Annotated in this window: 55 protein-coding genes and 1 pseudogene (1 of these 56 only partly in view); 30 read left to right on the top strand and 26 right to left on the bottom strand. The window is 72.8% G+C overall.

Features of this window, described 5'->3' with window-relative positions:
- A protein-coding gene (locus Afe05nite_RS39760) for a hypothetical protein (protein ID WP_203822506.1) crosses the window boundary here: on the bottom strand, positions 1-406 show its beginning. Its footprint begins 428 nt before the window's first position; the window shows 406 of its 834 coding nt (coding positions 1-406); its start codon is at positions 404-406; its stop codon lies off the left edge, out of view.
- An 832-nt stretch (positions 407-1238) separates the two neighbouring features.
- Positions 1239-1712: pseudogene (locus tag Afe05nite_RS45175) on the bottom strand (FG-GAP repeat domain-containing protein); the annotation flags it as partial.
- Between the two features lie 513 nt (positions 1713-2225).
- On the opposite strand from Afe05nite_RS45175, the gene Afe05nite_RS39750 reads away from it, so the two are divergent.
- The gene (locus Afe05nite_RS39750) at positions 2226-2378 is read left to right on the top strand and encodes a hypothetical protein (protein ID WP_203822504.1); all 153 of its coding nucleotides are present in this window, start codon (positions 2226-2228) and stop codon (positions 2376-2378) included.
- 252 nt (positions 2379-2630) lie between these two features.
- Here the strand turns inward: Afe05nite_RS39750 and mug are convergent, their stop codons facing one another.
- The 3 genes from mug to Afe05nite_RS39735 all read right to left on the bottom strand — a co-directional run bounded on the left by mug (position 2631) and on the right by Afe05nite_RS39735 (position 4859).
- Positions 2631-3221: a G/U mismatch-specific DNA glycosylase gene (mug, locus tag Afe05nite_RS39745; protein ID WP_203822514.1), complete on the bottom strand. Its 591-nt coding sequence runs from the start codon at positions 3219-3221 to the stop codon at positions 2631-2633.
- Positions 3222-3333: 112 nt separating this feature from the next.
- Positions 3334-4095, bottom strand: coding sequence for an SDR family oxidoreductase (locus Afe05nite_RS39740; protein ID WP_203822503.1), 762 nt, complete (start codon positions 4093-4095; stop codon positions 3334-3336).
- A 17-nt stretch (positions 4096-4112) separates the two neighbouring features.
- Positions 4113-4859 (bottom strand): helix-turn-helix domain-containing protein, encoded by a 747-nt coding sequence (locus tag Afe05nite_RS39735; protein ID WP_203822502.1) that lies wholly within the window; start codon positions 4857-4859, stop codon positions 4113-4115.
- Positions 4860-4953: 94 nt separating this feature from the next.
- Between Afe05nite_RS39735 and Afe05nite_RS39730 the strand changes: the two genes are divergently transcribed.
- A complete protein-coding gene (locus tag Afe05nite_RS39730) occupies positions 4954-5316 on the top strand; it encodes a nuclear transport factor 2 family protein (protein ID WP_203822501.1) in 363 nt (120 codons plus the stop codon).
- A gap of 7 nt (positions 5317-5323) precedes the next feature.
- On the opposite strand, the gene Afe05nite_RS39725 is transcribed toward Afe05nite_RS39730, so the two are convergent.
- From Afe05nite_RS39725 to Afe05nite_RS39710, 4 genes are read right to left on the bottom strand one after another with little or no spacing between them, the layout of a single operon-like run.
- Entirely contained in the window at positions 5324-5758 is a 435-nt protein-coding gene (locus tag Afe05nite_RS39725; RefSeq protein WP_203822500.1) for an SCO6045 C-terminal-like domain-containing protein, read from the bottom strand.
- The gene (locus tag Afe05nite_RS39720; protein ID WP_203822499.1) at positions 5755-6579 is read right to left on the bottom strand and encodes an MbnB/TglH/ChrH family RiPP precursor modification enzyme; all 825 of its coding nucleotides are present in this window, start codon (positions 6577-6579) and stop codon (positions 5755-5757) included. The genes Afe05nite_RS39725 and Afe05nite_RS39720 overlap by 4 nt, the downstream gene beginning before the upstream one ends.
- Entirely contained in the window at positions 6572-7483 is a 912-nt protein-coding gene (locus Afe05nite_RS39715) for a TIGR04222 domain-containing membrane protein (RefSeq protein ID WP_203822498.1), read from the bottom strand. The genes Afe05nite_RS39720 and Afe05nite_RS39715 overlap by 8 nt, the downstream gene beginning before the upstream one ends.
- Before the next feature lie 34 nt (positions 7484-7517).
- Positions 7518-8102 (bottom strand): TetR/AcrR family transcriptional regulator, encoded by a 585-nt coding sequence (locus tag Afe05nite_RS39710; RefSeq protein ID WP_203822497.1) that lies wholly within the window; start codon positions 8100-8102, stop codon positions 7518-7520.
- Positions 8103-8269: 167 nt separating this feature from the next.
- Here Afe05nite_RS39710 and Afe05nite_RS39705 point away from each other — a divergent pair, with 167 nt between their 5' ends.
- Positions 8270-8917, top strand: a complete 648-nt coding sequence (locus Afe05nite_RS39705) for an HAD family hydrolase (protein ID WP_203822496.1) — start codon at positions 8270-8272, stop codon at positions 8915-8917.
- Between the two features lie 146 nt (positions 8918-9063).
- Positions 9064-9969: a serine protein kinase RIO gene (locus Afe05nite_RS39700; RefSeq protein ID WP_203822495.1), complete on the top strand. Its 906-nt coding sequence runs from the start codon at positions 9064-9066 to the stop codon at positions 9967-9969.
- 51 nt (positions 9970-10020) lie between these two features.
- Here the strand turns inward: Afe05nite_RS39700 and Afe05nite_RS39695 are convergent, their stop codons facing one another.
- Entirely contained in the window at positions 10021-10266 is a 246-nt protein-coding gene (locus Afe05nite_RS39695; protein ID WP_203822494.1) for a DUF2630 family protein, read from the bottom strand.
- A gap of 61 nt (positions 10267-10327) precedes the next feature.
- Between Afe05nite_RS39695 and Afe05nite_RS39690 the strand changes: the two genes are divergently transcribed.
- The 4 genes from Afe05nite_RS39690 to Afe05nite_RS39675 all read left to right on the top strand — a co-directional run bounded on the left by Afe05nite_RS39690 (position 10328) and on the right by Afe05nite_RS39675 (position 15448).
- Positions 10328-11011, top strand: coding sequence for a response regulator transcription factor (locus tag Afe05nite_RS39690; protein WP_203822493.1), 684 nt, complete (start codon positions 10328-10330; stop codon positions 11009-11011).
- Positions 11008-12351, top strand: coding sequence for a sensor histidine kinase (locus tag Afe05nite_RS39685; protein ID WP_203822492.1), 1344 nt, complete (start codon positions 11008-11010; stop codon positions 12349-12351). The genes Afe05nite_RS39690 and Afe05nite_RS39685 overlap by 4 nt, the downstream gene beginning before the upstream one ends.
- An 89-nt stretch (positions 12352-12440) precedes the next feature.
- Entirely contained in the window at positions 12441-13199 is a 759-nt protein-coding gene (locus tag Afe05nite_RS39680) for an LmeA family phospholipid-binding protein (protein ID WP_203822491.1), read from the top strand.
- Complete coding sequence (locus Afe05nite_RS39675; RefSeq protein WP_203822490.1) at positions 13196-15448, top strand: MMPL family transporter; 2253 nt, start codon at positions 13196-13198, stop codon at positions 15446-15448. Before Afe05nite_RS39680 ends, Afe05nite_RS39675 begins: the two co-directional genes overlap by 4 nt.
- Before the next feature lie 113 nt (positions 15449-15561).
- On the opposite strand, the gene acnA is transcribed toward Afe05nite_RS39675, so the two are convergent.
- Positions 15562-18333, bottom strand: a complete 2772-nt coding sequence (gene acnA / locus Afe05nite_RS39670) for an aconitate hydratase AcnA (RefSeq protein ID WP_203822489.1) — start codon at positions 18331-18333, stop codon at positions 15562-15564.
- Positions 18334-18471: 138 nt separating this feature from the next.
- On the bottom strand, positions 18472-20265 hold the full coding sequence (locus Afe05nite_RS39665) for a glycosyltransferase (protein WP_203822488.1): 1794 nt from the start codon (positions 20263-20265) through the stop codon (positions 18472-18474).
- Positions 20266-20366: 101 nt separating this feature from the next.
- Here Afe05nite_RS39665 and Afe05nite_RS39660 point away from each other — a divergent pair, with 101 nt between their 5' ends.
- From Afe05nite_RS39660 to Afe05nite_RS39650, 3 genes are all read left to right on the top strand, one after another.
- Complete coding sequence (locus Afe05nite_RS39660) at positions 20367-20756, top strand: DUF6841 family protein (protein ID WP_203822487.1); 390 nt, start codon at positions 20367-20369, stop codon at positions 20754-20756.
- A gap of 78 nt (positions 20757-20834) precedes the next feature.
- A complete protein-coding gene (pulA, locus tag Afe05nite_RS39655; RefSeq protein ID WP_203822486.1) occupies positions 20835-24092 on the top strand; it encodes a pullulanase-type alpha-1,6-glucosidase in 3258 nt (1085 codons plus the stop codon).
- Between the two features lie 319 nt (positions 24093-24411).
- Positions 24412-25875 (top strand): aminopeptidase P family protein, encoded by a 1464-nt coding sequence (locus Afe05nite_RS39650; RefSeq protein WP_203822485.1) that lies wholly within the window; start codon positions 24412-24414, stop codon positions 25873-25875.
- A 10-nt stretch (positions 25876-25885) separates the two neighbouring features.
- On the opposite strand, the gene Afe05nite_RS39645 is transcribed toward Afe05nite_RS39650, so the two are convergent.
- Positions 25886-26401, bottom strand: coding sequence for a DUF6174 domain-containing protein (locus Afe05nite_RS39645; protein ID WP_203822484.1), 516 nt, complete (start codon positions 26399-26401; stop codon positions 25886-25888).
- Between the two features lie 117 nt (positions 26402-26518).
- Here Afe05nite_RS39645 and Afe05nite_RS39640 point away from each other — a divergent pair, with 117 nt between their 5' ends.
- The 3 genes from Afe05nite_RS39640 (at position 26519) to Afe05nite_RS39630 (ending at position 30345) form a co-directional block, all read left to right on the top strand.
- Positions 26519-28009: an alkaline phosphatase D family protein gene (locus Afe05nite_RS39640; RefSeq protein ID WP_239118559.1), complete on the top strand. Its 1491-nt coding sequence runs from the start codon at positions 26519-26521 to the stop codon at positions 28007-28009.
- A gap of 99 nt (positions 28010-28108) precedes the next feature.
- A complete protein-coding gene (locus tag Afe05nite_RS39635; protein ID WP_203822483.1) occupies positions 28109-28729 on the top strand; it encodes a TetR/AcrR family transcriptional regulator in 621 nt (206 codons plus the stop codon).
- The gene (locus Afe05nite_RS39630) at positions 28726-30345 is read left to right on the top strand and encodes an acyl-CoA dehydrogenase family protein (RefSeq protein ID WP_203822482.1); all 1620 of its coding nucleotides are present in this window, start codon (positions 28726-28728) and stop codon (positions 30343-30345) included. Before Afe05nite_RS39635 ends, Afe05nite_RS39630 begins: the two co-directional genes overlap by 4 nt.
- Before the next feature lie 105 nt (positions 30346-30450).
- Here the strand turns inward: Afe05nite_RS39630 and Afe05nite_RS39625 are convergent, their stop codons facing one another.
- Positions 30451-31047 carry a superoxide dismutase family protein gene (locus Afe05nite_RS39625; RefSeq protein WP_239118558.1) on the bottom strand — a complete coding sequence of 199 codons (597 nt, stop codon included), beginning with the start codon at positions 31045-31047 and terminating at the stop codon, positions 30451-30453.
- Between the two features lie 88 nt (positions 31048-31135).
- Here Afe05nite_RS39625 and Afe05nite_RS39620 point away from each other — a divergent pair, with 88 nt between their 5' ends.
- Complete coding sequence (locus Afe05nite_RS39620; protein ID WP_203822481.1) at positions 31136-32074, top strand: carbohydrate kinase family protein; 939 nt, start codon at positions 31136-31138, stop codon at positions 32072-32074.
- A gap of 51 nt (positions 32075-32125) precedes the next feature.
- Here Afe05nite_RS39620 and Afe05nite_RS39615 read toward each other — a convergent pair whose 3' ends face one another.
- From Afe05nite_RS39615 to Afe05nite_RS39600, 4 genes are read right to left on the bottom strand one after another with little or no spacing between them, the layout of a single operon-like run.
- Positions 32126-32524 (bottom strand): thioesterase family protein, encoded by a 399-nt coding sequence (locus Afe05nite_RS39615; RefSeq protein ID WP_203822480.1) that lies wholly within the window; start codon positions 32522-32524, stop codon positions 32126-32128.
- A gap of 9 nt (positions 32525-32533) precedes the next feature.
- On the bottom strand, positions 32534-33883 hold the full coding sequence (locus Afe05nite_RS39610; RefSeq protein ID WP_203822479.1) for a PH domain-containing protein: 1350 nt from the start codon (positions 33881-33883) through the stop codon (positions 32534-32536).
- A complete protein-coding gene (locus Afe05nite_RS39605) occupies positions 33880-34383 on the bottom strand; it encodes a PH domain-containing protein (protein WP_203822478.1) in 504 nt (167 codons plus the stop codon). The genes Afe05nite_RS39610 and Afe05nite_RS39605 overlap by 4 nt, the downstream gene beginning before the upstream one ends.
- A gap of 10 nt (positions 34384-34393) precedes the next feature.
- Entirely contained in the window at positions 34394-34600 is a 207-nt protein-coding gene (locus Afe05nite_RS39600) for a hypothetical protein (RefSeq protein WP_203822477.1), read from the bottom strand.
- A gap of 472 nt (positions 34601-35072) precedes the next feature.
- Between Afe05nite_RS39600 and Afe05nite_RS39595 the strand changes: the two genes are divergently transcribed.
- From Afe05nite_RS39595 to Afe05nite_RS39585, 3 genes are read left to right on the top strand one after another with little or no spacing between them, the layout of a single operon-like run.
- Positions 35073-36200 carry an AAA family ATPase gene (locus Afe05nite_RS39595; protein WP_203822476.1) on the top strand — a complete coding sequence of 376 codons (1128 nt, stop codon included), beginning with the start codon at positions 35073-35075 and terminating at the stop codon, positions 36198-36200.
- Positions 36182-37177 (top strand): DUF58 domain-containing protein, encoded by a 996-nt coding sequence (locus tag Afe05nite_RS39590; RefSeq protein WP_438869688.1) that lies wholly within the window; start codon positions 36182-36184, stop codon positions 37175-37177. The genes Afe05nite_RS39595 and Afe05nite_RS39590 overlap by 19 nt, the downstream gene beginning before the upstream one ends.
- Positions 37174-38124 (top strand): VWA domain-containing protein, encoded by a 951-nt coding sequence (locus tag Afe05nite_RS39585; protein WP_203822475.1) that lies wholly within the window; start codon positions 37174-37176, stop codon positions 38122-38124. The genes Afe05nite_RS39590 and Afe05nite_RS39585 overlap by 4 nt, the downstream gene beginning before the upstream one ends.
- Before the next feature lie 457 nt (positions 38125-38581).
- Here the strand turns inward: Afe05nite_RS39585 and Afe05nite_RS39580 are convergent, their stop codons facing one another.
- The 3 genes from Afe05nite_RS39580 to Afe05nite_RS39570 form a co-directional block, all read right to left on the bottom strand.
- Positions 38582-39535, bottom strand: a complete 954-nt coding sequence (locus tag Afe05nite_RS39580; protein WP_203822474.1) for an alpha/beta hydrolase — start codon at positions 39533-39535, stop codon at positions 38582-38584.
- Positions 39536-39597: 62 nt separating this feature from the next.
- Positions 39598-40242: a response regulator gene (locus tag Afe05nite_RS39575; RefSeq protein ID WP_203822473.1), complete on the bottom strand. Its 645-nt coding sequence runs from the start codon at positions 40240-40242 to the stop codon at positions 39598-39600.
- Positions 40239-41471 carry a sensor histidine kinase gene (locus Afe05nite_RS39570; protein ID WP_203822472.1) on the bottom strand — a complete coding sequence of 411 codons (1233 nt, stop codon included), beginning with the start codon at positions 41469-41471 and terminating at the stop codon, positions 40239-40241. Before Afe05nite_RS39570 ends, Afe05nite_RS39575 begins: the two co-directional genes overlap by 4 nt.
- 85 nt (positions 41472-41556) lie before the next feature.
- Between Afe05nite_RS39570 and fabG the strand changes: the two genes are divergently transcribed.
- From fabG to Afe05nite_RS39540, 6 genes are all read left to right on the top strand, one after another.
- Positions 41557-42261 (top strand): 3-oxoacyl-ACP reductase FabG, encoded by a 705-nt coding sequence (fabG, locus tag Afe05nite_RS39565; RefSeq protein ID WP_203822471.1) that lies wholly within the window; start codon positions 41557-41559, stop codon positions 42259-42261.
- Between the two features lie 51 nt (positions 42262-42312).
- The gene (gene fabI / locus Afe05nite_RS39560; protein ID WP_203822470.1) at positions 42313-43080 is read left to right on the top strand and encodes an enoyl-ACP reductase FabI; all 768 of its coding nucleotides are present in this window, start codon (positions 42313-42315) and stop codon (positions 43078-43080) included.
- A 20-nt stretch (positions 43081-43100) separates the two neighbouring features.
- The gene (locus tag Afe05nite_RS39555) at positions 43101-44123 is read left to right on the top strand and encodes a ferrochelatase (protein ID WP_203822469.1); all 1023 of its coding nucleotides are present in this window, start codon (positions 43101-43103) and stop codon (positions 44121-44123) included.
- Entirely contained in the window at positions 44120-44899 is a 780-nt protein-coding gene (locus tag Afe05nite_RS39550; RefSeq protein WP_203822468.1) for an HAD-IIA family hydrolase, read from the top strand. Before Afe05nite_RS39555 ends, Afe05nite_RS39550 begins: the two co-directional genes overlap by 4 nt.
- A 67-nt stretch (positions 44900-44966) precedes the next feature.
- Positions 44967-45821 carry a L,D-transpeptidase gene (locus Afe05nite_RS39545; RefSeq protein WP_239118557.1) on the top strand — a complete coding sequence of 285 codons (855 nt, stop codon included), beginning with the start codon at positions 44967-44969 and terminating at the stop codon, positions 45819-45821.
- Between the two features lie 9 nt (positions 45822-45830).
- Entirely contained in the window at positions 45831-46259 is a 429-nt protein-coding gene (locus Afe05nite_RS39540) for an NUDIX hydrolase (RefSeq protein WP_203822467.1), read from the top strand.
- On the opposite strand, the gene Afe05nite_RS39535 is transcribed toward Afe05nite_RS39540, so the two are convergent.
- A complete protein-coding gene (locus Afe05nite_RS39535; RefSeq protein ID WP_203822466.1) occupies positions 46237-47688 on the bottom strand; it encodes a MalT transcriptional regulator family protein in 1452 nt (483 codons plus the stop codon). The two genes, Afe05nite_RS39540 and Afe05nite_RS39535, sit on opposite strands and share 23 nt — an antisense overlap.
- Before the next feature lie 78 nt (positions 47689-47766).
- On the opposite strand from Afe05nite_RS39535, the gene Afe05nite_RS39530 reads away from it, so the two are divergent.
- On the top strand, positions 47767-48069 hold the full coding sequence (locus Afe05nite_RS39530) for a DUF1905 domain-containing protein (protein ID WP_203822465.1): 303 nt from the start codon (positions 47767-47769) through the stop codon (positions 48067-48069).
- On the opposite strand, the gene Afe05nite_RS39525 is transcribed toward Afe05nite_RS39530, so the two are convergent.
- Entirely contained in the window at positions 48066-48575 is a 510-nt protein-coding gene (locus Afe05nite_RS39525) for an NUDIX domain-containing protein (protein ID WP_203822464.1), read from the bottom strand. The genes Afe05nite_RS39530 and Afe05nite_RS39525 overlap by 4 nt on opposite strands.
- Before the next feature lie 24 nt (positions 48576-48599).
- Positions 48600-49382 (bottom strand): Rv1486c family protein, encoded by a 783-nt coding sequence (locus tag Afe05nite_RS39520; protein WP_203822463.1) that lies wholly within the window; start codon positions 49380-49382, stop codon positions 48600-48602.
- A gap of 89 nt (positions 49383-49471) precedes the next feature.
- On the opposite strand from Afe05nite_RS39520, the gene Afe05nite_RS39515 reads away from it, so the two are divergent.
- A complete protein-coding gene (locus tag Afe05nite_RS39515; RefSeq protein WP_203822462.1) occupies positions 49472-50272 on the top strand; it encodes a DUF3097 domain-containing protein in 801 nt (266 codons plus the stop codon).
- Entirely contained in the window at positions 50269-50622 is a 354-nt protein-coding gene (locus Afe05nite_RS39510) for a DUF7919 family protein (protein WP_203822461.1), read from the top strand. Before Afe05nite_RS39515 ends, Afe05nite_RS39510 begins: the two co-directional genes overlap by 4 nt.
- 64 nt (positions 50623-50686) lie before the next feature.
- Here Afe05nite_RS39510 and pdxR read toward each other — a convergent pair whose 3' ends face one another.
- Positions 50687-52036, bottom strand: a complete 1350-nt coding sequence (pdxR, locus tag Afe05nite_RS39505) for a MocR-like pyridoxine biosynthesis transcription factor PdxR (RefSeq protein WP_239118556.1) — start codon at positions 52034-52036, stop codon at positions 50687-50689.
- 112 nt (positions 52037-52148) lie between these two features.
- On the opposite strand from pdxR, the gene Afe05nite_RS39500 reads away from it, so the two are divergent.
- Positions 52149-53105, top strand: a complete 957-nt coding sequence (locus tag Afe05nite_RS39500; RefSeq protein ID WP_203822459.1) for a DMT family transporter — start codon at positions 52149-52151, stop codon at positions 53103-53105.
- Here Afe05nite_RS39500 and Afe05nite_RS39495 read toward each other — a convergent pair.
- Entirely contained in the window at positions 53025-54329 is a 1305-nt protein-coding gene (locus Afe05nite_RS39495) for a serine hydrolase domain-containing protein (protein WP_203822509.1), read from the bottom strand. The genes Afe05nite_RS39500 and Afe05nite_RS39495 overlap by 81 nt on opposite strands.
- A gap of 119 nt (positions 54330-54448) precedes the next feature.
- On the opposite strand from Afe05nite_RS39495, the gene Afe05nite_RS39490 reads away from it, so the two are divergent.
- The gene (locus Afe05nite_RS39490) at positions 54449-54898 is read left to right on the top strand and encodes an NfeD family protein (protein ID WP_203822458.1); all 450 of its coding nucleotides are present in this window, start codon (positions 54449-54451) and stop codon (positions 54896-54898) included.
- Positions 54899-54907: 9 nt separating this feature from the next.
- Positions 54908-55224: SPFH domain-containing protein (locus tag Afe05nite_RS39485; protein WP_275407549.1), on the top strand; the 317-nt coding region annotated here is incomplete at its 3' end.

Raw genomic sequence — 55224 nt, 5'->3', positions numbered from 1 at the left:
TGGAGACGGAAACACCGTTGGCCCAACGGGCAACATGACCCTGGGCGTACACCACCAGGTTGCCGTCCGTCTGCAGTTCGAGGGTGGCGTTGGGGTTGCCGTTGGTCCCCGTGCTCCAGACGGCAACGTTCCCCGGTGCGATCACGACGGCGTTCCCGTCGCTCTGCATGCGCAGGATCGAGCCACTGCGGTTGGTTCCGGACGCCCAGACGGGACGGTTTCCCGGGGCGTACTCGACGAGGTTGCCGTCGCCCTGCATGGTCAGCGCGATGCCGTTCGCGGTGCCCAGGCTCTGGCCCGAGCCCAGGGTCTCGTCGGGTCCCAGCAGGTAGGTGCCCGCTCCGGCCGATGCCGGCGAGCTGACCAGCGCGGAACCGATCATGGCAGTGGCGATGATCGCCGTCATTCGTTTCCAGGAAGTCATTGCAGACCTGCCTTTCTGGCAGTGTTCGCGGTCGTGGATGGTCAGATTCCGAAGGAGCGGATCAGAACGGGTTGGCGCCGCTGGGGTTGCCGATGAAGGGGGCGTCGCCGTAGCCGTAGTGCTGGCCCGAGCTGCTGATGAGCAGATAGCCGCTGCCCGGGGTGTAGCTGATGTCGGTGATCTCGCCGGAGACGCCGACGGGTGAGCCGCCCTTGAAGCTCGCGTTGCCGTACGCGTACACCTGGCCGGTCTTGGAGACCAGGACGTAGCCTCGCCCGTCGGGGGTGGGCGACATGGCGGTGATGGCCCGGGTGAAGCCGCCGGGGCTGCCGCCGAAGAAGCCGGCGTCGCCGTACGCGTACACCTGACCGGCTGAGGTCAGCAGCCAGTAGCCACGCCCGGTCGGAGTCATCTCGATGTCGGTGAACTCGCCGCCCGCACCGGCCGGGCTGCCGCCGAAGTAGCCGGCGTTGCCGTACGCGTAGACCTGGCCGGACGCGCTGAGCATCACGTAGCCCTGATCGTTCGGCGTCGCCGCCAAGGCGACCAGGTCTCCGGTGTGTCCGGCAGCCCCACCGCCCAGATAGGGAGCATTGCCGTACGCGTAGATCTGTCCGGCCGACGTGAGCAGCCAGTATCCATTGTCGCCCGTGGTCACCTTGGCGTCGGTGAAGCGGCCGGAGTAGCCACCCGGCGACCCGCCGAGGTAACGGGAACTCCAGGCGTAAATCTGCCCGCTGTTGCTGACGTCCATGTACGCGTTCGGGCCGATCATCCGGGTGCCGGCGCCGTTAGTCACGCCGTATGCGTTCAACAGCGCCGTGGCAGTGCCTTGCGCCTGGTCGTACCGATCCGGGTACGCGGACGCCTGCACCTTCTGGGCAATCTGCCCCGCCGTGACCGACGGCGCGGAGGTCGCGTCGACGTTCTTGGCCCGGACGACGAAGGCATGGGTAGCCGTGGCCACCGTGGTCCGGGCATCGGCGCTGCCCCAGCTGGCCCGCTGCTGGAACACGCCCATCGAGTCGAGGTCGCCGTTGCTGCAGTTGTTCAGACGGGATTCGACCCAGGCGGCTTCGAATGTTGCAAGGAGCACTCGCGGGGACACCCCGTCCCGGATCGCCTGGGCGTATACCTGCCGGGTTACGGTCGCGTTCTCGGCGGCCGGCGGTGCTGGCCGGCACCCGACGGTCGGGTCGGCGGCCCACGCCGCGGAGCCGTTAGTCCAGGCCGCCGCGGCAACGCCGAGGCAGACGGCCAAGGTCAGGGTCAGTCTTCGAGAGGTCATCGTCATGCTCCTGGTCGAGTCGGCCGCTGGTCAGTGCGGGAACCCGCATCGCGGCATTGACAGCTCTACCTGGATCGATGTCCGTCCGGTGGAGGCGACGGTCTATCGGCCAGACGACGGTCTACTCGCGTGAACGCGCTCAAGTCGGACGACCTCGCGCAGTGTGGGTGCGAGTTTCGCGGCATCGCTACCTCGGTGCGCTGACCGCCGTCCGCATCGTGATGGCCGAAGGCCGGCGTACTGATTTGCCGCAGTACGTGTACCCATCGGCCGCGGCAGGGGTGTTCTGCGGCCCACCAGCCGGACGCGCTCACCGCGCCGATCCACGAGCGTGACATCGCGGCCGTCGCCGTCGCCGCCCTCATCGGCAACGACGACACCACCGGCCTGCTCACCGGCCCGGCTCGCCTCAGCCGGCGAGACCAGGTCGCCGCCATCGCCGCCACGATCGACCGCCCCATCACGATCGACGCGCTCACCCGTTCCGACGCGCTGATCCGGTTCTCCCGGTTCATGCCGGCGGAGGAGGCCGACGCCGTGCTGCGGTTCCTCGACGACGCGGCCGCCGGGAACTCCGCGGCGACCGACGCCGTCGAGCGGATTCTCGGCCGTCCGGCCATCGCCTTCGCGACCTGGGCCGTCGAGCATGCGGCCGACTTCGGGTGAGCCCGACCACCGGCCCGGCCCTGCGTCACCAACGTGTTGCGACCGACGGCCCGGCGGCCGCATCACCAGCGCGTCGGGACCGACGTCCCGGCACTGCATCACCAGCGCGTTGCGGCTGATGCCCCGGCAGCTGCATCACCGGCGCGTTGCGGCGGATCTCCCGGCGGCCGCGTCACCGGCGGGGCGTGGCCGACGCGAACGAGCGGAATACGTGGCGGGCCCGGACCCGGCGATGCCGGCAAAGCCGGCTCGTCATCGCTGGTCGGGCCGGGTGACCTGGGTGGACGCCTCGCGCAGGGCGGCGAACTCGCGGGCCAGGTCGGCGAGCTGGAAGTGGGCGTTGAGGCCGGACGGGTTGGGCAGCACCCACACCGGAACCCCGCCGATCGTGTCGTCCTGCGGCCCGATCACGGCGGTCCGCCGGCCGAACGCGGTGCGGTAGGCGGTGACGCCGAGGACGGCCAGGTAGCGGGGCTGGTGCCGGGCCACGAGCGCGGCCAGGATCTCGCCGCCGGTGATCAGTTCGGCGGGGGAGAGTTCGTCGGCGCGGGCGGTCGCGCGGGCGACCACGTTGGTGATGCCGAGGCCCAGGGTCGGCAGGATCGACTGCTGGGACGGGTGCAGCAGGCCGGGTGTGAAGCCGGAGCGGTGCAGGGCCGGCCAGAAGCGGTTGCCGGGACGGGCGAAGTGGTGGCCGGTCGCCGCCGAGTAGAGGCTCGGGTTGATGCCGGCGAACAGCACCCGCAGACCCGGGCCGACCACGTCGGCGATGGTGCGCCCGCCGGCCGCGGCGACCTCCGCCGCGGTCGGCTTGCGATGACCGGCGGCCGGGCCGGCCGGCATGCGATGACCGGCGGCCGGGCCGGTCGGCTTGCGATGACCGGCGGGCGGGCCGGTCGGCTTGCGATGACCGGCGGGCGGGCCGGGGAGGGTGCCGGGTGCGGGAAGGTGGGGGTCAGAGGGCACGCAAGGAGCCGCCGTCCACCGGGAGGGCGATGCCGGTCACGTAGCCGGCTGCCGGTGACAGCATGAACGCCGCCACCCTGCCGAACTCGGCCGGCTCGCCCAGGCGGCCCAGGGGGACCGACGCCGTGGCCCGGGCCTCGGCGGCGGCGGGGTCGCCGGCGGCGGCGAAGAGTTCGCGGTTGCGGTCGGTCAGCAGGCGGCCGGGCAGCAGGCTCAGCACCCGTACGCCGCGGGGGCCGAACTCGTCGGCCATGTCCTTGGCGACCATCGCCAGGCCGGGGCGCAGGCCGTTGGACAGGCCGAGGCGTTCCAGCGGGGCCTTCACCGAGGTCGACAGGACCAGGCCGATCGCGCCGCCGGCGGGCAGGGCGGCGGCGAACGTGCGGACCGCCCGCACCGAGCCCAGGAACACCGACTCGAACGCGGCCCGCCACTGGTCGTCGGACACCGCGGCGGCGGTGCCCGGCCCGGGGCCGCCGACCGAGACGAGCGCGCCGTCGAGCCGGCCCCAGCGGGCCATGGCCCGGTCGACGAGCGCGGCCGGGGTGGCGGCGTCGGCCAGGTCGCCCGCCAGGCCCTCCGCGTTGCCGGAGCCGCCGAGTTGCGCCACCGCCTCGTCGACGCCGGTCGCCGAGCGGGCCGAGATCACCACCTTGGCCCCGTCGGCGACCAGGGCCTGCGCGGTGGCGAAGCCGAGCCCGCGGGACGCACCGGTGAGGATGAAGACGCGACCGTCGAGTCCGAGATCCATGGGCCGATCCTGCCACCTCAGCGACGGTGCAGCCGGGTGGCGGTGGCCTCGTCGGCGGGCAGGAACGACTCGATGGCCAGTTCGGACAGGGTGACGTCCAACGGCGTACCCAGAATCGACGTCACGCTGAAGAAGGACAGGTCGTCCAGGCGCAGCGGAACGACGAGCCCGATCGGCCGGTCGGCGCTCGCGCCGCCCGGATATCCGGCGAGCTCCGCGTGCAACTCCCGCAGCACCGGGTCGCCCAGGCGGGTGGCCTGCTGATCGAGCCGGTGCAGCACGTGGGTGCGCCATTCGGGGAGGTTGCGGATGCGCGGCGCCAGGCCGTCCGGGTGCAGCGACAGGCGCAGCACGTTGACCGGCGGCTCGAGCAGCCGGCTCGCGCAGCCGTCGAGGAGCGGGGCGACCGCGTCGTTGGCGTCGACCATCGTCCAGTGCCGGTCGATCAGCAGCGCCGGGTAGGGCGCGTGCCCGGCGAGAACGTCGCGCAGCGCCCCGAGAACCGCCGACATCGGCGCGGACTCCAGCGCCGACTCGGGATGGGCCGGTGCGAAACCGCCGGCCAGGAGCAACTCGTTCTGCTGCCGCAACGGTACGTCGAGCCGGTCGGACAACCGCAGGATCATGTCGCGGGTCGGACGCGACCGGCCGGTCTCCAGGAACGACACGTGCCGGGCCGACACCCCCGCCGCCACGGAGAGTTCCAGCTGGCTCATCCGCCGGGTCGTCCGCCAGTCCCGCAGGAGCTGCCCCACATCGGTCATGTCCGCAGCGTAGGCGTCCGCATTACCTCGGGGGTAATCGACGGCCCTACCTCGGACGGGAGATGGTGGGTCCACCAACCAGAAAGGACCTGACATGAGCGACTTCGACACCGTGGTGGACCGCTACCTGGCCGCCTGGAACGAGACCGACCCGGCCCGGCGGCGCGCGGCGATCGACGCCCTGTTCACCGCCGACGTCCGCTACGTCGACCCGATCGCGTCGGTCGAGGGCCGGGACGCCCTCGACGCGCTGATCGGCGGGGTGCAGCAGCAGTTCCCGGGCCTGGCGTTCACCTCGGGCGGCCCGGTCGACGCCCACCACGAGCAGGGCCGTTTCACCTGGCATCTGGGCGCGGCCGGGGCGGAGCCGCTGGTGGTCGGCTTCGACGTGGCGGAGCTGGGCGACGACGGGCGGATCCGGCGGGTGTTCGGGTTCCTCGACAAGGCGCCGGGCTGAGGACGGCTCAGCGGGCGCGGCGGATCACCCGTACCCGGCCGGCGATCTGCAGGACGACGGCGCCGCCGGCCGACCGGATCGCGGGAGACCGGCGGGGTCGCGGCGCGGCGGCGCCGTCGTAGCGCATCGACACCTCGCGCCCGGCGAGCTCCTCCGCCGCCGCGCCGGTGAGCCGCAGCTCACGGGCCATGTCCCAGCCGTCGCGCAGGGAGCCCCGGGTCGGGCGGGCGGCCGCCCACCGGGCGAACTCACGCTTGAATCCGGCGCCGAACGACGCCGCGAGCATCGGCCACTGCCGGGAGACCTCGCCGGCCCGCTTGCGCAACAGCGCCACCCGCGCGGCCTCGACCCGAGGAGCGTCAAATCCCTGCGGTACGGGTTTTCCGGAGGTGAGCGCCGCGACGAGTTCGGCCTGCCGCGCCGCCAGGTCCCGCTCGCTCACGCGGCCGTCACCTCCGGGTAGCCGGCCGCGTGCGCGATGGCGTCCAGCTCGGCCCGCAGCTCCGCCGCCGGTGGGTAGTCGCCGTCGCGTTCCAGCATCAGCGCCGGTGGCCGGTGGCGCCGGCACAGCTCGCCGACCAGGTCGAGCACCGGCTGCGGCGTCGCGTGGGAGTGCGTGTCGTGGTAGAGGCCGTCGTGCTCGGCGCCGCCCGCCACGTGCACGTAGGCGACCCGGTCGAGCGGCAGCTCGTCGAGCAGTTCGAGCGGGTCGGTGCCCCGGTTGCGGGCGTTCGCGTAGACGTTCGCGACGTCGAGCAGCAGGCCCGCGCCGGTGCGGTCGAGGATCTCGGTGAGGAAGTCGGCCTCGGACAGTTCGTCGTCGGGCCAGTCGAACAGCGCGGCGATCGGTTCGAGGGCGAGCGGCACGGCCAGCTCGGCCTGGGTGCGCCGGACGTTCGCGACCACCGCGTCGACGGCCTCGCGGGACCGGGGGAGCGGGAGCAGGTGGCCGGCCTCGACACCGCCCGCCCGGACGAACGCGATGTGCTCGCTGACCAGCGGGGCCCGCACCCGTTCGGCGACCTCGGCCAGGTGGCGGACCCGCTGCGGGTCGACCGGCTCGGCGCCGCCGAGGGACAGGCGCACGCCGTGCGGGACGACGGTGACGCCGCGCTCGATCAGGTCGCCGAGGCCGGGCGGCAGCTCGCCGTGCGCGTGCACCGACTCGGCGACCACTTCGGCGAAACGCAGGCCGGGCAGCCCGGCGACGAAACCGGCGATCTCCGGACGCCAGCCGATGCCCACGCCGTAGGTCTCAGCCACCGCAGCCACCCCCGCCGCCGCAGGAGCTGCCCCCGCCGCAGGAGCTGCTGCTGCCGCACGAACTGGTGCTGCCACTGCTGCTGCCGCAGGAGTAGCCGGACGTGTCGCCGCCGCTGCCGCCGGCCACCGCGCGCTGGATCTCCGCCTCGGCCGCGAACGCCGGGTCCATCGAGTACAACGAGGCCGCACCGAACAGGGCGACCCCCATGGCCGCGCCGGTGGCGCCGTAGGTGGCGTAGGCCGGCGACTGCCGCGGCGAGAGGTGACTGTGCCGGCTGCGCAGCTCGGCCATGGCCCGGGTGGCCGCCGCGGTGGCGGTGCGGCGGGTGCGGGCGATCGCGATGAGCAGCACGAGCGTGAAGAACGCCGCCGGGACGAGGAAACCGACGGGCTTGCCGGTGCTGATCCCGGCGATCAGCCGCAGGACGCCGACGGCCAGCAGGGCGGCCACCGGCACGGCCCACAGCCGCAGCGCCCCCAGGTCGGCCCGGCTGACCGCCAGGCCGCGCTGCTCGAGACCGGTACGGAGCTGGTCGAGCGCCGAGCGGACCCACTGGTCGCCGAGGACGTCGCGGGACCGCACCTGGTGGCCGGCGGCATTGTGGACGGCCGCGTCGAGCGGGGTGACCCCGGCGGTGAGCGGGCCGGTCTGCACCAGGGTGCGTTGCGGGCCGGTGCCGATCAGGCCGGCCGCGCGCAGGCCGCCCATGGCCGCGTAGACGGCCAGCTGGTCGCCGCCGTTGAGGTAGGCCACCTGCTGCGGGCCGAGATCGCCGGCGGCGGCGCCGCGGGTGCCGCGGAACCGGACCTTGCGGTGGATCGCGTGTCCCAGCGCCATGACGGCCAGGGCGGCGAGGTAGAGGCCGATGAAGGTCGGACCGGAGATTCCCCAGGTGTCCCGCATGGCCTCATTGTGCAGGTGGGCGCAACGAGCGGGATCAGCCCCGGCGGACCGCCTCTTCCACCACGTCGAGGACGCGGCTCAGCTCTCCGGGCGGTCGGCCGGTGGCCAGATGGAGGACCAGGCCGTCGTAGGCCAGCTCGAGGAACTGGGTGAGCACCTCGACCGGTACGTCGTCGCGGAGCACGCCGGCCTCGCGCTGGCGCTGCAGGCGCTCGCGGGTGGCGTCGGCGATCGCCGCCGACCGCTCGGCCCAGCGCTTGGCGAACTGCGGGTCGGTGCGCAGCCGGCGGGACACCTCGAGCTGGGTGCCGAGCCAGCCGGCGGTGTCGCCGCCGGCCTTCGCCTCGCCCGCCTTGGCGAGCAGGTCGCGCATCACCTGGACGAGGCCGTTGCGGGCGACCGTCTCGACCATGTTGGCGGCGTCGTCCTCGGCCACGGCGAGGAAGAGCGACTCCTTGTCACGAAAATGGTGGAAAATCGCCCCGCGGGACAGGCCGGTGGCGTCCTCCAGACGGCGGACCGTGGCGCCCTCGTAGCCGAACCGGGCGAAGCAGTCGCGGGCCGCCGCGAGGATCTCGTGGCGCCTCGCCGCCAGCTGGTCCTGACTCACTCTGGGCACGCCCTGGATCGTGTCACGCAGGCGGTTTCTTATGCAATCCGTACGTACGTCTTGCCAGGGATCGCCGTCGCCCGCCGACCGGATGATGCGAATTCCACCATCCGGGACGGAGGTTGTTAACAGTCCTGGTCTGTTCGCTTCCGTCCTCGCTCACGTAAAGTGCGCGGGTGCCTCTCGTCCTGATCGCCCTCGACGACACCCTGCTGGACCGCAGCGGGGCGTTCAGGCTGTGGGGCAAAGGCTTCCTGGACGAGATCGGGGCGCCACAGGACGATCTGGATTGGTTACTGTCGGTGGATGCCGACGGGCTCACCCCACGGTGGGACCTCGCCGATCTGATCCGCGACCGATATCACCTCAACGTTCCCTCGATCGAGCTCCTCGAGGAACTGCACGAGGGGCCGCTCGCGTTCGAACGCCTCGACCCGATGGTCGGGTGCGCACTGCAGATCGCGGCCGACGCCGGGCTGGTGCCGGTGGTGGTCACCAACGGCCAGACCGACCGGCAGGACAGCCGGATCCGGCGCACCGGTCTCGACCGCTACGTCGCCGACTGGGTGATTTCCGAGCAGGCCGGGGTGAGCAAGCCCAACCCGCGGATCTTCGCCCTGGCCGCCCAGCGGGTGCGCATGCGGCTGGGCGGCGCGTGGGTGGTGGGCGACAGCCCCGAGTCCGACATCGGCGGCGCCGCCGCGATGGGACTGCCCAGCGTGTGGCTGCACCGCGGGCGCGACTGGATGGACAACCGCTTCGCGCCGACGCGGGTGGTGGGCAACGTGATCCAGGGCCTGTCGGCGATCATGGCCGCGCAATAAACCGGTTGCGCGGGTTCCCCGGGTCGGGCAAGCTCGCCTGACCTGCACGTACCGGAGGAGAAGGGGGTGTGACCTGTGGCTGTCTTTGTGATTCCTGCTGCCCAGCGTCAGAAAACTTCCTTCTTCATCTCTGAGGAGATCCTCCAGTGCGAGAGCACGAAAGCACCATGCGCCGTGGCCGGCGCAAGTTCGACGACGACGACACCAATTTTCTGAAGCGGGGCCGGCTCGAGCCGAGGCTCGCCGAGGAACCCGATCTGCCGGAGACCGGCGACAACTGGTCCAGCTGGGACGGCGCCCTGCACGGGCCGCAGCCCCGCCCCGACTGGGTCCGCACCGAGCACGCCGCGGTCGACGACGAGCTCGGCATGCTCAAGACCGGTAAGGAAGCCGACGTCTTCCTGGTCCGGCGGCACGTTCCCGGCACCACCAAGGTCAGCATGCTGGCCGCCAAGCGCTACCGCGACGGCGACCACCGGCTGTTCCACCGCGACGCCGGCTATCTCGAGGGCCGCCGGGTCCGCCGGTCGCGGGAGAACCGGGCGATGGCCAACCGCTCCTCGTTCGGCAAGGAGATGATCGCCGGGCAGTGGGCGGTGGCCGAGTTCGGCGCACTCAGCCGGCTGTGGGAGATCGGGCAGGCGAGCGGGCTGGTCCGGGTGCCGTACCCGGTGCAGCTGATCGGCACCGAGCTGATGCTCGAGTTCATCGGCGACTGGGCGACCGGCGAGGCCGCACCCCGGCTCGCCCAGGTGCGCACCGACCACGACGGCCTGGCCGACCTGTGGCGGCAGATGACCGACGCGCTCAGCGTGCTGGCCCGCGCCCAGCTGGCGCACGGTGACCTGTCGCCCTACAACACCCTGGTTCGCGACGGCAAGCTCATCCTGATCGACCTGCCGCAGATCGTCGACGTCGTCGGCAACCCGCACGGCGCCGACTTCATCGCCCGCGACGTGCGCAACGTGGCCGGCTGGTTCACCCAGCGCGGTCTGCGGGTGGACGCCGACGAGCTGCTCGAGCGCCTGCTTTACGAAGCGGGGCTCAAGTGAGACGGCCCGGACCGCGGCCGCCCCGGACGAGGCGGCCGCGACCGGGGCGGATCACTGGATGTATCCCTCGACCTCGTTGACGCTGTGGGCCTGCTCGGCGTTCGGGTCGTTGCCCACCTCACGGGCGGCCCGGCGCCGGCGCAGCAGGTCCCAGCACTGGTCCAGCGCTTCTTCGAGCTCCTTGAGGCGCGCGTGCTCCTCGTCCGAGGAGATCTCCCCGCGGCCCAGCTGCTGACGCAGCGCGTGCTCCTCATCGACCAGGCCGTGGATCCGGCCCAGCACAGTTTTGTCATCCATTCCCGAAGCCTATTCACTGCGCGCCCGGACTCTCATCCGACTCTCATCCAGGCGTGTTGAGATGAGCGCGATGACCCGCATCCTCGTCGTCGACGATCAGCCCAACATCGTCGACATGCTCGCCACCGTGCTGCGCTTCCACGGCTTCGTGGTCGACACCGCCGGCACCGCCGCCGCGGCCCTCGAGCAGGCCGCCGTGCAGCAACCCGACCTGGTGCTGCTCGATGTCATGCTGCCCGACGGCGACGGCCGCGACGTGTGCCGGCAGCTGCGCGGCCCGGCGGTGATCTTCCTGACCGCCCGCGACGACCGCGACGAGATCATCGACGGGCTGACCTACGGCGGCGACGACTGGATCACCAAGCCGTTCGACGTCGAGCTGCTGCTCGCCCGGGTCCGGGCGGTGCTGCGCCGCACCGGCGCGGTCCCCACCGAGGACCGGGTGCTGCGCTACGCCGACCTGTGGCTCGACCCCGACACCCTGCAGGTGGAGCGGGCCGGCGAGCCGCTGCGGCTGTCCCCGACCGAGCTCCGGCTGCTGCGCTACTTCCTGCAGAACCCCGGGCGGGTGCTGTCCCGGCCGCAGATCCTCAGCGCCGTCTGGGAATACGACGTGGAGGCCGGTTCCAACGTGGTCGACACCTACGTCGGTTACCTGCGCCGCAAACTCGACCGGCTCGGGCCGCCGCTGCTGGTCACCCACCGCGGCTTCGGCTACGCGCTGCGGGCCGGGTCGGGACCGTGACGCTGCGGCGTTCGGTGCTGCTCCTGGTGGCCGGGCTGACGGCGGCGGCGCTGCTGATCGTCACCGCCACCGCCGTACTCGGCATGCGGCACTATCTTCTGAGCCGCACCGACGAGCAGCTGGCCGCGGCCGCCGCGCTCGCCCGGTCCCGCACCGAGCTGCTGGCCGGCGATCCCGAGCTGCGCGGGGCGGCGATCCGGCAGGTGGTCTCGGTCACCGACTACGTCGTCGAGATCCGCACCCGGACCGGCACGATCCGGGTCGTCTCCGGCGCACCGCTGCCCGCGCGACCCCTGCTCGACCAGGCCTCGCCGGCCACCGGCAGACCGCAGAGCATCGCCGGCTACCGGGCGGTGGTCACCCACGACGGTGACTACACGGTGCTCGTCGCACTCTCCCTCCAGCCGCTGCACGACACGGTGCGACTGCTGCTCGGCGTGGCCGGGGTGACCTCCCTCGTCGTACTCGTCCTGCTGGTGCTCTGCGCCCGGATCCTGATCGCCCGCCGGTTGCGGCCGCTCGACGCGATCGCGGCCGCCGCGACCGATCTCGCCGACGGCCGGCTCGACCGGCGCGTCCCGGGCGTCGCCGACTCGCGCACCGAGGTCGGCCGGCTCACCGCGGCGATCAACGGGATGCTGTCGCGCATCCAGGCGGCCCTCGCCGACCGCGAGCGCTCCGAGGCGCGGATGCGGGAGTTCGTCGCCGACGCGTCCCACGAACTGCGCACGCCGGTCACCTCGATCCAGGGATATCTGCAGCTCATCCGCACCGGTGTGGTCGACCCGCGAGCCCGCCCCGACGTGGTGCGCCGGCTCGAGGAGGAGTCCCGCCGGATGGGGTCGCTCGTCAACTCGCTGCTCAGCCTGGCCCGGCTGGATGCCTCGCCGCCGCTTCGCCGGGTGCCGGTCGACATCGCCTGGCTGGTCCGGGACGCGGTGGCGGACGCGTCGGTGGTCGAGCCCGGCCGGCCCCTGCGGGCCGAGACCCCGGGCGAGTGCGTGGTCACCGGCGACGAGGATTCGTTGCGCCAGGTGCTGGCCAATCTCCTGGCCAACGTACGGGCGCACACGCCACCCGGCACCGCCGCCGCGGTCCGGATCGTCCCGGAGGCCTCTGCCGGGTTCGTCCGCGTCGAGGTCGCCGACGACGGGCCGGGGATGGACGCCGAGGCCGCCCGGCACGCGTTCGACCGGTTCTGGCGGGCTGATCCGGCGCGCTCGGCCGGCGGGGGAGCCGGCCTCGGGCTGGCGATCGTCGCGGAGGTGGTGCGCTCGCACGGCGGGGCGGCCGGGATCGACGGCGCGACCGTGTGGTTCACCGTCCCGCGCGGTTCTTGACCAACTCTCATCTTCCTCGCACCGCCCCGGCATCTTCGCCCGGTTTCATCGATCCCGTGCTCATCGACCGCATCAGACGAAGAAGACCTGTGCTCATCGCAATCGGGGTGGTGGCCGCATTGATGGTGCCGGTGGCAGCTGATCGGGCTGCCGCCACCGTGATCGAGCATCGGGTGGCCGCCCGCCTGCGGTGTGCCGCCGATCTGCGGGCCGCACCCGACGTCTCGCTCGGCGGCTTCCCGGCGCTCACCCAGCTGGCGAGCCGCTCGTTCGGCGAGATCCGGGTGCAGGCCGACGACGTGGCCCTGCCCAAGGTCACGATCGGCCGGGTCGAGGCCGAGGCCGAGCGGGTCACGATGGCCGGCAACGGCGTCTCGGCCGGCTCGGTGACCGTGGACGCCACGGTTCCCTACGCCGCCCTCACCGGCCTCTCGGGCGCTACCGACACCGGTGGCGCCGGTGCCACCGGTGTCGGTAGCGGTGCCGGCACCGCCCGGATCGTCGGCGCCGACGATGCCGGGCGGCTCGTCCTGCGGGCCGACCTCGCGCTGCGCGGACTCGAGCTGGCCGCCACGGTCTACGCCGATGTGACGCTCGCCGGCAGCCGGCTCGCCGTCAAGCCCGCCGAGGTCGAGCTCGCCTCGTTGGGGCTGCGGGTGCCGGCCGACCGGCTGCCCGCGGCGGCGTCCCAGGAGCGCGACATCGACCTGCCCGCCCTGCCGGCCGGCCTCGCCTACCGATCGGTGACGCCCGGCCGCGACGGCCTGCGGGTGGTGGCCGGCGGCTCCGACCTGCACCTCGACGCCACTGCCAAGACCAAGAACGAGACCTGCGGAGGTGTGCGGTGAGCACGATCGAGGACGGCCCCCTGCACTCGGTGATGGGCCGGGTCGGCCGGCTCAGCACCCGGCGGCCCTGGCTGACCGTGACCGTCTGGCTGCTGGTGGCCGTCGGCGTCGGCGCGCTGGTGCTGGCGTTCGGGCGGGCCACCGACGAGAACGCGGCACTGCCGGGGGCGACCTCGCAGCATGGACGCGACCTGCTCGAGTCGCACTTCGCCGGCGCCCAGGACGCCACCGGCCAGGTGCTGTTCCGCTCGCCGGGCACGGCGCTCGACACCGCGTCGGTCGCCGCCGCGGCGCAGCGGGTCGCGGCCGTCGGGCACGTGTCCGGCGTGCAGAAACCGGTGCTCAGCGCCGATCGTCGCACCGGCTACGTGGACGTGCAGTTCGATCTGGGGCCGCGCGACGTGACGCCGGAACTGATCGACGACGTGCTGGCGGCCGCCGCCACCGACGGCGTCGAGACGCTCCCGGCCGGTGCGCTGGCCCGCCCCCGGAGCGACACGAGACTCAGCGAGGCCCTCGGCATCGTGGTGGCGCTCGTGGTCCTGGTGATCGCGTTCGGCGGCCTGCTCGCCGCCACCCTGCCCCTGCTGACCGCGGTCGTCACCCTGGTCTGCGGAGTCGGGATCATCGGCCTGGCCGGCCACCTGACCGGCATCCCGTCGGTGGCCACGACGCTCGGCACGATGATCGGCCTGGGCGTCGGCATCGACTACGCCCTCTTCCTGATGACCCGCTACCGCGCACTCCTGCCCGCCTCCGCGCCGGCAGCCTTAGCCTCTCCCGCAGCCCCAGCCGGCCCGGCAGCCCCAGCCTCTCCCGCAGCGCAAGTCGGGTCCGCACCCGGTTCTCGGCGGGCGTGGCGGCGAGGCGGCTCGCGCCGTGGTGGCACCCAGGTGATCCCGGTCGCGCGGCGGCGGGCGGCGGTGGTGGAGACGGTGGCCTCGTCCGGCAGTGCGGTCGCCTTCGCCGGGGGGACCGTGATCGTGGCCCTCGGCGGGCTGGCGGTCGCGGGGGTGCCGATCCTGGCCACGCTCGGCTGGACCGCCGGTCTGGTCGTGCTGGTCGCGGTGGCCTCCGCGACCACCCTCCTGCCCGCGATGCTGATGCTGCTCGGCGGGCGCGTCACGGCGCCACCGGTGCGGGACCGGGCGTCGCTCTGGGGGCGGCTGGCCGACCGGGTCACCCGGCGGCCCTGGCGTTATGCCGTGACCAGTGCGGTCCTGCTGCTCGCCCTGGCCGCGCCGGTGACCGCGATGACGCTGGGGCAGACCGACGCGGGCGACGACCCGGCGGGCACCGACACCCGGGCGGGTTACGACGCGATGGCGGCGGCCTTCGGGGCCGGGGTCAACGGACCGCTCACGGTCGTCGCCGCGCTCGACAGCCCGGCGTCGTCCCCGGCCGATGCCCGGCTCGCTCAGCTCTCGGCGGCGGTGGGCGGCACCGCCGGGATCGCGTCGGTGCAGCCCGTGCGGTTGTCGGCGGACGGGACGGTGGCCTCGATCAAGGCCGTGCCGACCACCGCGCCCAGCGACCCGGCCACCCGGACGACCGTGGATCGGCTCGACGACCTGCGGGTCGGCGGCGTTGCCGTCTCGGTCACCGGGCAGACCGCGATCCGGGGCGAGCTGGCGGATCGGGTGGGTGCGCGGATGCCGTTCGTCATCGGGCTCGTGGTCCTGCTCAGCGCCCTGCTGGTGTTCGCCGCGTTCCGGGCGCCGGTGGTGGCGGCGAAGGCCGCCCTGATGAACCTGCTGTCGGTCGGAGCCGCCTACGGAGTGCTGACCGCGGTGTTCCAGTGGGGATGGGGTGTCACCTGGACCGGTCTCGACGGTCCGGTGCCGATCGAGGCCTACGTGCCGATGATGCTGTTCGCCCTGCTCTCCGGCCTGTCGATGGACTACGAGGTGTTCCTGCTGACCGCCGTGCGCGAGTCCTGGGTGCGCACCGGCGACAACGTCCGTGCGGTGCGCGACGGCCTGGCCGGCACCGGCGTCGTGATCACCTCGGCGGCCCTGATCATGGTGTGCGTCTTCGCCAGCTTCGTGCTCAGCTCCACGCCGGTCGTGAAGATGATCGGCCTGGGTCTGGCGGTGGCGATCGCCGTGGACGCCACCGTGATCCGCGGTCTGCTGGTCCCCGCCACGATGGCCCTGCTGGGGCGGGCGAACTGGTGGAGTCCGCGCCGCCGCAGCGCCGCCGCACCGAGATCGCCGGAGCTGGAGACCACCGGGCCGGCGTCCCGCTAGCGACCCGCCGGCCCGACGCGCCAGCTGCCCGCCGGCCCGACGCTCCGCCGGCATGACGCGATGCGCCCCGCCTCCGAGGTGGGGGCGGGGCGCATCGGTGCGGCTGTCAGCTGTCAGCTGTTGAGCATCTTGCGCAGGACGTACTGGAGGATGCCGCCGTGCCGGTAGTAGTCCGCCTCGCCGGGGGTGTCGATGCGCACGTCGGCCTCGAACTCGACGCCGGTGTCGGTGCGGACCGTCACCGTGCCCGGGATCTGGCCGTCGTTCAGCGCCGTGACGCCGGTGATGGTGAAGGTCTCCGTGCCGGTCAGCCCCAGCGACTCGGCGCTGGTCTTCGGCGGGAACTGCAACGGCAGCACGCCCATGCCGATGAGGTTGGAGCGGTGGATGCGCTCGTAGCTCTCGGCGATGACCGCGCGGACGCCCAGCAGCATCGTGCCCTTGGCCGCCCAGTCGCGCGACGAGCCCGAGCCGTACTCCTTGCCGGCCAGGATGACCAGCGGGACGCCCGCCTCCTGGTAGGCCACCGAGGCGTCGTAGATGGTGCTCCGGTCGCCGGTCAGGTGGTTGACCGTGAACCCGCCCTCGACGCCCGGCACCAGCTGGTTGCGCAGCCGGATGTTGGCGAACGTGCCGCGGATCATGACCTCGTGGTTGCCGCGCCGCGAGCCGTAGCTGTTGAACTCGTGCCGCGGGACACCGTGCTCGGCCAGGTACTTACCGGCGGGGGAGTCGGCCTTGATCGAGCTGGCCGGCGAGATGTGGTCGGTGGTCACCGAGTCACCCAGCTTGGCGAGCACCCGGGCGCCGGAGATGTCCCGGACCGCCGTGGGCTCGGCGGCCATGCCCTCGAAGTACGGAGGCTTGCGCACGTAGGTCGAGTCACCGGCCCAGGCGAAGGTGTCCCCGGTCGGGGTCGGCAGCGACTGCCACTGCTCGTCGCCGGCGAAGACGTCCTGGTACGCCGCGCTGAAGCCGTCGGCGCCGATGGCCTGCGCGATGGTCTCGTCGATCTCCTGGTTGGTCGGCCAGATGTCGGCCAGGAAGACCGGCTTGCCGTCCGACCCGGTGCCGAGCGGCTCGGTGGTGATGTCGATGTCCATCGAGCCGGCCAGTGCGTACGCCACGACCAGGGGCGGGGACGCCAGGTAGTTCATCTTGACGTCCGGGTTGATCCGGCCCTCGAAGTTGCGGTTGCCGCTCAGCACGCTGACCGCGGTCAGGTCGGCCTCGTTGACGGCGGCCGAGACCTCCTCGGGCAGCGGGCCCGAGTTGCCGATGCAGGTGGTGCAGCCGTAACCGACCAGGTTGAACCCGATCTTGTCGAGATAGGGCGTCAGGCCGGCCCGGTTGTAGTAGTCCGAGACGACCTTCGAGCCCGGGGCCAGGGTGGTCTTGACCCACGGCTTGCGGGTCAGGCCACGCTCGACGGCCTTCTTGGCCAGCAGCGCGGCACCGATCATGACCTGCGGGTTGGACGTGTTGGTGCAGGACGTGATGGCGGCGATGACGACCGCGCCGTGGTCCAGCTCGTATTCCACGCCGTCCTCGCCCTTGACCCGGGTCGGCTTCGACGGGCGGCCGGTGCTGTTGTGCGCGGCGCTGAAGGCGTACGGCTTGTCGGCCTCGGTGTCCTGGTGGTTCGCGGGCGGGTCGCTGGCCGGGAACGATTCCTCGCTGGCCTCGTCGGCGGCCCCCTCGGCCGGCACGTAGTTGCCCAGGGCCTCGCGGAACGCCGGCTTGGCCTCGCTGAGCAGCACCCGGTCCTGCGGGCGCTTCGGGCCGGCCAGCGACGGGACGATCGTCGACAGGTCGAGCTCGAGCCGCTCCGAGTAGTCCGGCTCGGCGGCGGGGTCGAGCCAGAGGCCCTGCCGCTTCGCGTACGCCTCGACCAGGGCCACCTGCTGCTCGGTGCGACCGGTCAGCTTGAGGTAGTCGATGGTCTGCTCGTCGATCGGGAAGATCGCGACGGTCGAGCCGTACTCCGGCGACATGTTGCCGATGGTGGCCCGGTTGGCCAGCGGGACGGCGCTCACGCCGGGGCCGTAGAACTCGACGAACTTGCTGACCACACCGTGCTTGCGCAGCATCTCGGTGATGGTGAGCACGAGGTCGGTGGCGGTGGTGCCGGCCGGCGCCTCACCGGAGAGCTTGAAGCCGACGACCCGCGGGATCAGCATGCTGACCGGCTGGCCCAGCATGGCCGCCTCGGCCTCGATGCCGCCGACGCCCCAGCCCAGCACGCCCAGGCCGTTGACCATCGTGGTGTGCGAGTCGGTGCCGACCACGGTGTCGGGGTAGGCCTGCCCGTTGCGCTCCATGATCGTGCGGGCCAGGTATTCGATGTTGACCTGGTGCACGATGCCGGTGCCGGGCGGGACGACCTTGAACTCGTTGAACGCCGTCTGGCCCCAGCGCAGGAACTGGTAGCGCTCGCGGTTGCGCTGGTACTCCAGCTCCACGTTGCGCTGGAACGCGTCCTCGCGGCCGAACAGGTCGGCGATCACCGAGTGGTCGATGACCAGCTCGGCCGGGGCGAGCGGGTTGACCTTGGTGGGGTCACCGCCCAGCTCCTTGACGGCCTCGCGCATGGTGGCCAGGTCGACCACGCACGGCACGCCGGTGAAGTCCTGCATCAGCACCCGCGCCGGGGTGAACTGGATCTCGACGCTGGGGTCGGCGGTCTGGTCCCAGCCGCCGAGGGCGCGGATGTGGTCGGCGGTGATGTTCGCGCCGTCCTCGGTCCGCAGCAGGTTCTCCAGAAGGATCTTCAAGGAGTAGGGCAGCCGATCGTGCCCCTCGACCTTGTCGATCGTGAAAATCTCGTAGCTCGCGTCTCCGACGCGCAGCTCGCTCTTCGCACCAAAGGTGTCGAGGCTGGCCACGTCATCTCCTTCACCCAGCGACTGTGAGGTCAAGTTTTCCGCACCGGTCCCGGCACGCTGGGAGTTAGGCGAACCTAACTCTCAGTTCACGTTTCCGGTAAACCGTACGTCCGTCTTGTAAGACTGCGCAAGGCGGGGTCACGCTGTCGCCCGGATGACGAACTCGTTGCTCTCCGTATAGGTCGGCTGGAGTCGCACCCCACCCACCACGGCCGCCGGCAGGACGAACGCGGTGCGCTTGTCGACGATGTCGTCCCGAAATCTTCCCAGGGTCACGGGGGTCGCGCCGGCCGCATGGCACAGCCGGAGAGCCCACGTGCCGGCCGGCAACGCCGGGATCGACGCCTGGAACTCGGGGCCGTCGGTCGTCACCGTCAGCTCCCGCGACTCGTCACCCCGGTGCGCGCGCAACGTGGCGGAGTCGAACATCGCGCCGAAGAGGCGGCCGGTCAGATGGATGCCGTCGGTGTCGGCCGAGACGTCCCCGACCTCGGCGTAGACCGGCTGGTCCCAGACGCGTACGCCGAGGGTGCCGTCGGCGGCCCGGAACGGGAGCTGGATGCGCTGCCCGAGCGGGCCGTCCAGCAGCCCACGGGTGTCGCGGACGCCGGCGAGCGGAGCCGTGCCGTCCGCGGCCAGAACGCGACCGACGCCCGATTTGTCGAAACTTATCGTGGTGCCGGCCGGCAGTGGGCCCACCCCGTCCCAGTCCAGCGTGGGTTCGCCGACCGACGGAGCGGGGCCCAGCGTCGCGACCGGCGTCCGGGGCCGGCGCGGCGGCCGTTTGCCCGCCGCGAGCTCGAGGAACAGGCGCTCGTACTGTTCGGCGATCGGCGCGGGGTCGTACCGGGCGGAATTGGCGAGCGCCGCCGCCGCCATCGAGCGCCGCAGCTCGTCGTCGTTGATCACCTGGAGCAGGGCCGCGCCCATCGCGTCCGGGTCCCCGACCGGCGTGAGCAGGCCGTCCGCACCGTGCCGCAGGATCTCGCCGGGTCCGTACGGCGCGTCGGTGCTCACCACCGGCACCCCGCAGCGCATCGCCTCGACGAGCGTCATCCCGAACGGCTCCCGGTCGGCCGAGACCGCGGCGATCGACCCCTTCGCCCACTCCGTCTCGATCGGCGCGTAGTTGCCCATCATCCGCACGTGGTTGTGCAGGCCCAGTTCGAGCACCAGGGCCCGCAGCGCCGGCATCTCCCGCCCGTCCCCGTAGATCCGCAGCTGCCAGTCCGGCCGCTCGGCCACCACCTTGGCGAACGCGCGGACCAGCACGTCGTAGCGCTTGCTCGGGACGAGGCGGCCGGCCGCGACGACGAGCTTCGCCCGCCCGTGCGACGGCGGCACGGTGGGCGCGGGGATGCCGTTCGGGACGAACAGCAGCCTCGTCCGGCGTAGTCGCAGGTGCGCGGCGTAGTCGTCGGCGTCGCGCTGGGACACCGTCACGAACGCGTCGAGCTTGCGCAGGTAGCGCGGCATCCGATCGCGCAGAGCCTGGCGGTGCTGGTCCCGGGTCAGGTGCTCCTGACCGATGCGCACCAGGTGCTTGGGGGCGAACTTGGCCGCGTACGCGATCAGGCCCGGCCTCGTCGCGATGACCACGTCCGCGTCGGTGGACCGCAGGTGCTCCCGGTGCAGCCGCTCGACGTGCCGGTCGTAGTCGGCCGCCTTGAAGTCGGCGCGGGGATAGACGCGGCCCGGTTTGCCTCGGCCGGGCGCGTCGGCGACGTGGTCCGGGTGGTCCTTGCGGATGTCGACGAGTGACATCAGCCGGATCGCCGGATCGACCGGGAGCTGCGGCACGTCCCGCCGGCGTACGGTGCTCAGGACCTCGATCTCGTGGCCCCGCGCCGCGAGTGCGGCACCCAGATTGAAGCTGGTCTTGATGGTTCCGCCGATGCCGAAGGCATCGTTGATGAGGAAAAGCACCTTCATGCCTTATCGCGGGACCTTTCCGGGACCGGTGGGGTTCGCCACGTTAGCCGCTCCGTGCACCTCGCGTTTACCCCGGTGTCGGAAAGGGCACACGCGGACTCGTGAAGGCCCCTACCGACCGGACCGCCCTGACCGACTTCTTCGATCGCTACGGTGTGGCTCTGACGACCGGTGATGTCGCCGCGGTGGCCGGCTGCTACGCGCTGCCGGGCATGGTTGTCGCCGACTCGTACAGCTTCACGTTCACCTCGCCCGCCGCCGTCGCCCTCTCCTTCCTCGGCGCCTCCCCGGCCTACCGGGAGCAGCAGATCGTGGCCGCGCACGCCCAGATGCTGGACGTGCAGCAGCTGTCCGACTCGCTGACCCTGGTGGCGGTCGCCTGGGAATATCTGGACAGCAGCGGCAACGCGCTCTCCGGCGGACATTTCCACTATCTGCTTCGCTCGGACGAGAACGGGCCGCGGATCACCACGGTGATCGCGACGCGTTGAGCCCGGTTCCCGGACGACCCACCACCGTGGCGGATCAAGCTTGCTGAAAACGTCGTACCCCGATGCGAGTATTGCTCGGTGACGACGATCGAGATCGCCCCCGACGCGCCCGCCACCGGCCGCAGCCGCCCCCGGTGGCTGGTCGTGCATTACACCCGCCCCGACGGTGAATACGGCGCGTGGTGGCTGCACACGTGGGGCGACGTCGCACCGGCGGCGGCCACCGGTTATCCGGGCGGTGCCGCGTTCGCGGGCGAGGACGTCTACGGCCGGTTCGCCTGGGTGCGGCTCGCCGACGACGCCCGCGACGTCGGGTTCCTGCTCGTCGACCACGCCGGCGGGAAGGACGTCGACGAGGACCGCCACGTCGACCCGTCGAGCACCCCGGAGATCTGGCTGCGGCCCGGCGATCCGGCCGTCTACACGGCACCGCCCACCCCGGTGCCCCACCCGGTGCCCGACGGCGAGGTGGTGATCCACTACCGCCGGCCGGCCGGCGACTACGCGGGCTGGGGCCTGCACGCCTGGGAGGGCACGCCCCGCAAACCGCGCTGGGACCGGCCGGTCAGCCCGGCCGGCTACGACTCGTTCGGCGCCGTCTTCCGGGTGCCGGTCCGGCCCGGCGCGGTCGGCCTGCGTTTCGTGCTGCACCGGGGCGACAGCAAGGACCTCGCCGACGACCAGCGCCTCGACCTCACCGTCAGCCGCGAGGTGTGGATGCTCGCCGGCGTCACCGCGCCGGTGCGGCCCGACCTGGGCAGTCTCGGCCCCGAGCTCGACCCGGCCCGCCAGCTGGCCGTCTTCCTCGACCGCACGACCATCGCGCTGCCCGCGTCCGGCACCGACCGGGCCGACGCGTTCACCCTGGTCGCGTCGGCCGACGGGACGATCCGGCGGGACGGTGACGAGCTGGCCGGCGAATTCACCACGCTGCCGCTCACGCCACGTCCCGGCGGTCTCTTCCAGGCGCAGAGCCGCCGGTTCCCGCACCTGCGGGCCTACCGCGCGTTCTCGGTGCGGGAGCTCGGCGACTCCGCCCTCGGCTATCTGCTGCGCGGTCAGCTGCTCGTGGTCGGGCGCGACGCCGAGGGCCGGGTCGCCACGATCACCGGGGTGCAGCTGCCGGGCGTGCTCGACGACCTCTACCCCGAGGCGGCCGAGGCCGAGCTCGGCATCGTGATGACCGACGACCGGCCGCAGCTGTCGGTGTGGGCGCCCACCGCCCGCACGGTCGAGCTGGAACTGTTCCGCGAGCCCGGCGACGAGCCCAAGGTGCTGCCGATGGACCGGGACGGGGCCACCGGCGTCTGGACGATCGCCGGTAAGCGCAAATGGCTCGGGCGTTACTACCGCTACCGCGTCGAGGTGTGGCACCCGGCCGCCCAGCGGATCGTGACCACCAGCGTCACCGATCCCTATTCGATCGGCCTGGCCACCGACTCGACGCACAGCCTGCTCGTCGACCTGGCCGACCCCGAGCTCGCCCCGCCCGGCTGGGACACCCTGACGAAACCGGCGGCCGTCGCGCCGGCCCGCATGCAGATCGCCGAGGTGTCGATCCGCGAGTTCTCGATCCTCGACGACTCGCTGCCGGCCGCCGAGCGCGGCACCTACGCCGCGTTCACCAACCCCGGCGGCACCGGCATGCGGCACCTTCGCTCGCTCGCCGACGCCGGCCTCACCCACCTGCACCTGCTGCCCGCGTTCGACTTCGCCACCGTGCCCGACCGGCGCGCCGACCAGCGACTGCCCGCCTGCGACCTGGCGTCGTTCCCGCCCGACTCCGAGGAACAGCAGAAGGCCGTCATGGCGGTGGCCGAGACCGACGGGTGGAACTGGGGTTACGACCCCTGGCACTACACGACCCCGGAGGGCAGCTTCAGCACCGACCCGGCCGGCCCGGCCCGCATCGTCGAGTTCCGCGAGATGGTGGCCGCGCTCAACCGCGCCGGCCTGCGCGTGATCATGGACGTGGTCTACAACCACACCTTCGAGGACGGGCTGCACCAGCTCAGCGTCCTCGACCGGGTGGTGCCGGGCTACTACCACCGCGCCCTGGCCGACGGCTCCACCGCCGAGTCCACCTGCTGCCCCAACACCGCCCCCGAGCACATGATGATGGGCCGGCTCGTCGTCGACTCGATCGTCACGTGGGCCCGCGAGTACAGAGTGGACGGTTTCCGCTTCGACCTGATGGGTCATCACCCCAGAGCCAACATCCTGGACGTACGCGGTGCGCTCGACCGGCTGCCCGGCGGCAAGGACGTCTACCTCTACGGCGAGGGCTGGAACTTCGGCGAGGTCGCGTACGACGCCCGGTTCGCCCAGGCCACCCAGGTCAACATGGCCGGCACCGGCGTCGGCACGTTCAACGACCGGTTGCGCGACGCCATCCGGGGTGGCGGCTCCTTCGGCGACCCGACCGAGCAGGGCTTCGCCAGCGGGCTGGGCGGCAACACCCCGCTCTGGCTGCACGACCGTCTCAAGGTCGGGCTGTCCGGCGGCCTGTCCACCTATCGGTTCATCACCCACACCGGGGCCGAGCAGAGCGGCGCCCAGATCGACTACAACGGCTCGGCCAGCGGTTACGCCCTGACCCCGGGCGAGACGATCAACTACGTCGACGCCCACGACAACGAGATCCTCTACGACGCCCTCGCGTTCAAACTGCCCCGCGACACGGCGCCGGCCGACCGCGCCCGCATGCAGATCCTCGCCCTGTCCCTGATCGTCCTGAGCCAGGGCATCGGCTTCATCGCGCTCGGCAGCGAACGGCTGCGGTCCAAGTCGCTCGACCGCAACTCGTTCAACTCCGGCGACTGGTTCAACCAGATCCGCTGGAACCCCGAGCACGGCAACGGTTTCGGCGTCGGCCTGCCGCCGGCCGACGACAACGCCGACAAGTGGCACCTCGCCCGCCCGCTGCTCGGCGACCCGTCCCTGGTCCCGTCACCCGAGCTGATCGCGATGACCGCCGAGCGCTACCGCGAGCTGCTGCGCGTCCGCCGCTCGTCGCCGGTCTTCGGGCTGCCCACCGCCGAGGAGGTGCAGCGCCGGTTGACCTTCCCGCTGAGCGGCCCCGGCGAGACCCCCGGCGTCCTCGTCATGTGTCTCGACGGCACCGGCCTCGACCCCCGGTGGCGCCAGATCGTCACCGTCTTCAACGCCACCGGACAGCCGGCCACCCAGACCGTGCCCGCCCTGGCGGACGTCGACCTGACCCCCCACCCCGACCAGTCCGCGTCCGCCGACCCGGTGCTCGGCACGGCCGGTGCCGCCGCCGGCGTGCTCACCGTGCCGGCCCGCTCGGTGGCCGTCTTCGTGGCCGGGCTGTAGGAGATGCTCGGCGACCGCTGGGGCGTGACCGGCAGCACCCGGCTGCTGCTCGAAAGTGGTGATGAAGGCACCTCGCCCGGTGGCCGCGGGCCTCGCCGTGGGTGACCTGGTGATGGCCCGCAGCCAGCTGCTGAACCTGAAGAAGCCCGCCGAGCCCCGGTAAGGCCGGCGGCGTGGCGCCAGGGCGGCGGGAGGCCTGGCAAGCGCGGGCGGGCCGCGGGGGCATACCGCGGATCGGGTGATCTTGAAAGGGCTGGGATCTGACCCGGGCCGGGGGTGGGCGGTAACGTCGGGGGCGAGCAGAGGAGTGGGAGGCACCATGGCCGAGAAGAGCGGGGCTCAGCCCAGGACCGAGTCGCACGACCCGGATTTTCCGGAGGCGTTTCTGCAGTTCATGCGGGATGGATGGCGGGATGAGGAGCTCAGTGTCGCGCCGTTGGCCGAGGCGCCCAACTTCGCCAAGCGGCGGGCGGCGCTGTCGGCGGCGTTCCCCGGGGAGACGCTGATCATTCCCAGCGGGAACGAGAAGGTTCGCGCCAACGACACCGAATACCCGTTTCGGCCCGGTAGTGACTTCTTCTACCTGACCGGCGACCGGGATCCGGACAGCGTTCTGGTGCTGCGGCCGACCGGGTCGGGACACGACGCGGTGCTCTACACGCGGCAGCGCAACTCGAAGGAGACCGACGCGTTCTTCCGCAGCCGCAACGGGGAGTTGTGGATCGGGCGCACCCACACGCTCGGCGAGAAGGCGACCGAACTGGGGCTCGAGACGGCCGCGCTGGGGGAGCTCGGGGGAGTGCTCGCGCACTCGGCGCCGGGGCGCACGCGGGTGCTGCGCGGGTTCGACGCCAACGTCGACCGGGCGATCCTGGCCTACGAGCCGGAGCGGGACAAGCCGCGTGACCGGGAGCTCGCCTGGACGCTGTCGGAGCTGAAACTCGTCAAGGACGAGTGGGAGATCGCCCAGCTGCAGGCGGCGATCGACGCCACCGTGCGCGGGTTCGAGGACGTGACCCGGGTGCTGCCGGCCGACCGCGGGGTCAAGGAGCGGCTGCTCGAGGGCGTGTTCGGGCTGCGGGCGCGGCACGACGGCAACGACGTCGGCTACGGCTCGATCGTCGGCTCGGGGGCGCACGCGACGATCCTGCACTGGGTGCGTAACACCGGGGTGACCACGCCGGGTGACCTGCTGCTGATGGACATGGGGGTGGAGGGACACAACCTCTACACCGCCGACGTCACCCGCACCGTTCCGGTGAGTGGCACGTTCACGCCGTTGCAGCGGCAGGTCTACGACATCGTGCACGCGTCACAGCAGGCCGGCATGGACGCGATCCGGCCCGGCGTGGAATACAAGCACATCCACCTGACCTGCATGCGGGTACTGGCCGAAGGGCTGCACGACCTGGGCCTGCTGCCGGTGAGCGTCGACGAGGCGATGGACGGGAACAGCACGGTCTACCGCCGGTGGACGCTGCACGGCTTCGGGCACATGCTCGGCATCGACGTGCACGACTGCTCGAACGCGCGTAACGAGAACTACCGCGACGGCAACCTGGCCGAGGGCTACGTGCTGACCGTCGAGCCGGGCCTCTACTTCCAGCCCGAGGACGAGCTGGTGCCGGCCGAACTGCGCGGTGTCGGGGTGCGCATCGAGGACGACGTGCTGGTCACCGCCGACGGTTATCGCAACCTGTCGGCCGAGCTGCCCCGCTCGTCGGCCGAGGTGCAGGAGTGGATGGCCGCTCAGCGTGCGGCGGGACCGCGCCTGCCGGGCTAGGGCCGCCGGGTCAGGAGTGCCAGATGTCGTAGTCGGAGACGGCGAAGCACTCGGTTTCGTCGTCCGCCTTGATCTCGAGCTTGACCGGGCGGCCGTTCTTGGCGTCGTAGGTCGCGGTCACCTGCGCGCCGTCGTCCTCGGCCGTCCGGGCCATCGTGATCAGGCCGGCCAGGGTCGGCGGGTCGATCTCCTCGCCGTCCTGCCCGGCGGCCGGGCCCAGGTCGACCTGGGCGCTGGGGGACGCCTGCACCGAGGCGCCCAGCCGCTTGGAGTCGATCACGTCGCCCGACTTGACGACGATGTTGTAGCGGCCGAGCGGCGCCTTCGCGTCGCAACCGCGGGTCAGCGTGTAGCTGTACTGGAACGGCTCGGCGTAGGCGGGCGCCTTGTCGGCGTTCACCGGACTCGGCGCCGACGCCGACGCCGTGGGTGACGCGGCGGTCCAGGTCGGGGTGTCGTCGCGCGCCGAGCATCCGCCGACTGCCGCCACGAGGGCGACTCCCCCCAGAACCACACCCAGCCGCACGACGACCTCCTGTGACGCGAACCCACGTGCGGCGCAATGTAGCTCACTTATGCTCCCTCGGACGAGGCAGCTGCGTTTTCGCCCGTAAATCCAACTATGTCTGGATATCTTGGCTGAGTGCACAGAAGGATCTTCGTGCTCGGTGGTCTGGGCGGTCTGAGCGGTCTCGGCGCCGCGGCCGGGCCCCGCTCGAGCGGCCCGGCCTACCCGTTCTCGATGGGCGTCGCCTCCGGTGAGCCCGCCCCGGACAGCGTCGTCCTGTGGACCCGGCTGGCACCGTTCCCGCTCGCCGAGGACGGTCACGGTGGCATGTCCTCCGCCGACATCACGGTCGAATGGCAGGTGTCGGCCACGCCGTCGTTCGCCCGGCCGGTCGCGCGGGGAACCTCCACCGCCCGCTTCGCCGACGCGCACACGGTGCACGCCGTCGCCGGTGGCCTCGCCCCCGACGCCGAGTACTACTACCGGTTCCGCGCTCAGGGACATCACTCGCCGACCGGCTCCACCCGTACGGCGCCGGCCCCCGGGGCGAGCGCCCGCGACCTCGTCGTGCTCGCGGCCTCGTGCGCGAACCTCGAGGCCGGTCACTTCACCGCCTACCGCCGGATGGCCGAGGAGCGCCCGGGGCTGATCCTGCACCTGGGCGACTACATCTACGAGGGGGCCGGAAAGCCCGGCCACGTGCGCGAGCACCTCGGCCCGGAGATCGTCACCCTGGCCGGCTACCGGCGCCGGTACGGCCAGTACAAGTCGGATCCCGACCTGCGGGCGGCGCACGCCTGCGCCCCCTGGCTGGCGGTGCCCGACGACCACGACGTCGAGGACGACTTCGCCGGCACCCACCGCCTCGACGACCGCCCGCCGCTGACCCCCGCCCAGTGGAGGATCCGGCGGGACGCCGCCTACCGCGCCTACCGCGAGCACCTGCCGCTGCGGCCCGGCTCCCGGCTCCACCGGCGCGTCGGCTGGGGCCGGCTGGCCACCTTCCACATGCTCGACACCCGGCAGTTCCGCGACCCGCAGGCGTGCGGCGGCGGCTACCGGGCCTGCCCCGGCGCCGACCGGCCGGCCCGCAGCCTGCCCGGCCGGGCCCAGGAGGCCTGGCTGCTCGACGGCCTGGCTCAGCACCGCGCGACCTGGGACCTGATCGGCCAGCAGGTGTTCTTCGCCGAGCAGGTGAACGCGGCCGGCGTCGCCAACATGGACGCCTGGGACGGCTACCGCGCCTCCCGCGACCGCCTGCAGCGCGGCTGGGTCGAGCGCCGGGTGCGCAACCCGGTCGTGCTGACCGGCGACGTCCACACCGCCTGGGCGAACGACCTGAAGGCCGACTACGCCGATCCGGCCTCGCGCACCATCGGCACCGAACTGGTCTGCACCTCGATCACCTCGCGCGGCGACGGCAGCCGGGTCACCCGGATCCCCACCGGCGCGGTGAACCCGCACCTGCGCTTCTACTCCGACCGCCGCGGTTACCTGCGGAGCACGCTCACCCCCGCCGAGATCACCGCCGACTTCCGCGCGATCGACGCGGTCAGCACCCCCGGCGCCCCCGTCCGTACCCTGCGTTCATTCAAGATCCAGAACGGCCGACCCGGAATCATTTAGTACGCCCGAGGGGCCCCCGACCGCACTCGGGCGAACCCCGCCCGCGGGCGGCTGCCGCAGTGGTTGTGGCCATGAAATGAATCGTGGTTCAATCTTTGCGTGCCCTATCGTCCGACCGCCCTGACCAGGAAGAACGCTCAGGACAAGCGCGCCGGCCTGCGCCGTGCCGCCCGTGGTCTGGTGGCCGCCGGCGGGTTCCGGGCCGCCACCGTCGCCGCCATCGCGGCCGAGTGCGGGGTCAGCGTCGGGTCGGTCTACTCGCATTTCGACAGTCGCGACGGCCTGCTCGCCGACGTGTTCCGCGGTGCCGCCGGCCACGAGATCGACGTCGTGCGGGCGGCGGTGGCCGCCGCCGGACCGCGGGCCACCGACCGCCTCGGCGCGCTCGTCGACACGTTCAGCGGGCGCGCCCTGCGGGGCCGGCGGATGGCGTGGGCGCTGCTCTTCGAACCGGTCAGCCCGGTCGTCGAGGCCGAGCGCCTGGCCTACCGCCGGTCCTACACCGAGCTGCTGGCCGGGATCGTCGGCGACGGGCTGGCCACCGGCGAGTTCCTGCCGCAGGACGCCGGGCTGGCCGCCTCCGCCGTGCTGGGCGCGGTCTCGGAGGCGCTGATCGGCTGGCTCCGGCCGGACCGCGACGAGCCCACCGCCGAGGTCGCCGACGGCATCCGGGCGTTCTGCTTCCGGGCGCTCGGCGCCCACCCCGAGGAGGGACCATGAACGGTACGCATGAGGTCGTCAACCAGGCCCCGCCCCGCGCCGGGCTCAACGAGTTCCTGATCAACCCGGCGCTCACCGAGGCGGTCGAGCGGTACGGCGCCGGCTGGGCCACCGGCCACCTCGCCGGCGTGGGCGAGCTGGTCGGCCGGCCCGACTTCCAGCGCGACGCGGAGCTGGCCGACACCAACCCGCCGGTGTTCACCGGCCACGACCGGTGGGGCAACCGGGTCGACGCGGTCGACTTCCATCCCGCCTACCACCGGGTCCTCGCCGCGGCCGTCGAGCACGGCGCGCACACCAGCTGCTGGGCCGAGCCACGCCCCGGCGCGCACGTCGCACGGGCCGCCACCTTCATGCTGTTCGCCCAGGTGGAGGCCGGTCACGCCTGCCCGGTGAGCATGACCCACGCGGTCGTTCCGGCACTGCGCCTCGACCCCGCGCTCGCCGAGGTGTGGCTGCCGAGGGTCTACTCCCGCGACTACGACCCGCGGCTGCGCGACGACAAGGCCTCGGCGATCTTCGGCATGGCGATGACCGAGAAACAGGGTGGCTCCGACGTGCGCGCCAACACCACCCGGGCGGTCCGCACCGGCGCCGGCACGTGGCGGCTGACCGGCCACAAGTGGTTCTGCTCGGCCCCGCAGTCGGACGCCTTCCTGGTGCTGGCCCAGGCCCCGGCCGGGTTGTCCTGCTTCCTCGTCCCGCGCGTGCTGCCCGGCGGCGAGCCCAACGTGTTCCGCATCCAGCGGCTCAAGAACAAGCTCGGCAACAAGTCGAACGCCTCGTCCGAGATCGAGCTCGACGACACCACCGGCTGGCTCCTCGGCGAACCGGGACGCGGCGTGCGCACCATCATCGAGATGGTGGCCCAGACCCGCCTCGACTGCGTCCTGGGCACCGCCGCCGGCATGCGCCAGTCGGTCGCCGAGGCGGCCTGGCACGTACGCCACCGCAGTGCGTTCGGCGCGCTGCTGATCGACCAGCCCGCGATGACCGCCGTGCTCGCCGACCTCCAGCTCGAGGCCGAGGCCGCCACCTGGACCGCGATGCGGCTCGCGGCCGCCTACGACGACGACGGCGCCGAGTCGGTGGCCTTCCGCCGGCTGGCCACCGCGGTGGCGAAGTACTGGGTCTGCAAGCGCGGGCCGAACCACGCCTACGAGTCCCTGGAGTGCCTGGGCGGCAACGGTTACACCGAGAGCTTCCCGCTCGCCCGCCGCTACCGGGAGCAGCCGGTGCTGGCGATCTGGGAGGGCTCCGGCAACGTGATCGCCCTGGACGTGCTGCGAGCGATGGCCCGCGAACCCGAGTCGGTGCAGGCGTTCGACCGCGAGATCGCCTCGGCCCGGGGCGTGCACCCGGCGTTCGACGCCCACCTCGCGGCCACCCGCGACCTGGTGCGCCGCGCCCTCGCCGCCCCCGCCGACGCCGCCGGCCAGGCGCGCCGCGTCGTCGAGGCGCTGGCCCTGGCGTTGCAGGGCGCGGTGCTGATCCTCCAGGCCCCGGCGGCGATCGCGGACGGTTTCGTGGCGGCCCGCCTGGGGCCCGACCGCGGCCTCGAGTACGGCGCCCTGGCGCCCGGCCTCGCCCTGTCCGCGATCACCGGCCGAGCCTGACCGGCCGAGCCTGACCGCCCGAGCCTGACCGCCCGGCTGGGCCTGACCGGCTGGGCCTGACCGGCTGGGCCTGACCGGCCGGGCAGGGCGTTGCCGGTCGGCGGGCTAGCGGCTGGGCACGGTCAGGCAGGCCACCCGCGCGCCGGCCTTTCCCGCCTCGCCCGGCGCGGTGTGGGTGTGCTCGGCGTGCAGGACCAGGGCGTGCGGCGGGGCGTCGGCGCGGAAGTCCCAGCCGTGCGAAACGGTGGCGGTGGCGGAGCCGGCGGCGTCGGTGGTGAAGTCGAGCCAGACCTCGTTGCCCGGGTTCGCGTAGACCGGGTTCACCGACGGCGTCACCGGGTCCCGGTGGTTCTGGTAGTGCGGGCCGGCTGCCTCCGGGTCGGCGGCGCAGGCACCCACGTGCAGGTGGGCGCCGTACATCCGGCCGGCGGTCAAGCCGGTGAGCGTGACCGCGACGTCGGTGCCGTACCCCGTCCTGGTGATCGAGAGCTTGGCCGTCGCGCCCGCCGGGACCACCGCCGGGTCGTAGGTGATCGCGGTCGAGCCGGGGCGGTATGCCGCGAACGTGCCGACCACCTCGACCGAGGGCAGCGAGGCCGGGACCGTCGCGGAGGCGGGGTGGGCCGGGGCGATGTCGGGCGCGGGCGGGAAACCGGTGATCATCGTGATGGGCAGGGCCAGGGCTAGTGCGCGAGTCAACATCACCAAATAATGCCAAAAGCCCACCTAACGGACGGGTACTGGCGCGGAATGAAGTCTGACGCAAGGCTGTGGGGAAAAGGGGGCGGCTATGGGGTACGCGGTCGTGATGGGGGAGGCTCTGGTCGACCTGCTCGAGACGGAGCGCGAGGGCGAGCTGATCTACCGGCAGGCGATCGGTGGAGCGCCGCTCAACGTCTCGGTGGGAGCCACCCGGCTCGGGGGTGACGTCCGCTATGTCGGCGCACTCAGCAACGACATCCTCGGCGACCGGCTGGCCACGTTCCTGCGTGCCGCGGGAGTCGGCATCGGGGGCGTGAAGCGGGTGGGGGTGCCCACCACCCTGGCCGTGACGACGTTCGAGGGCGCCGAGCCGACGTTCACGTTCTACGGCGAGCCACCGTCCTACGCGCTGCTGACCCCCGGTGACCTGGACACCGCGGAGATCGCCGGGGCCGACGTGCTCTACACCGGCTCGATCTGCCTGCTCCGCGAGCCGTTCCGGGACGCCGCCCGCGCCGCCTGGCAGGTCCCGGGGCCGCTGCGGGTCTTCGATCCGAACATCCGCCCGACCCTGCTGCCCGACGCCGCCGCCGTGACCCGCAACCGCGAGCTGGTCGAGGAGTTCTTCGCCACCGCCGACCTGGTCAAGCTCAGCTCGGCCGACGCGGTCGTGCTCTACGACGGTGCCGGGCCGGCCGCGGCCGCCGAGCACATCCGCGGGCTGGGCGCCAAGGCGGTCGTGGTGACCTGCGGGGCGCAGGGCGCCTACGTGGCCGCCCCGGACGGCACCGCGATGCTGCCGGCGCCGAAGGTCGACGCGATCGACGCCACCGGCGCCGGTGACTCGGTGATGGGCGCGCTGATCCGCCGCCTGCTCAGCGGCGGTTTCCCGGCCGGGCTCGCGGGCTGGCAGGACTGCACGCGGTTCGCCCTGGCGGTGGCCGGCCTGGTCTGCGAGCGCAACGGCGGCGCGACCGCGATGCCGACCGGCGACGAGCTGACCGCCCGCTGGGGCGCGCTGATCTGAGCGGCTTCCGGGCCGACTGGTCGGTCCGGGTCGCCGAGCGCGCGGGCTGCTTCAGTCCGGGTCGCCGAGCGCGCGGGCGATGAACCGCCGGCGGTCCAGGAGCATCCGCTCGACCCGGACCTCGGCCACCAGGGTCTCGCCGTCGCGCACCACCACGTCGAAGGCCAGCTTGCGCCCGTCCACTTCGGCGAGTGTGGCGAGGGCGGTGACCAGCCGGCCGACCGGGGTGGGGGCGAGGTGCGAGATCTCGGCGCGCACCCCGACCGTGGTCAGGCCGCCGGGCAGCTGACGGGCGGTCGCGGCCACCGTCGCGGCCTCGGCCAGAGCCAGAACCCGCGGGGTGCCCAGCACCGGGACGTCGCCCGACCCGAGTGACTGGGCCGTGTCGGCGTCGCCGACGGTCAACTCCACCCGGGCGTTGGTGCCGGGTGCGAACTCCGGAAGCTCCATGACCGAAGCTTAGGAGCGAGCCGGACCGCGGGCCAGGCGAGCCCGCAGCGCGAGCTGCTCGGCGAGCGCCCACGCCTCGGCGAGATCGCGGTCGCGGGCCTCTCCGGAGCGGCCGCCGGCGGTGTCCGCGTAGACGGTGGCGAGGCCCAGCCACCGTTGCACCGGGCCCTGCACGACCCGGACGCTCTGCAGCCGGGCGTACGGCACCAGGCTCATCTCGCGGGTGAACAGCCCCCAGCGGGTGACGAACACCTCGGGGGTCAGGCCGGCGCCCAGGTAGCGCAGTGCGAACGGGTGCACCCAGCGGGCGCGGGCCGGCGGCGGGGTGGTGGCCAGGGTGGCGAGGTCCACTCCGGGCAGCACGTCCCAGACCAGGCCGCGCGCGGTGGCGAACTCGCCGACCGGCAGCAGGCGATCGGAGCGCTTGCTGTCGCGGCCCGGTTCGCCCGCGTAGCCGGCGATGTCGAGCCGCAGATGCAGCCACTTCCGCGCGCGCCACAGCAGCGGCCAGGTCACCCCGACCGATTGCACGCGGTTGAGCGGTACGACCTGGCTGCGCGTCTCGAGCAGGCCGTAGCGCACGACGAGCCGTCCGCCCGGGTCGCGCGCGAGCCGGAAGTCCCAGTCCTGCAGCACCCGCCGTACCGGTTGCAGCAGCACACCGGCCATCGCGGTCATGGTGCTGGCGATGCCGATGAACGTCCACTGCGCCTCGAGCAGGGTCTGGGTGACCACGAACGCGATGCCGAGCGGCAGGAAGATGGCCTGCGGGGTGAGCAGCTGGCTGATCACCAGTTGCCGGTTGGGGACCCGCAGCAGCGGGCGTTCGAGGGTGGGCGCGACGGGTGCCGCGGCCGGCGCGCCGCCGTCGGCCCGCTCCGGCGCCTGGCTGCGGCCGGCCAGGGCGAGCAGCCGTTCGCGCAGGCCGGCCGCGTCCCGGACGGTCAGGTAGGCCAGCGGGGCCTCGGTCTTGCCGCCCCCGACCACCTCGAGGCGCAACTCGGCGAGGCCGGTGAGCTGGGCGAGCAGCGGGCGGCGCAGTTCCACCGCCTGCAGCCGTTCGAGCGGGATCGCCCGGTTGCGGCGCCAGATCAGGCCGTCGGAGATCCGCAGTTCCCGGCCGACCACGTGGTAGCCGGTGGTCAGCCAGCCGACCAGGGAGAAGATCACCACCCCGAGGGCCAGCACCAGCACGACGATCGCGAACCGTTCCAGGCCCACCTGGGACAGCGTCTGCCAGGACAGGGCGGCCACCACCACCGCGATGCTCTTGGCGCCGTGCAGGATCGGGCTCAGCGGGTGCAGCCGTTTGCGGGGTTCCTCGCCGGTGACCTGCTGAGGCGGCGGGCTGGTGGTCACAGGCCCTCGGCCCGGTCCTCGCCGAGGGCGGTGAGCCGGTCGCGCAGCCGGGACGCCTCGGCCGGCGGCAGGCCCGGCACCTTGGCGTCGCTGGCCGCGGAGGCGGTGTGCAGTTGCACGGTGGCCAGCCCGAACGCCCGTTCGAGCGGTCCCGCGGTGACGTCGACGAACTGCATCCGGGCGTACGGGACGATGGACAGCCGCCGCACCAGCAGGCCGTGCTTGACGAGCAGGTCCTGGTCGCGTTCGGCGTAGCCCCAGGCGTGGACCGCCCGGACGGTGACGACGGACCGCCAGATCGCGTAGACCACCACGGCCGCCATGCCCGCGCCCCAGGCCCAGTGCGGCGCGAAGTACCACCCGATGCCCAGCCCGGCGAGGAACACGACGACCCACACGACCCGGGCGATGAGCTCCACTGTGATCAGCTTGGGCGACACCGGGCGCCACACGACGGTGTCCGGCCAGGGGGTCAGGGCATCGACAGGTGGCTGCGTCACAGACTGAAGCCTAGGAGATGGCACCGAAGGGCGTCACTTCGCGCAGGAATCCGCGGAGATCGAGGAAGGTGCCCAGCGAGTCGCGGTGCTCCGCGCAGGCGAGCCAGATCTTCCGGCGGTCCGCCTCGTGGATCTTCGGGTTGTTCCAGTGCAGGGCCCACACCGCCGACGCCCGGCAGCCCTTCGCAGAACACTGCGTATCGACGTCCCAACCCACCCCCCAACCCTAAGCCGCCGCCCCGGCCCGCCCGCCATGGGGTTTGACGGGCTCGGCCCGCCGGTCGCGTCGAGGTGCGCCGGCCGCGTGAGGTGCGCCGGTTGCGTGAGGTGCCGCCGTGGGTTTCAGGGGCTCGGCCCCTGAGCAGAAACAAAAAGGCCCCCAGGTTCGCGCTTCTCAGCGAACCGAGGGGACCTAGGGCCTTTACGCCGCCGGGCGACCACGGGGGAAGCCGCCCGGCGACGAATCGAATGTTACACGGTTCACTCGGGGCCGCTGCAACCCCGGCGGGTGCCCGATCCGGCGTATCGCGCAGAAAGATCGACACGACAGGGCCATGGCGGATCACGGGCCCGGCGCGTTATGCGGCTACACCGAGCGCGCTTTCAGGTCGGTCGTGTAAGTCTTGTTCGTCGGCGTGGCGCCGACGCGCTTAGATAGCAGCTTCAAAGCCGACCGCTGTGGAGGCCCGGTGGCCCAGCCGTTCACGCCCGAGACCGACCCGAGTTCGAACGGGCCGGGTTCCCACGGCGCCCCTGTGCCCCCGGCACAGGACGCGACCCAGTTGGAACGCGCCATGTTCGAGGTCAAGCGGGTGATCGTCGGCCAGGACAGGATGGTCGAGCGGATGTTCGTCGCCCTCCTGGCCCGTGGCCACTGCCTGCTCGAAGGCGTCCCGGGCGTCGCCAAGACCCTGGCCGTCGAGACCCTCGCCAAGGTGGTCGGCGGCACGTTCTCCCGCGTGCAGTTCACCCCCGACCTGGTGCCGGCCGACATCGTCGGCACCCGGATCTACCGGCAGAGCTCGGAGAAGTTCGACGTCGAGCTCGGCCCGGTGTTCGTCAACTTCCTGCTCGCCGACGAGATCAACCGGGCGCCCGCCAAGGTGCAGTCGGCGCTGCTCGAGGTGATGGCCGAGCGTCAGGTGTCGATCGGTGGCCGGACCCACGAGGTCCCCGACCCGTTCCTGGTGATGGCCACCCAGAACCCGATCGAGCAGGAGGGCGTCTACCCCCTGCCCGAGGCGCAGCGCGACCGCTTCCTGATGAAGATCCTGGTCGGTTACCCGACCGACGCCGAGGAACGCGAGATCGTCTACCGCATGGGGGTGAGCGCGCCCGAGCCCAAGGCGGTCTTCACCACCGAGGATCTGCTCGGCCTGCAGCGCCGCGCCGACCAGGTGTTCGTGCACAACGCCCTGGTCGACTACACGGTGCGGCTGGTGCTGGCCACCCGCGACCCGGCCCAGCACGGCATGCCCGACGTGGCCGGCCTGATCCAGTACGGGGCGAGCCCGCGCGCGTCGCTCGGCATCGTCCGGGCCACCCGCGCGCTGGCCCTGCTGCGCGGCCGGGACTACGCGCTGCCGCAGGACCTGCAGGACATCGCGCCCGACATCCTGCGGCACCGGCTCGTGCTCAGCTACGACGCCCTCGCCGACGACATCCCGGCCGACCACATCGTGGCCCGCATCATGCAGAGCGTCCCGATGCCGTCGGTGGCGTCCCGGCAGGGCACCTCGCCCAACGGCGGCCCGCCCGCGGCGCCGCCGGTGAGCGTGGGTCCGCAGGCAGGTGGCGCGTGGCCGGCTCCGCACTAGGGCCCGACATCTCGGCACCGGCACTGGAGGGCGCGGCCCGCGCCGAGGCGGTGCTGGGGCGGCTCCAGCTGCTGGTCACCCGCAAACTCGACGGGCTGCTGCAGGGCGATTACGTCGGCCTGCTGCCGGGCCCGGGCACCGAGGCCGGCGAGTCCCGGGAATACCGTCCGGGCGACGACGTGCGGCACATGGACTGGCCGGTGACGGCCCGCACCACGCTGCCGCACGTGCGGCGCACGGTCGCCGACCGGGAGCTGGAGACGTGGCTCGCGGTCGACCTGTCGGCGAGCCTCGACTTCGGCACCGCCCAGTGGCTCAAGCGGGACCTGGTGATCGCCGCCGCGACCGCGATGGCGCACCTGACCGTGCGCGGGGGCAACCGGATCGGCGCGGTGGTGGGCACCGGCTCCGGCGTACCCGCCGGAGGCCGCCGCAAGGCCGCCGCCGAGCCGCCCCGCCCGCCCAACGTCCGGCTGCCGGCGCGGCCGGGCCGCAAGGAGGCGCAGGGGCTGCTGCGGGCCATCGCCCGCACCGAGATCCGGCCCGGCCGGGCCGACCTCGGCGAGCTCGTCGACATGCTCAACCGGCCGCCTCGCCGGCGTGGGGTGGCCGCTGTCATCTCCGACTTCATGGCACCGGTGGACGGCTGGGCCCGCCCGATCCGCAAGCTGGCGGTCCGCCACGACGTGCTCGCGATCGAGGTCGTCGACCCGCGCGAGCTGGAACTGCCCGACGTGGGCGTGCTCGCTCTCGCCGACCCGGAGACCGGCGAGCTGCACGAGGTGCGGACCTCCGACGCCAAGCTGCGCGCCCGCTACGCCGAGGCGGCGGCCGCCCAGCGCGGCGACATCGCCCGCGCCCTGCGCGCGGCCGGCGCCGCCCACCTGCGCCTGCGCACCGACACCGACTGGTTGCTGGACATGGTCCGATTCGTGTCCGCCCAGCGCCACGCACGCACCCGGGGGACCACCCGATGATCCGTTTCCTGGAACCCTGGTGGCTGCTCGCGCTGCTGCCGGTTCTCGCGCTCGCCGGCGTGTACGTGTGGCGGCAGTTCCGCAAGCGCACCTACGCGATGCGCTTCACGAACGTCGACCTGCTGCGCACCCTCGCCCCCAAGGGCCTGGGCTGGCGGCGGCACGTGTCGGCGGCCGCGTTCCTGCTGAGCCTGTTCCTGCTCGGGGCGGCGATGGCCCGGCCGTCGATCGACCGGGAGGAGCCGCTCGAGCGGGCCACCGTGATGCTGGCGATCGACGTGTCGCTGTCGATGGACGCCGACGACGTCGCGCCGAACCGGCTCGAGGCGGCCCAGGAGGCGGCCAAGTCGTTCGTCAACGAGCTGCCGGCCACCTACAACGTGGGCCTGGTGTCGTTCGCGAAGTCGGCGAACGTGCTGGTCTCGCCGACCAAGGACCGGTCCGCGGTGGTCAGCGGCATCGACGGACTGACCCTGGCCGAGGCGACCGCCACCGGTGAGGCGGTGTTCACCTCGCTCGACGCGATCCGCACCGTGCCGGCCGACGGCGCCGACGGGGCCCCGCCGGCGCGCATCGTGCTGCTGTCCGACGGTTACCGCACGTCGGGCCGCTCGACCGAGGACGCCGCGTCGGCCGCGTCGCAGGCGAACGTGCCGGTGTCCACCATCGCGTTCGGCACCGACACCGGCGTGGTCAACATCCAGGGCGAGAACAAGCTCGTGCCGGTCGACCGGCAGTCGCTGCAGCAGCTGGCCGAGGCGACCAAGGGCTACTACTACGAGGCGGCGTCGATCGGCGAGCTCAAGAAGGTCTACGAGGACATGGGCAGCTCGATCGGCCACCGCGTCGAGTCCCGCGAGGTGACCCAGTGGTACGCCGGGGTGGCCCTGCTGTTCGGCCTGTGCGCGGCCGGGCTCAGTCTGATCTGGACGTCACGGCTGCCCTAGCGTCGAGAAGCCCGTCCGGGGAGTGAAGAACGGAACTCCGGTCGCCTGTCGGCGCCGGAGTTCCGGGTGTCGGGTGCGCGGGCGTGGCCCGCCTGGATGGCCGCTCACGAGTTGCTGTGCACGAGCACGAACAGGACGACCACCCAGGCCGCGGCGAGGGTGAAGCTGAGGGGCGCGACGAAGTTCTTCATGACTGACTCCGCTCGGTGAGCTGGCGATGGAAAGCGCGCAGATCACGTCGCGGCCGGCACCACGCATCCGGCGTCGCGGCGCACACGACAGGGCCGGCCCGGCACGGGTGAGTGCGCGGACCGTGGATGCGGGCGGAGATCGATGTCAGCTGACGGGCTGACGACCGGCCCGGCCGCGACTAGGAGGATCGCTATCTCGCACAGCGATCACCTCCACAAGTAGTCGGGCTTGAGGGCCGTCGGAGACTGTACCCGTTAAGCGCCACTTAAGAAACGCGGGCGCCCCGGTCGTGGCGAGGACCACCCGTCAGGACGATGTCGGTGACCGCGCGCAGGGTCGCGCTGCCCTCGGCGAGGTAGAAGTCGTGGCCGGCCACGCCGTCGGTGGGCAGGGCGTACGCGCCGAAGTCCGGGGCGGACGGCCGTTTCCCGAGGCCCAGCCCGAACAACCGGACCTGGGGGATCCGCCGGATCCAGTCGTGCCGGGCGAGAGCGGTCCAGACCCGGGCGCCGCCCAGATCGGCGGCGCGGCCGGCGCCCATTCCCGGCGAGCCGAGGGCGATCAGGTCGCCGATCTCCGGCAGGCCGGGGGCGGCCAGGCCGACGACGAGGGAGCCGTAGCTGTGGCCGATGAGCGTGATCGCGGCCGCCGGGCGCAACCGCCCGAGGTCGCGGACGAACGCGGTCAGCAGATCGGCCCCGGAGCGGGCCCGGCCGTAGGTGGCGGCGGCGAGGCCCACGCCCTCCGGCGGGTCGTAACCCAGCCAGGAGATCACCGCGACGTCCCGGTCACGCTTGCTGAGCTGCTGGTAGAGGGTGCGGCCCTGGACGCCGGGCGCCCGCCGGGCCACCCCGCCGAGGCCCCGGTCGAAGTCGGCGAGGGTGGTGTCGACACCCGGCACCAGGATCGCGATCCGCCGGGCGGTGGCCAGGTCGCCGAAGACCTCGGCGGTGCGGCCGTCGCCGACCGGGTCGAAGAACAGGAACTGCCGGCCCCGGGCGGCCCAACCGGCGTACGGGCAGCCGGCGGCCAGCATCCGGACGGCCGTCTCGCGGTAGGCGGCGGTGACCGTCGCCCGCGCCGTGGCCGGTGCCGCGACGGGTGCGCCCGCCGGCGGGGCGAGGTCGGCCGCGGCGGCGGGGCCGGCGGTGGCGGGGGCGGTGGTGGCCGGGATCGGGATGAGCAGGGCCAGGGCGAGCGCGCCCGGGAGGATTCGCATGGGCCGCACACTCCGGCCGGGAGACCCCCGCGGTCGTCACACCGGGGAGCGCACTTCGCCCCCTACCCCGGTACGACGAGGCCGGTCTCGTAGGCGAACACCACCGCCTGGGCGCGGTCGCGCAGGCCCAGCTTGGCGAGGATCCGCCCGACGTGGGACTTCACCGTCTGCTCGGCGACGACGAGCTCGCCGGCGATCTCCTGATTGGACCGGCCCCGCGCGATCAGCCGCAGCACGTCGGTCTCCCGCGGGGTGAGGGCGTTGAGCGCGGCCGGCCGGGGCCGGTCGTGGTGCGGGCGGGCGGCGAACTCGGCGATCAGCCGGCGCGTCACCGACGGTGCGAGCAGGGCCTCCCCGGCCGCGACGACCCGGACCGCGGTGATCAGGTCGGCGGCGGGGGCGTCCTTGAGCAGGAAGCCGCTGGCCCCGGCGCGCAGCGCCTCGTAGACGTAGTCGTCGAGGTCGAACGTGGTGAGGATCAGCACCCTCGGCCCGGCGCCGATCCGCCGGGTGGCCTCCAGGCCGTCCATCACCGGCATCCGGATGTCCATCAGGACGACGTCGGGGGCGAGGTCGCGGGCCTGGCTGACGGCGGTGGCCCCGTCGGCCGCGTCGCCGACGACCACGATGTCGGGCTGGGCGCCGAGCAGGGCCCCGAACCCCTGCCGGACCATCGCCTGGTCGTCCGCGATCAGGACCTTGATCATGCGGGCTCCTCGGCCAGGGGAAGACGGGCGTGCACCACGAACCCGGATCCGGCCGGGCCGGCGCTCAGCGTCCCGCCCAGCAGGGTCGCCCGCTCGCGCATGCCCACGATTCCATGACCACCTCGGGCCGGTCCGGGGGCGGTGCCGGGGACGGGGTTGCGGACGGTCAGCTCCAGCTGCCCGCCGGACTCGCCGACCTCGATCTCCACCGGCTCCCCGGGTGCGTGCCGGGCGGCGTTGGCCAGCGCTTCCTGCACGATCCGGTAGGCGGCCAGCCCCACCGGCCCGCTCGCGCCGGGCCGGTCCGGGCCGAGCGCGGGCCGGTCGGGGGTGCGCAGGGTGACTGTCACGCCCGCCGTCCGGGCGGTGGCCACCAGGGCGGTCAGGTCGGACAACGTGGGCTGCGGGGTCCTCTCCGGCTCGGCCGCTTCGGCCCGCAGGACGCCCAGCAGCCGGCGCATGTCCTGCAGGGCCTCGCGGGCCGACGCCGCGATGCCGGCCAGCTCCTCCTGGGCGTCGGCGGGCAGGCCGGGCCGGCGGTAGGGGGCGGTCTCGGCGCGGACCGCGATCATCGACATGTGGTGGGCGACCACGTCGTGCATCTCCCGGGCGATCCGGGTGCGTTCCTCCAGGATCGCGCGCCGGGCCCGCTCCCGTTCGGTGAGCTCGTTGCTCTCCTCGAGCAGCTGCCGGGTGCGGCGCCGGCGCGAGACGATGTCGCCCAGCGCGGCGATCGCGACGAGCAGGAACGCGGCCCCCCAGGCGTTGGCGTGGGCGGCCAGCAGGAAGACCGGGACCAGGCTCAGAGCGGTGGCCCAGGTCGTCACGCCGGACCACTGGGTGACCGCGAGCCGGCCGAGGACGACCAGGAAACCGAGGATCTGCACGGTGTTCCACGGCCAGGCCTCCCGCGGGCCGGCGTTCATCGCGCCGAGGAACATCATCGGGTACGCGAGACGCCAGGCCCAGAGCGGCGATCGGACACAGACCGCGACCGGCAGCACCGACCCGGCCCCGAGGAGCGCGTTCACCACGACCGGCAGGTTCCGGTTGTCCGCGAGGTACGCGGCCGCGGCGAAGCCCAGTCCGATCAGCGCCAACAGGCCCAGTGGCAGCGCGTACCCCAGCAGCCGCCGCCGGGGGGCGGGGCGCGGCACCTCCGGGCGCAGCACCAGCGTGCGCAGCGGCCCCGTGGCATGGTGCCGCTGGACCGGGCCGATAGTCTCCATCCCGGCAGGTTACGGCGCTGTGGCGGCGTAGTCGTGACCCTGTGGTGCCATCCGGCACCCCCTACCTGGGTATGAGGAGCGGTACGTGGCTCGCACGGTTTTGGTGACTGGCGGCAACCGGGGCATCGGCCTCGCCATCGCGCGGGCGTTCGAGAAGCAGGGCGACCGGGTCGCCGTCACGCACCGGGGGAGCGGAGCACCGGCGGGCCTGTTCGGCGTGCGCTGCGACATCACCGACCCGGCCGCCGTCGACGCCGCCTTCACCGAGGTGGAGAAGGAGCTCGGACCGGTCGAGGTGCTGATCGCCAACGCCGGCATCACCGACGACACGCTGCTGCTGCGGATGAGCGACGACCAGTTCGACCGGGTCGTCGACACCAACCTGGGCGGCGCGTTCCGCTGCGCCAAGCGGGCCAGCGCCAAGATGCTGCGCGCCCGGTGGGGCCGGATCATCTTCATCTCGTCGGTGGTCGGCCTCTACGGCGGCCCCGGTCAGGTGAACTACGCGGCGAGCAAGGCCGGCCTCGTCGGCATGGCCCGCAGCATCACCCGTGAACTGGGCAGCCGCAACATCACCGCGAACGTGGTGGCGCCCGGGTTCATCGAGACCGAGATGACCGCGGTCTTGCCGGAGGCGCGTCAGGCCGAGATCATCAAGGCTGTCCCGGCGGGCCGGCTCGCCTCCGCCGACGAGGTCGCGGCCGTGGTGGCGTTCCTGGCCTCGGACGCCGCCGGCTACGTCAACGGTGCCGTGATCCCGGTCGACGGCGGCCTCGGCATGGGCCACTGACCCTCCCACCAACAAAACAGGCCATCCCGTAAACAAAACAGGAGAGATTTCGTGTCTGGACTGCTGGCCGGCAAACGGCTGCTCGTGACCGGCGTGATCACCGACGCCTCGATCGCCTTCGCGGCGGCGAGGATCGCCCAGGAGCAGGGTGCGACGGTCGTGCTGACCGGCTTCGGCCGGCTCTCCCTGGTCGAGCGCATCGCGAAGCGCCTGCCCGAACCGCCGCCCGTGATCGAGCTCGACGTCACCGACCCCGAGCACCTGGCCGCGCTGCCGGGCAAGGTCGGCGAGCACGTCGACGGCCTCGACGGGGTGCTGCACTCGATCGCGTTCGGCCCGCAGAGCGTGCTCGGCGGCGAGTTCCTCAACGCCGGATGGGACGACGTCGCCAAGGCGCTGCAGGTCTCGACGTACTCGTACCAGGCGCTGGCCGTCGCCTGCCTGCCGATGATGCAGCCGGGCGGCAGCATCGTGGGGCTGACCTTCGACGCCACCAAGGCGTGGCCGGTCTACGACTGGATGGGCGTCGCCAAGGCCGGCCTCGAGTCCGCCTCCCGCTACCTCGCGCTGCACCTCGGCGCCAAGGGCATCCGCAGCAACCTGGTCTCGGCCGGCCCGCTGCGCACCATGGCGGCCAAGTCGATCCCGGGCTTCGAGCAGTTCGAGGAGGCCTGGGCCGGCCGGGCCCCGCTCGGCTGGGATCTGCACGACACGTCGGCGGCCGGCAAGGCCATCTGCGCGCTGCTGTCCGACTGGTTCCCGGCCACCACGGGTGAGGTGGTGCACGTCGACGGGGGCTACCACGCGCTCGGTGCCTGAGCAGGGTGCAGGATGGACGGGTGGCATACGACGCGTTCGTCCTGTTGTCCTTCGGTGGTCCCGAGAAGCCTGACGATGTGATGCCCTTCCTGCGCAACGTGACGCGCGGGCGGGGCATCCCCGAGGAGCGGCTCGCCGCCGTCGCCGAGCACTACCTGCACTTCGGCGGCGTGTCGCCCATCAACCAGCAGTGCCGCGAGCTGCTGGCGGCGATCGAAGCCGATTTCGCGGCCCACGGCGTGGGGCTCCCGGCCTACTGGGGCAACCGCAACTGGCACCCGATGATCGAGGACACCGTGGCGCAGATGCGCGACGACGGGGTGGAACACGCCCTCGGGTTCGCCACCAGCGCCTACGGCGGCTACTCGTCCTGCCGGCAGTACTGGGAGGACATCGCGCGGGCCCAGGAGAAGGTCGGGCCCGGCGCGCCCCGGATCAGCAAGCTGCGCCAGTTCTGGGATCACCCCGGGTTCGTGCAGCCGCACGCCGACGCCGTCCGCGAAGCTCTCGGAAAGCTGGACCCGGCGCACCGGGACAGCACCCGGCTGGTCTTCACCGCGCACAGCATTCCGGTGAGCATGTCGGAGAACGCCGGCCCGACCGGCGGCCGTTACCTCGCCCAGCTCGAGGAGACCGCCGGGCTGGTGGCCGCGCAGGCGGCGCCCGGTCTCGAGTACGACCTGGTCTGGCAGAGCCGCTCCGGCCCGCCGCAGGTGCCGTGGCTCGAGCCGGACATCAACGACCACCTGGAGTCGCTCGCCGGCAAGGGGGTGACCGACGTCGTGGTGAGCCCGATCGGGTTCGTCTCCGACCACCTGGAGGTCATCTGGGACCTCGACAACGAGGCGCTGGAGACGGCCGGGAAGCTGGGCCTCGGGTTCGCCCGCGCGGGCACTCCCGGCACCGACCCCCGGTTCGTCACGATGGTCCGGCACCTGGTCGAGGAACGGACCGCCGGGCGGGACCGGGAGCGTCTCGGCCGGCTGCCGGTCTGGGACGAGTGCCCGGGCTGCTGCGTGCCCCCGCGGAGAGCAAGCCGATGACCGACCGGAAAGCCATCGAGAGCTGGCTCACCGACATGGACGGCGTGCTCGTGCACGAGGGTGTGCCGGTGCCCGGCGCGCCCGAGTTCGTCAACCGGATGAAGTCGTCCGGCAAGCCCTTCCTGATCCTCACCAACAACTCCATCTACACCCCGCGCGACCTGCAGGCCCGTCTCAACCGGATGGGCTTCGACGTGCCGGAGCGCTCGATCTGGACGGCCGCGCTGGCCACCGCGCAGTTCCTGGCCGGCCAGCGGCCGGGCGGCACCGCCTACGTGATCGGCGAGGCCGGCCTGACCACCGCGATGCACGCGGCCGGTTACGTGCTCACCGAGTTCGATCCCGACTACGTGGTGCTCGGCGAGACCCGTACCTACAGCTTCGAGGCGATCACCAAGGCGATCCGGCTGATCGACGGCGGGGCCCGTTTCATCTGCACCAACCCCGACGCGACCGGCCCGTCCAACGAGGGCGCCCTGCCGGCGGCCGGCTCGGTCGCCGCGATGATCTCCAAGGCGACCGGCGTCGACCCCTACTTCGTCGGCAAACCCAACCCGATGATGATGCGGTCGGCGCTCAACGCGATCGAGGCGCATTCGGAGAGTACGGCGATGATCGGCGACCGGATGGACACCGACGTGCTGTGCGGCCTGGAGGCGGGCCTGGAGACGATCCTGGTGCTGTCGGGCATCAGCACGCGGGCCGAGGCCGAGCGCTACCCGTTCCGCCCGTCCCGCATCGTCGACTCGGTAGCCGACCTGATCCCGGAGATCTGACCGGCGCTTCGCATGAAATACCTTCATATGCCGACATGGCGTGGGGTGTCGTGACTAACTTGGGCTGATGGTCCGCGGCCCTCGAACCCGCCGCCGGACGGCCCTGATGGGCCTCGCGGCCCTGATGGGCCTCGCGGCCTGCGCCGCCGGGGAGCGAACACCCGGTCCGGCCGCCCCGGCGGTCCGGCTCGCCCCGTCGGCGCCCCCGGCCCCGAGCGCGGCCCCGGAGACGGTCGCGCCCGCAGCCGCACCGTCCGGCGAGCTCGACGTGATCACCTACACGCACGTGCCGGCCGGCTTGCCCGCCGACCCCGGACCGGCCTCGCTCGACCCGCTTACCGAGGGCCTGCACCCGACCCGCCGGCTGGTGCTCTACGACGCGCCCGGCGGCGAACCCCGCGCGTACCTCCCACCGACGATCCGCGGCGTCACCGTCGTGGTTCCGATCGTGGCCACCCGGCCGGGATGGTCGGCGGTCCTGCTGCCGTCGGTCAACCGGCGCATCGGCTGGCTGCCCGACCACGGCTGGCAGGCCCGCGAGCTGACCGACCAGGTCGTCGTGCGGCGGGGCGACCGCACCCTGACGTGGCTGCGGGCCGGCGTACCGCGGAAAGCCTGGAGCGTGGCGATCGGCACCGCCCGCACCCCGACGCCGCTCGGCCGCACCTTCGTGCTGGGCCGCACCGGCACCCGCGGCTCGCACTACGCCGGGCTCGACGCGCTGGTGCTCGGGGCGGTGCCGGACGACCGGGACGCGGTCGCGCCGGGCCTGCGCGACGCGCACACCGGCATCCACGCGTGGTACCGGAAATCGGTGTTCGGGCACGCCGCCTCCAACGGCTGCGTGCGCATGCCGCGGGAGGCCCAGCGCACCCTGCTCGACAACCTGGCCGCGGGAACCCCGATCACGGTGGTCGACTAGGCTCGCCCGGTGGCGGCGGAGGTTCTGGCGACGGCCTGGGTGCACGTCCGGGAGCGGCGGCTCCTCGTGGTCCGGCCGCGTGACAGCGACGCGTTCTACCTGCCCGGCGGCAAACCCGAGCCCGGCGAGACGCATGCCGAGGCGGCCGCCCGCGAGGTGCGTGAGGAGGTCGGCCTCACCGTCGACCCGGCCGAGCTGACTCTGTTCACCGAGATCGTCGCCGAGGCGCACAACCGGCCGCCCGGCACCCGGGTGCGGCTGGTCTGCTTCACCGGCGGCTCCAGTACCGGCTCCACCGCCGGCTCCCTCGACGGTGAACCGGGGGCGGCCGCGGAGATCGGCGAGCTCGGGTGGTTCACCTCGGCCGACGCCGCGCGCTGCGCGCCGGCGATCAAAATCCTGCTGGGCGAGTTGGTCACGGCCGCCTTGATCGATTGAGCAGCTCCGCCGCGTACGCCCGGAGCAGGTCATGACACGTGTAACGGCCGGGCGTCCACTCGGTGAGCAGGCCGGCCCGCGCCAGCTCGGTCAGCACGACCGCGGCCTGCCCGGCAGTCTGTCCGGCGGCCGGTCCGGCGGTCGCCCCGGGGATTTGTCCGGCGGTCGGCCCGGTGCTCGGGCCGGCGGTGTGTCCGGTGAGGGCGGCCGCGGCGGCGGCCGTGATGTCATGGCCCGGATGTCGGCCGAGCGCCCGGAACATGGCGGCGGCGGCCGGGGTCAGCTTCCGGTACGACCACGCGAACACCGCCCGTACGTCCGCGTGCGGACTGCCGAAGCCGCCCTCCACCGTCCCGGCCTCCTCCGGGCGGCCGCCCCCGGGCGGCGGCGGTCGCGTGTCCGGGCCGGTGCTCCCGGCTGCCGGCCCTGCGCCGTGTGCTCCGGTGCTCCCCTCTGCGGGCCCTGCGGCGTGCCGGCCGGTGCTCCCGTGCGGTGGCTCGGCGGGGTGCGGGCCGGGCCGGGGTCCGATCTCGGCGGCCAGTTCGGCCAGCGGGCGGCCGGCGGCCCGAGCGGCGACCAGGGCCAGCGCGAGCGGCATCCGGGCGCAGCGGTCGATCACCTCGGTGACCGCGCGGGCCTGGCCGGCGACCCGGTCCCAGCCCAGCCGGTCGATCAGGAACTGGGCGGCGTCGGCGGTGGTCAGCGGCGCCACCGCGGCCGACCGGGCCCGCTCCCGTACGGTCAGGCCGGTCAGCTGGTTGCGGCTGGTCACCACCGTCACGCAGCCGGGCGCGTGCGGCAGCAGTGGCCGCACCTGGGTGGCCACGGTGGCGTTGTCGAGCACGACGAGCGCGCGCCGGTCGGCCATCTCGGCCCGGTAGAGCGCCACCTGCCCGCGCAGGTCGTCCGGGACGTGCCGGGGCCGTACCCCGAGCGCGCCCAGGAACCGGCGCAGCGCCTCGCCCGGTTCCATCGGCTGGCGTACGTGGTCGAAGCCGCGCAGGTCGATGAAGAGCTGCCCGTCGGGGAACCGGTCCGCGGCCCGGTGCGCCCACCGCACCGCCAGCGCCGTCTTGCCGACCCCACCCGGCCCGGACAGCGCCGCGATGGCCCCGGCCCCTTCCGCACCGACCCCACCGACCGCGGGCCCGAACAGCCCCGCCCCGCCCCGATTCTCGCCCACCGGATCCCCGCCCATCCGGACCCCGTCCACCCGGACCGGGCGGATCGATGAGGCGGGCTGGGCCAGATCGTCGAGTTGGGCCAGTTCGTCGAGTTGGGCCAGTTCGGCGGCACGGCCGGTGAAGCCGCGGGCGTCGCTCGGGAGCAGCGCGGGCGCAGCGCGTTTGAGCAGCAGGAAGTCAGTCATCAGGGCCTCCGGCCGGGGCAGCCGGTAGCCGCCGGACACATCGACTCCGAACAATTCCATACCGGGCGGGTGGACCACAATCAGCGACCGGCTGATCACGCTCTCTTCTTGTCGTACCCCCGTGGCAGGCTGTGGACCGTGCAGCTGGAATTCGACGCCGAACTGTGGATCTGGGCCGCTCGTCAGGACGAGAGCTGGACTTTCGTGAGTCTGCCGCCCGACGCCTCCGAGGACATCCGACATCTGACCGGGGGCAGCACGCGGCGCGGTTTCGGCGCGGTGCGGGTCGAGGTGCGCATCGGGACGACGGTCTGGCGTACGTCGATCTTCCCCGACGCCGGACGGGAGGCCTACGTGCTGCCGATCAAGAAAGCCGTCCGCAAGGCGCAGAAGCTGGACGCCGGTGACACCGTCCGGGTGGCCCTGGAACTCGTCCGCTAAGCCGGCCCGGCCGGCCGGTCGGCCGCGAAGAAGCGGGCGGCGACCGCGGTGTGCAGGCTGAAACCCAGCTCGGCCGGGCCGTCGAGGAGCTCCCAGCCCAGGGTCTCGTCGTTCGGGACCGAGGGCGGGAGCGCGCTCGCGTCCGGGAGCGGGGGCAGGAGCCCGAAGACGAGCAGCGTGCCGTCGGGGGCGCTGAGCGTGTCGAAAAGACGTACGTCATCGGCCTCCGCCCGAAGACCGACCTCTTCGAACAGCTCGCGCACGGTGGCCGCCTGCCACGCCTCGCCGTAGTCGATGAAACCGCCCGGCAGGGCGAGTTGCTCGCGGGCCGGCGGGATGCCCCGCCGCACGACGAGCAGGCCGGCGCCGACCGGCTGGACCGCCACCGCCACCGGGGTCGGATTGCGGTAACTCGTCTCGCCGCACGCGCCGCAGCGGCGCGGCCACGGCTGCCCCGCGGTGAAGCGGGCGCCGCAGAAGGTGCAGTGCGCGAACCGGTCAGGCATACGGCGTCTCAGGCATGTGGCGTCTCAGGCGTGCAGCGGAGAGTTGCAGGCGGCGACCAGTGCCTGGCGGCAGGCCGAGACGAGCGGTCGCAGGGCGGCGTCGCGCTGCTGGGCCTCGTAGCCGTTGATGGCGCCGCCCGGGGCGTTCGTCCCGGCCAGGGCCAGCACCTGGTCGAGCACGCCGGCCCGGGCGAACAGGCGCCGGGCCCGCGGGTCGAAGCCGGGCGGCAGCGTCGCGGTGCTCTCCGGCCGGCGCAGGGCCTGCAACGCCCCGGCCAGTTCGGGCTTCCACTGGGCCACGTCGAGCTTGGTCAGCTGCGTCGTCGCCTCGCTGAGCGCGAGGGTCAGCTCGGCCTCGGCCTCGGCCGCGCCCATCTGGAACACCGGACGGTGCTCGGCGACCTCGAAGAAGCGCCACAGCACCGTCTCGAACTGGACGCCCGAGCCCGACGTGTGCTGCCGGACCTGCGGCACCACCCCGAACGCCGGCGTCATGACGGCCTCGCCGGCCAGCAGTGCCGCACCGGTCAGCTCGCCGGGACCGGGCAGGCCGCGCGGGTCGCCGGCGACCGGCAGCACGAGCCGGATCTCGTCGGGGTGCACCTTGGCGAACAGCGGCAGGCCCTGGGGCAGCGGCACGTCCGTCCAGGTGCCGGGGGCATCGGCGACGAGGTGCTCCTCGTCGCGGGCGATCTCGTCGGCCAGCTCGTCGAAGGGCACCAGGCCGGCGCGCCAGGCGCGCACCCAGGCCACGAATCGGGTTGAGCGCCGCGCGGTGCGGGTGGCCGCATCAGCTGCGGGGGACATGGGAGAAAGGGTACGTGCCCATCGGGAAGGTTGTCTCGGCCGGAGCGTCTAAAAGCCCGTGTCCCAACGCACGGGTTACCGTGCCTTGCATGTATGGGGAGGACGTGCTCAAGGCGCAGTGGCGCAAGAAAAGGGTCGTGCCCGAGGTGGACGCCGAACCCGATCTGGTGGTCGAGGACGCCGACTCCGGCTTCTGCGGCGCGGTCGTCGGGTTCGAGCTCGGCGCGGTGGTGCTGGAGGACCGGTTCGGCAAGCGGCGCAACTTTCCGCTGGCCCCGGCCGCGTTCCTGCTCGAGGGCAAGGCGATCACCCTGCGCCGGCCGGCGTCCCGGGCGCCGGCGCAGGGGCGGCGGGTCACCGCTTCCGGGTCGATCGCCGTCGACAACGTCAAGGCCCAGGTTGCCAAGGCCAGCCGCATCTGGGTGGAGGGCATCCACGACGCCGCCCTGGTCGAACGCATCTGGGGCGACGACCTGCGCATCGAGGGCATCGTGGTGGAGCCGCTCGACGGCATCGACGACCTGCCGGCGGCCGTCCGCGCCTTCGGCCCGAGCCGCGACCGGCGCCTCGGCGTGCTCGTCGACCACCTGGTGCCCGGCTCCAAGGAGAGCCGCATCGTGGCCGCCGTGACCGATCCGAACGTGTTGGTCACCGGTCACCCGTACGTCGACATCTGGCAGGCCGTGAAGCCCGAGCGGGTGGGCATCAAGAAGTGGCCGGTGATCCCGCCCGGCCGCAACTGGAAGGAGGGCGTCTGCGAGGCGTTCGGCGTGCGCGTGCCCGCCGACCTGTGGCGGCGCATCCTGCGCGAGGTGAACAGCTACAAGGACGTGGAGACACCGCTGATCAACTCGATGGAGCGCCTCATCGACTTCGTCACGGTCGGATGACCGAGTTCGCGGATCTGTCGCCGTACACGTACCTCGGGTCCGGCCGCGCGATGCGCAACGTCGGATGGCTCGGGCCGGACTCCGGCTTCCCGGCCGGGCCGGTCGACGACGTCGTCCTCGAGCAGCTGGCCCGGTGGGCCCGTGAGCCGGCGAACCTCACGCGGGGCCGGCACGGGTGCGAATTCTGCCCGGGACCGGTCGCCGCGCTCGGCAACGGCGAGATCCACGTCACCGGCGCCGACGGCACGACGTACGCGGCGCCGACCCTGCTCGTGCACTACATCGAGGTGCACGGTTACCGCCCGCCGGACGAGTTCCTGGCCGCCGTCCGGCACGCCGCCACCGGTTGAGGAGGCCACTCGGTTCCCGCCGCCGGTCTGTCGCCGAGGGGCGGCCTCGATGGGCGGCTCCGGGTCAGGCGGGTGGTCCGTCGGCGGTGGACAGCGAGCCCAGGCGTCGGGCCGCCTCGGTCAGGCGGTCGGGGGAGTGGGCGGCGTAGCCGATCACCAGGCCCGGTGGTCCCGGGTGCCGGCGGTGCCACGACAGCGGGTGGACCAGGACGCCGGCCTCGGCCGCCCGGTCGGCGAAATCGGTGTCGGAGAGCTCCGGCGGCAGCATCGCCAGCAGGTGCAGGCCGGCGGCGATCCCGGTCACCCGGGCGGACGGCAGGTGCTCCCGCAACCCGGCCAGCAGGGCGTCGCGGCGGCGGCGTTGGCGCCGGCGGACCGTGCGCAGGTGGCGTTCGTAGTCGCCGGAGGCCAGCAGGTGGGCCAGGACCAGCTGGGGGATCGCCGGATTGCCCAGGTCGGAGTCGTGTTTCGCCTCGAGCAGGGCGGGCTGCATCCGGCGCGGGGCGATCAGCCAGCCCAGGCGCATGCCGGGGGCGAGCGACTTCGAGACACTTCCCGAATAGGCGACCTGTTCCGGTGCCGAACCCTGCAGGGCGGCGACCGGCGCGCGGTCGTAGCGGTGCTCGGCGTCGTAGTCGTCTTCGATGATCAGGCCGTCCCACGCCAGCAGCGCGCGCCGCCGGGCGGCGCTCAGCACCACACCGGTCGGGAACTGGTGGGCCGGCGTGAGCAGGGCCGCCTCCTGGGTGATCCGGTCGACCAGGATGCCCTCGTCGTCGACCGGGACACCCTCGGCCCGTACGCCCCAGTGGGTCATCTGGTCGCGGGCGCCGCGCGAGCCCGGGTCCTCCACCGCGACCGCCGTCACCCCGTCCGCGCGCAGCGTCTGGGCCAGCAGGGCCAGGGCCTGGGCCACGCCGCCGACCACGATGAGGTCGTCGGCCTCGGCCCGGATGCCCCGGGCGCGGCGCAGCCAGCCGGCCAGTTCGGCGCGCAGGCGCGGGGTGCCGCCCGGATCGCCGTACCCCAGGTCGGCGGCGGTGATCCCGTCGAGCACGGCTCGCTCGGCACGCAGCCATTGAGTGCGGGGAAAGGCCGACAGATCGGGTACGCCGGGGGACAGGTCGAGGTCGATGTTCTCGGCCGGTGGCAGGGGGAGCCGCAGGTCTCGCAGGGCCCGGCGGCGGTCGGACGGCGGCTCGGTCCCCGGGCCGTTGCCCAGCACCGTGGTGCCGGCGCCGGTCCGCCCGGTGGCCAGGCCCTCGTCGATGAGGCGCTGGTAGGCCTGGACCACCACGCCACGGGAGATCCGCAGGTCGGCGGCGAGCACCCGGGTGGCCGGCAGCCGGGCTCCACGGGCGAGCCGGCCGCTGGTGACGGCGTCTCGCAGACCGGCCGTCAACCAGGAGGTCAAACCCTTGACGGGGGCCTGCTCGGCGCGCAACTGAAGGAAGTCGGATCCGGAAATTGGTCCTCCATTTGCGTACCGTAATTGGCTCTTCAAATGGACCATACCCGCTTGCAGCATGAGTCCTGTGAATCGACTTCCCGCCCTGGCCGGCGCCGCCGGCATGGTCTTCGTGGGTGCGAGCGTGGCCGTGTCCGGCGCTCTCGCCGACGCTCCCGTCCTGACCGTCCAATGTCTGCGTTACACACTCGCCGCCCTGCTCCTTCTCGGCTTCGCCCGGCTCTCCCGTCGTGCCTTGATACGGCCGCGGGGCACCGAATGGCTGTGGCTGTCGGGAGTTGTCCTCACCGGGATGTTCGTCTTCAACCTCGCCCTGGTGTTCGGGGCGCGGCACGCCGAACCGGCCGTGCTCGGGGTCGCGGTCGCTTGCGTGCCGGTCCTGCTCGCCGTGGCGGGCCCGCTGCTGGAGGGGCGTCCGGTCGCGGCCCGCCTGGTCCTGGCGGCCGGGGTGGTGACCGCCGGGGCGGCCCTCGTGCAGGGTTTCGGCCGGAGCGACGCGATCGGTCTGATCTGGGCGGTGGTGACCTTCGCCGGTGAGGCCGGGTTCACCCTGCTGGCCGTGCCGGTGCTGGGGCGGCACGGGCCGCTGGGCGTCTCGGTGCACGCGACCTGGCTGGCCGCCGCCCTGTTCGGGCTGGCCGGACTCGCGGTGGAGGGACCGCGGGCCGTGACCCGGTTGCGGGTGGACGATCTCGTGGCCGGTGGTTACCTCGCGGTCGGCGTCACGGCCCTGGCCTTCGTCCTCTGGTACACCTGCGTCGAGCGCCTCGGGTCCGGCCGGGCCGGCCTGCTCACCGGCCTCGCGCCCATCGCGGCGGCGGCCACCGGGGTGGTCCTCGGCGGCCCGACGCCGGCCCTATTGGTCTGGCTGGGCGTCGGCGTGGTGACCGCCGGCATGACCCTCGGCCTGCGGCCGGCCCGACCGGGTGGGCGGTCAGGCCAGGTGGGCCGGGTCGCGGCTGAAGACGAACGTGGCGATGTCCAGCCGGTCCACGCCGCCGTCGACGCCGCGTAGGGCCAGCAGCACCTCGCCCTCGTTGTCGCCGTCCACGCCGCGCCATCGGTCCGGCGCCGCCCGCACGAACCGGGACCAGTGGTTGGGGCCGGTCATCTCGAGGGCGTCGCCGTCCGCGCGTATCTCGTACTCCCGTCCCATCCACCACCACCGCCCGGCCAGCGCGACCGACTCACCGGCCGGCGGGGCCGGCGGCAGCCAGGCCGCCGGCGTCGCCGGTTCGGCGTCCACCACCGAGGTCAGCGCGTCCAGGGCCACCCGGCTGATGTGCGTGCCGGTCAGGCCGTACGAGTTGGCGAACGCGATCACGCCCAGCCTGCTCCGGCGGTGCACGACCAGGTGCGCCACGTAGCCCGGCATCGAACCGCCGTGCCCGGCGAACACCCGCTCGCCGGCCCGGAAGAGCTGGATGCCGAGACCGTAACCGGCGGTCCACGACTCCAGGTCGCTGATCGCCACCGGGGAGCACATCTCGTCGACCGTCTCCCGGGGCAGCACCTGCGGGGCCGGGTCGCCGAGGAACGCCGCCCACTTGGCCATGTCGGTCACCGTCGACCACAGCTGCCCGGCCGGCGCCATCGCGCCCGAGTCGAGCCGCGGCTCCTCGTGCAGACGGCCGTCGAGGGCGTGCACGACATAGCCGCGGGCGAACGGCTCCATCGGCGCGTAGGTGGTGCGCTTCATGCCGAGCGGATCGAGGACCCGCTTGCCGACCAGGGACTGCCACGACTCACCGGTGACCCGTTCCAGAACCACCCCGAGCAGGCCGTACGCGAGATTCGAGTAACGGAACCGGCGGAACGGCGGGCCGGACAGCTTGTCGTACCCGAGGCCGGCCAGCAGCTTGTCGGCGTTCCCGCCGGTGGTGCGCTCCCACCATCCGCCGTCCGGCTCCCGCTGCAGGCCGGAGACGTGCCCGAGCAGCTGGCGCAACGTCACCCCGCCGATCGGGGTGCCCGGCAGATGACGGTAGAGCAGGTCGTCGAGGGCGAAGAACCCCTCGTCGCGCAACTGCATGACCATCGTCGCGGTGAGCGTCTTGGTGATCGAGCCCAGCCGGTACTGCGTCTTCGCGTCCGGCACCGGGTGTTCGCCGACGCCCGCGAAGTGCAGGACCGCCCGGTCCCGGACGACCGCGAGCGCCAGCGACGGCGTACGCCCGTCGGACTGGGCCCGCGCGGCGATCTCGTCGACCCGGCGGGCCGTCTCCGGCAGCAGCGACACGATGGACCCTCTCGACATTCGACTCTGGTTGACCGCGCCTCTGGTTAACTGCGCGACGCGGATATGGCTACGCCTGTTCTGGCATCGCCGAACGAGCGTGACCGTGACACGATCGAGGTGTGGAAGCGGTTCTGTGGATCGTGCTGGGCGTCGCGCTGGCGATCGCCGAAGCCTTCACGGCCAGCCTGCTGATCATCTTCTTCTCGGTGGGTGCGCTCGCCGCGGCCGGAGCCGCCGCGCTCGGGGCTCCGCTCCTGCTCCAGGTCATCGTCTTCGCGATCGTCTCCGGTCTGTCGGTCGGGGCGCTGCGCCCGATCGTCCTCAAGCACGCCCGCCCCGCCCTCGAATCCGGCGAGACCCCGATCGGCCTCGAGGCGATCGAGGGAAGTCACGGCACGGTGCTCGAGGAGGTCGGCGGCGACCACGGCATGATCAAGATCGACGGGGAGATCTGGCGGGCCCGCTCCTTCGACGGCATCGAGAAATACCTTCCGGGCGAACGGGTCCGGGTGGTCAAGGTTAAGGGCGCCACGGCCATCGTGTGGCGCGACGATCTGCCAAACATATAGAGAGGCGCCATGGAAGCAGTGATCGGCGTACTGATACTCGTCATCGTGATGCTCGCCATCGTCACGCTTGTCCGGTCCGTCCGCATCGTCCCCCAGCAGCGGATGGACGTCGTGGAGCGCCTGGGCAAGTACAAGCGGACCCTCAGCCCCGGGCTGAACCTGCTGGTCCCGTTCATCGACTCGGTGCGCAGCAAGGTCGACATGCGCGAGCAGGTCGTCTCGTTCCCGCCGCAACCGGTGATCACGTCCGACAACCTGGTCGTCTCGATCGACACGGTGCTCTACTTCAAGGTCGTCGACCCGGTCCGGGCCACCTACGAGATCAA

Source organism: Paractinoplanes ferrugineus (genome assembly GCF_016862195.1).
Lineage (GTDB): Bacteria > Actinomycetota > Actinomycetes > Mycobacteriales > Micromonosporaceae > Actinoplanes > Actinoplanes ferrugineus.
This window is presented reverse-complemented; position numbering and strand designations above follow the sequence as displayed.

Bases quoted from the DNA above. Each gene is read 5' to 3' on its own strand.
- Afe05nite_RS39750 (WP_203822504.1), top strand. From the start codon at position 2,226: ATGCCGGCGGAGGAGGCCGACGCCGTGCTGCGGTTCCTCGACGACGCG.
- mug (WP_203822514.1), bottom strand. From the start codon at position 3,221: ATGCCGGCCGGCCCGGCCGCCGGTCATCGCAAGCCGACCGCGGCGGAG.
- Afe05nite_RS39740 (WP_203822503.1), bottom strand. From the start codon at position 4,095: ATGGATCTCGGACTCGACGGTCGCGTCTTCATCCTCACCGGTGCGTCC.
- Afe05nite_RS39735 (WP_203822502.1), bottom strand. From the start codon at position 4,859: ATGACCGATGTGGGGCAGCTCCTGCGGGACTGGCGGACGACCCGGCGG.
- Afe05nite_RS39730 (WP_203822501.1), top strand. From the start codon at position 4,954: ATGAGCGACTTCGACACCGTGGTGGACCGCTACCTGGCCGCCTGGAAC.
- Afe05nite_RS39715 (WP_203822498.1), bottom strand. From the start codon at position 7,483: ATGCGGGACACCTGGGGAATCTCCGGTCCGACCTTCATCGGCCTCTAC.
- Afe05nite_RS39695 (WP_203822494.1), bottom strand. From the start codon at position 10,266: ATGGATGACAAAACTGTGCTGGGCCGGATCCACGGCCTGGTCGATGAG.
- Afe05nite_RS39690 (WP_203822493.1), top strand. From the start codon at position 10,328: ATGAGCGCGATGACCCGCATCCTCGTCGTCGACGATCAGCCCAACATC.
- Afe05nite_RS39665 (WP_203822488.1), bottom strand. From the start codon at position 20,265: ATGAAGGTGCTTTTCCTCATCAACGATGCCTTCGGCATCGGCGGAACC.
- Afe05nite_RS39650 (WP_203822485.1), top strand. From the start codon at position 24,412: ATGGCCGAGAAGAGCGGGGCTCAGCCCAGGACCGAGTCGCACGACCCG.
- Afe05nite_RS39630 (WP_203822482.1), top strand. From the start codon at position 28,726: ATGAACGGTACGCATGAGGTCGTCAACCAGGCCCCGCCCCGCGCCGGG.
- Afe05nite_RS39625 (WP_239118558.1), bottom strand. From the start codon at position 31,047: ATGTTGACTCGCGCACTAGCCCTGGCCCTGCCCATCACGATGATCACC.
- Afe05nite_RS39620 (WP_203822481.1), top strand. From the start codon at position 31,136: ATGGGGTACGCGGTCGTGATGGGGGAGGCTCTGGTCGACCTGCTCGAG.
- Afe05nite_RS39615 (WP_203822480.1), bottom strand. From the start codon at position 32,524: ATGGAGCTTCCGGAGTTCGCACCCGGCACCAACGCCCGGGTGGAGTTG.
- Afe05nite_RS39585 (WP_203822475.1), top strand. From the start codon at position 37,174: ATGATCCGTTTCCTGGAACCCTGGTGGCTGCTCGCGCTGCTGCCGGTT.
- Afe05nite_RS39580 (WP_203822474.1), bottom strand. From the start codon at position 39,535: ATGCGAATCCTCCCGGGCGCGCTCGCCCTGGCCCTGCTCATCCCGATC.
- Afe05nite_RS39575 (WP_203822473.1), bottom strand. From the start codon at position 40,242: ATGATCAAGGTCCTGATCGCGGACGACCAGGCGATGGTCCGGCAGGGG.
- Afe05nite_RS39570 (WP_203822472.1), bottom strand. From the start codon at position 41,471: ATGGAGACTATCGGCCCGGTCCAGCGGCACCATGCCACGGGGCCGCTG.
- Afe05nite_RS39550 (WP_203822468.1), top strand. From the start codon at position 44,120: ATGACCGACCGGAAAGCCATCGAGAGCTGGCTCACCGACATGGACGGC.
- Afe05nite_RS39545 (WP_239118557.1), top strand. From the start codon at position 44,967: ATGGTCCGCGGCCCTCGAACCCGCCGCCGGACGGCCCTGATGGGCCTC.
- Afe05nite_RS39535 (WP_203822466.1), bottom strand. From the start codon at position 47,688: ATGGAATTGTTCGGAGTCGATGTGTCCGGCGGCTACCGGCTGCCCCGG.
- Afe05nite_RS39525 (WP_203822464.1), bottom strand. From the start codon at position 48,575: ATGCCTGACCGGTTCGCGCACTGCACCTTCTGCGGCGCCCGCTTCACC.
- Afe05nite_RS39520 (WP_203822463.1), bottom strand. From the start codon at position 49,382: ATGTCCCCCGCAGCTGATGCGGCCACCCGCACCGCGCGGCGCTCAACC.
- Afe05nite_RS39515 (WP_203822462.1), top strand. From the start codon at position 49,472: ATGTATGGGGAGGACGTGCTCAAGGCGCAGTGGCGCAAGAAAAGGGTC.
- Afe05nite_RS39510 (WP_203822461.1), top strand. From the start codon at position 50,269: ATGACCGAGTTCGCGGATCTGTCGCCGTACACGTACCTCGGGTCCGGC.
- Afe05nite_RS39500 (WP_203822459.1), top strand. From the start codon at position 52,149: ATGAGTCCTGTGAATCGACTTCCCGCCCTGGCCGGCGCCGCCGGCATG.